This window comes from Achromobacter sp. Marseille-Q4962 (assembly GCF_943737005.1).
Lineage (GTDB): Bacteria > Pseudomonadota > Gammaproteobacteria > Burkholderiales > Burkholderiaceae_B > Achromobacter.
Genome location: NZ_CALSFU010000017.1, coordinates 54598 through 109417, shown reverse-complemented (window position 1 = coordinate 109417; position 54820 = coordinate 54598). Strand labels below are relative to the sequence as shown.

At 69.8% G+C, this 54820-nt stretch carries 53 protein-coding genes (2 of these 53 running past the window's edge); 37 read left to right on the top strand and 16 right to left on the bottom strand.

Features of this window, described 5'->3' with window-relative positions; genetic code table 11:
- Together NGJ44_RS16365 and NGJ44_RS16360 are read left to right on the top strand one after the other, a co-directional pair.
- Positions 1–1104, top strand: partial view of a D-alanyl-D-alanine carboxypeptidase family protein gene (locus tag NGJ44_RS16365; RefSeq protein WP_251864603.1) — the 3' portion only. It extends 57 nt beyond the left edge of the window; the window shows 1104 of its 1161 coding nt (coding positions 58–1161); its start codon lies off the left edge, out of view; the stop codon is at positions 1102–1104.
- A gap of 27 nt (positions 1105–1131) precedes the next feature.
- Complete coding sequence (locus NGJ44_RS16360) at positions 1132–1680, top strand: hemerythrin domain-containing protein (protein WP_251864602.1); 549 nt, start codon at positions 1132–1134, stop codon at positions 1678–1680.
- Between the two features lie 35 nt (positions 1681–1715).
- Here NGJ44_RS16360 and NGJ44_RS16355 read toward each other — a convergent pair whose 3' ends face one another.
- The 6 genes from NGJ44_RS16355 to NGJ44_RS16330 form a co-directional block, all read right to left on the bottom strand.
- On the bottom strand, positions 1716–2468 hold the full coding sequence (locus NGJ44_RS16355; protein WP_251864601.1) for an ABC transporter ATP-binding protein: 753 nt from the start codon (positions 2466–2468) through the stop codon (positions 1716–1718).
- Entirely contained in the window at positions 2465–4339 is a 1875-nt protein-coding gene (locus NGJ44_RS16350) for an ABC transporter permease (RefSeq protein WP_251864600.1), read from the bottom strand. The genes NGJ44_RS16355 and NGJ44_RS16350 overlap by 4 nt, the downstream gene beginning before the upstream one ends.
- On the bottom strand, positions 4336–5562 hold the full coding sequence (locus NGJ44_RS16345; protein WP_251864599.1) for an ABC transporter substrate-binding protein: 1227 nt from the start codon (positions 5560–5562) through the stop codon (positions 4336–4338). Before NGJ44_RS16345 ends, NGJ44_RS16350 begins: the two co-directional genes overlap by 4 nt.
- Positions 5563–5788: 226 nt before the next feature.
- Entirely contained in the window at positions 5789–5956 is a 168-nt protein-coding gene (gene rpmG / locus NGJ44_RS16340; RefSeq protein ID WP_094854780.1) for a 50S ribosomal protein L33, read from the bottom strand.
- 37 nt (positions 5957–5993) lie between these two features.
- Positions 5994–6230, bottom strand: coding sequence for a 50S ribosomal protein L28 (rpmB, locus tag NGJ44_RS16335; RefSeq protein ID WP_006385639.1), 237 nt, complete (start codon positions 6228–6230; stop codon positions 5994–5996).
- A 389-nt stretch (positions 6231–6619) separates the two neighbouring features.
- On the bottom strand, positions 6620–7831 hold the full coding sequence (locus NGJ44_RS16330; protein ID WP_286012376.1) for a Bcr/CflA family multidrug efflux MFS transporter: 1212 nt from the start codon (positions 7829–7831) through the stop codon (positions 6620–6622).
- Between the two features lie 214 nt (positions 7832–8045).
- Between NGJ44_RS16330 and NGJ44_RS16325 the strand changes: the two genes are divergently transcribed.
- From NGJ44_RS16325 to NGJ44_RS16315, 3 genes are read left to right on the top strand one after another with little or no spacing between them, the layout of a single operon-like run.
- The gene (locus NGJ44_RS16325; protein ID WP_251864598.1) at positions 8046–9212 is read left to right on the top strand and encodes a CaiB/BaiF CoA transferase family protein; all 1167 of its coding nucleotides are present in this window, start codon (positions 8046–8048) and stop codon (positions 9210–9212) included.
- 50 nt (positions 9213–9262) lie between these two features.
- Positions 9263–10267 carry a Bug family tripartite tricarboxylate transporter substrate binding protein gene (locus NGJ44_RS16320; protein ID WP_251864597.1) on the top strand — a complete coding sequence of 335 codons (1005 nt, stop codon included), beginning with the start codon at positions 9263–9265 and terminating at the stop codon, positions 10265–10267.
- Positions 10268–10285: 18 nt separating this feature from the next.
- Complete coding sequence (locus tag NGJ44_RS16315) at positions 10286–11074, top strand: enoyl-CoA hydratase (protein WP_053245753.1); 789 nt, start codon at positions 10286–10288, stop codon at positions 11072–11074.
- 3 nt (positions 11075–11077) lie between these two features.
- On the opposite strand, the gene NGJ44_RS16310 is transcribed toward NGJ44_RS16315, so the two are convergent.
- Entirely contained in the window at positions 11078–11989 is a 912-nt protein-coding gene (locus NGJ44_RS16310; RefSeq protein ID WP_053245754.1) for a LysR family transcriptional regulator, read from the bottom strand.
- A gap of 524 nt (positions 11990–12513) precedes the next feature.
- Between NGJ44_RS16310 and NGJ44_RS16305 the strand changes: the two genes are divergently transcribed.
- The 4 genes from NGJ44_RS16305 (at position 12514) to NGJ44_RS16290 (ending at position 16306) form a co-directional block, all read left to right on the top strand.
- Positions 12514–13515, top strand: a complete 1002-nt coding sequence (locus NGJ44_RS16305) for an ABC transporter substrate-binding protein (protein WP_053245755.1) — start codon at positions 12514–12516, stop codon at positions 13513–13515.
- A 204-nt stretch (positions 13516–13719) separates the two neighbouring features.
- Positions 13720–14577: an ABC transporter permease gene (locus tag NGJ44_RS16300; RefSeq protein WP_053245756.1), complete on the top strand. Its 858-nt coding sequence runs from the start codon at positions 13720–13722 to the stop codon at positions 14575–14577.
- On the top strand, positions 14574–15842 hold the full coding sequence (locus tag NGJ44_RS16295) for a quaternary amine ABC transporter ATP-binding protein (protein WP_251864596.1): 1269 nt from the start codon (positions 14574–14576) through the stop codon (positions 15840–15842). The genes NGJ44_RS16300 and NGJ44_RS16295 overlap by 4 nt, the downstream gene beginning before the upstream one ends.
- Positions 15843–15931: 89 nt before the next feature.
- A complete protein-coding gene (locus NGJ44_RS16290; RefSeq protein ID WP_082308436.1) occupies positions 15932–16306 on the top strand; it encodes a tautomerase family protein in 375 nt (124 codons plus the stop codon).
- 16 nt (positions 16307–16322) lie between these two features.
- On the opposite strand, the gene NGJ44_RS16285 is transcribed toward NGJ44_RS16290, so the two are convergent.
- From NGJ44_RS16285 to NGJ44_RS16275, 3 genes are read right to left on the bottom strand one after another with little or no spacing between them, the layout of a single operon-like run.
- Positions 16323–17288, bottom strand: a complete 966-nt coding sequence (locus NGJ44_RS16285) for a Bug family tripartite tricarboxylate transporter substrate binding protein (RefSeq protein WP_251864595.1) — start codon at positions 17286–17288, stop codon at positions 16323–16325.
- 60 nt (positions 17289–17348) lie between these two features.
- Entirely contained in the window at positions 17349–17816 is a 468-nt protein-coding gene (locus NGJ44_RS16280) for a MaoC family dehydratase (RefSeq protein ID WP_053245758.1), read from the bottom strand.
- Positions 17813–19075: a CaiB/BaiF CoA transferase family protein gene (locus NGJ44_RS16275; protein WP_053245759.1), complete on the bottom strand. Its 1263-nt coding sequence runs from the start codon at positions 19073–19075 to the stop codon at positions 17813–17815. Before NGJ44_RS16275 ends, NGJ44_RS16280 begins: the two co-directional genes overlap by 4 nt.
- Before the next feature lie 71 nt (positions 19076–19146).
- Between NGJ44_RS16275 and NGJ44_RS16270 the strand changes: the two genes are divergently transcribed.
- Both NGJ44_RS16270 and NGJ44_RS16265 read left to right on the top strand, forming a co-directional pair.
- Positions 19147–20046 carry a LysR family transcriptional regulator gene (locus NGJ44_RS16270; RefSeq protein ID WP_251864594.1) on the top strand — a complete coding sequence of 300 codons (900 nt, stop codon included), beginning with the start codon at positions 19147–19149 and terminating at the stop codon, positions 20044–20046.
- 116 nt (positions 20047–20162) lie between these two features.
- Complete coding sequence (locus NGJ44_RS16265) at positions 20163–21344, top strand: acetyl-CoA C-acyltransferase family protein (RefSeq protein WP_251864593.1); 1182 nt, start codon at positions 20163–20165, stop codon at positions 21342–21344.
- Between the two features lie 55 nt (positions 21345–21399).
- Here the strand turns inward: NGJ44_RS16265 and NGJ44_RS16260 are convergent, their stop codons facing one another.
- Positions 21400–22134: an IclR family transcriptional regulator gene (locus NGJ44_RS16260; RefSeq protein WP_251864592.1), complete on the bottom strand. Its 735-nt coding sequence runs from the start codon at positions 22132–22134 to the stop codon at positions 21400–21402.
- Positions 22135–22268: 134 nt separating this feature from the next.
- Here NGJ44_RS16260 and NGJ44_RS16255 point away from each other — a divergent pair, with 134 nt between their 5' ends.
- The 11 genes from NGJ44_RS16255 to NGJ44_RS16205 all read left to right on the top strand — a co-directional run bounded on the left by NGJ44_RS16255 (position 22269) and on the right by NGJ44_RS16205 (position 35001).
- Complete coding sequence (locus NGJ44_RS16255) at positions 22269–23072, top strand: enoyl-CoA hydratase (RefSeq protein WP_251864591.1); 804 nt, start codon at positions 22269–22271, stop codon at positions 23070–23072.
- Entirely contained in the window at positions 23072–25162 is a 2091-nt protein-coding gene (locus NGJ44_RS16250) for an acetate--CoA ligase family protein (RefSeq protein ID WP_251864611.1), read from the top strand. The genes NGJ44_RS16255 and NGJ44_RS16250 overlap by 1 nt, the downstream gene beginning before the upstream one ends.
- Positions 25163–25201: 39 nt before the next feature.
- Complete coding sequence (locus NGJ44_RS16245) at positions 25202–26170, top strand: tripartite tricarboxylate transporter substrate binding protein (protein ID WP_251864590.1); 969 nt, start codon at positions 25202–25204, stop codon at positions 26168–26170.
- Positions 26171–26172: 2 nt separating this feature from the next.
- The gene (locus NGJ44_RS16240; protein ID WP_251864589.1) at positions 26173–27393 is read left to right on the top strand and encodes an acyl-CoA dehydrogenase family protein; all 1221 of its coding nucleotides are present in this window, start codon (positions 26173–26175) and stop codon (positions 27391–27393) included.
- A gap of 7 nt (positions 27394–27400) precedes the next feature.
- The gene (locus NGJ44_RS16235; protein WP_251864588.1) at positions 27401–28432 is read left to right on the top strand and encodes an acyl-CoA dehydrogenase family protein; all 1032 of its coding nucleotides are present in this window, start codon (positions 27401–27403) and stop codon (positions 28430–28432) included.
- Positions 28433–28491: 59 nt separating this feature from the next.
- Positions 28492–29262 carry a class I SAM-dependent methyltransferase gene (locus NGJ44_RS16230; RefSeq protein ID WP_251864587.1) on the top strand — a complete coding sequence of 257 codons (771 nt, stop codon included), beginning with the start codon at positions 28492–28494 and terminating at the stop codon, positions 29260–29262.
- Positions 29263–29380: 118 nt separating this feature from the next.
- Positions 29381–30145 (top strand): GntR family transcriptional regulator, encoded by a 765-nt coding sequence (locus tag NGJ44_RS16225; RefSeq protein ID WP_251864586.1) that lies wholly within the window; start codon positions 29381–29383, stop codon positions 30143–30145.
- Entirely contained in the window at positions 30096–31400 is a 1305-nt protein-coding gene (locus NGJ44_RS16220; protein ID WP_251864585.1) for a malonyl-CoA decarboxylase domain-containing protein, read from the top strand. Before NGJ44_RS16225 ends, NGJ44_RS16220 begins: the two co-directional genes overlap by 50 nt.
- A gap of 33 nt (positions 31401–31433) precedes the next feature.
- A complete protein-coding gene (locus NGJ44_RS16215; protein ID WP_286012374.1) occupies positions 31434–32270 on the top strand; it encodes an enoyl-CoA hydratase/isomerase family protein in 837 nt (278 codons plus the stop codon).
- A 5-nt stretch (positions 32271–32275) separates the two neighbouring features.
- Positions 32276–33817: a malonate--CoA ligase gene (locus NGJ44_RS16210; protein WP_251864584.1), complete on the top strand. Its 1542-nt coding sequence runs from the start codon at positions 32276–32278 to the stop codon at positions 33815–33817.
- Positions 33818–34029: 212 nt separating this feature from the next.
- Complete coding sequence (locus tag NGJ44_RS16205) at positions 34030–35001, top strand: Bug family tripartite tricarboxylate transporter substrate binding protein (RefSeq protein ID WP_251864583.1); 972 nt, start codon at positions 34030–34032, stop codon at positions 34999–35001.
- Positions 35002–35040: 39 nt separating this feature from the next.
- Here NGJ44_RS16205 and NGJ44_RS16200 read toward each other — a convergent pair whose 3' ends face one another.
- A complete protein-coding gene (locus NGJ44_RS16200) occupies positions 35041–35997 on the bottom strand; it encodes an aldo/keto reductase (protein WP_251864582.1) in 957 nt (318 codons plus the stop codon).
- A 249-nt stretch (positions 35998–36246) separates the two neighbouring features.
- Between NGJ44_RS16200 and NGJ44_RS16195 the strand changes: the two genes are divergently transcribed.
- The 3 genes from NGJ44_RS16195 to NGJ44_RS16185 all read left to right on the top strand — a co-directional run bounded on the left by NGJ44_RS16195 (position 36247) and on the right by NGJ44_RS16185 (position 39234).
- Positions 36247–37218, top strand: a complete 972-nt coding sequence (locus NGJ44_RS16195; protein ID WP_053246660.1) for an ABC transporter substrate-binding protein — start codon at positions 36247–36249, stop codon at positions 37216–37218.
- Between the two features lie 254 nt (positions 37219–37472).
- Positions 37473–38357 carry an ABC transporter permease gene (locus NGJ44_RS16190; protein WP_053246795.1) on the top strand — a complete coding sequence of 295 codons (885 nt, stop codon included), beginning with the start codon at positions 37473–37475 and terminating at the stop codon, positions 38355–38357.
- Positions 38358–38439: 82 nt separating this feature from the next.
- Positions 38440–39234, top strand: coding sequence for an ABC transporter ATP-binding protein (locus tag NGJ44_RS16185; protein WP_053246794.1), 795 nt, complete (start codon positions 38440–38442; stop codon positions 39232–39234).
- Positions 39235–39246: 12 nt separating this feature from the next.
- Here NGJ44_RS16185 and NGJ44_RS16180 read toward each other — a convergent pair whose 3' ends face one another.
- The 3 genes from NGJ44_RS16180 to NGJ44_RS16170 are packed head-to-tail and all read right to left on the bottom strand — an operon-like array spanning position 39247 to position 43715.
- The gene (locus NGJ44_RS16180) at positions 39247–40509 is read right to left on the bottom strand and encodes an NAD(P)/FAD-dependent oxidoreductase (protein WP_251864581.1); all 1263 of its coding nucleotides are present in this window, start codon (positions 40507–40509) and stop codon (positions 39247–39249) included.
- A 42-nt stretch (positions 40510–40551) separates the two neighbouring features.
- The gene (locus tag NGJ44_RS16175) at positions 40552–42207 is read right to left on the bottom strand and encodes an NAD(P)-binding protein (RefSeq protein ID WP_251864580.1); all 1656 of its coding nucleotides are present in this window, start codon (positions 42205–42207) and stop codon (positions 40552–40554) included.
- The gene (locus NGJ44_RS16170; RefSeq protein ID WP_251864579.1) at positions 42204–43715 is read right to left on the bottom strand and encodes a polyamine aminopropyltransferase; all 1512 of its coding nucleotides are present in this window, start codon (positions 43713–43715) and stop codon (positions 42204–42206) included. The genes NGJ44_RS16175 and NGJ44_RS16170 overlap by 4 nt, the downstream gene beginning before the upstream one ends.
- A gap of 87 nt (positions 43716–43802) precedes the next feature.
- Here NGJ44_RS16170 and NGJ44_RS16165 point away from each other — a divergent pair, with 87 nt between their 5' ends.
- The 8 genes from NGJ44_RS16165 to NGJ44_RS16130 all read left to right on the top strand — a co-directional run bounded on the left by NGJ44_RS16165 (position 43803) and on the right by NGJ44_RS16130 (position 49558).
- On the top strand, positions 43803–44189 hold the full coding sequence (locus NGJ44_RS16165; RefSeq protein ID WP_251864578.1) for a DUF350 domain-containing protein: 387 nt from the start codon (positions 43803–43805) through the stop codon (positions 44187–44189).
- A 34-nt stretch (positions 44190–44223) separates the two neighbouring features.
- Positions 44224–45243 carry an SPFH domain-containing protein gene (locus NGJ44_RS16160; RefSeq protein WP_251864577.1) on the top strand — a complete coding sequence of 340 codons (1020 nt, stop codon included), beginning with the start codon at positions 44224–44226 and terminating at the stop codon, positions 45241–45243.
- 24 nt (positions 45244–45267) lie between these two features.
- The gene (locus tag NGJ44_RS16155; RefSeq protein ID WP_251864576.1) at positions 45268–46734 is read left to right on the top strand and encodes a DUF4178 domain-containing protein; all 1467 of its coding nucleotides are present in this window, start codon (positions 45268–45270) and stop codon (positions 46732–46734) included.
- Between the two features lies 1 nt (position 46735).
- Positions 46736–46879, top strand: coding sequence for a hypothetical protein (locus NGJ44_RS16150; RefSeq protein ID WP_251864575.1), 144 nt, complete (start codon positions 46736–46738; stop codon positions 46877–46879).
- The gene (gene speD, locus NGJ44_RS16145) at positions 46876–47292 is read left to right on the top strand and encodes an adenosylmethionine decarboxylase (protein ID WP_251864574.1); all 417 of its coding nucleotides are present in this window, start codon (positions 46876–46878) and stop codon (positions 47290–47292) included. The genes NGJ44_RS16150 and speD overlap by 4 nt, the downstream gene beginning before the upstream one ends.
- A gap of 136 nt (positions 47293–47428) precedes the next feature.
- On the top strand, positions 47429–48181 hold the full coding sequence (gene modA / locus NGJ44_RS16140; RefSeq protein WP_251864573.1) for a molybdate ABC transporter substrate-binding protein: 753 nt from the start codon (positions 47429–47431) through the stop codon (positions 48179–48181).
- 7 nt (positions 48182–48188) lie between these two features.
- Positions 48189–48875 carry a molybdate ABC transporter permease subunit gene (gene modB / locus NGJ44_RS16135; RefSeq protein ID WP_251864572.1) on the top strand — a complete coding sequence of 229 codons (687 nt, stop codon included), beginning with the start codon at positions 48189–48191 and terminating at the stop codon, positions 48873–48875.
- Positions 48872–49558 (top strand): ABC transporter ATP-binding protein, encoded by a 687-nt coding sequence (locus NGJ44_RS16130; RefSeq protein ID WP_251864571.1) that lies wholly within the window; start codon positions 48872–48874, stop codon positions 49556–49558. Before modB ends, NGJ44_RS16130 begins: the two co-directional genes overlap by 4 nt.
- A gap of 69 nt (positions 49559–49627) precedes the next feature.
- Here the strand turns inward: NGJ44_RS16130 and NGJ44_RS16125 are convergent, their stop codons facing one another.
- Entirely contained in the window at positions 49628–50461 is an 834-nt protein-coding gene (locus NGJ44_RS16125; protein ID WP_251864570.1) for a TOBE domain-containing protein, read from the bottom strand.
- Positions 50462–50591: 130 nt separating this feature from the next.
- Between NGJ44_RS16125 and NGJ44_RS16120 the strand changes: the two genes are divergently transcribed.
- The 4 genes from NGJ44_RS16120 to NGJ44_RS16105 form a co-directional block, all read left to right on the top strand.
- Positions 50592–51188, top strand: a complete 597-nt coding sequence (locus tag NGJ44_RS16120; RefSeq protein WP_082308281.1) for a DUF4136 domain-containing protein — start codon at positions 50592–50594, stop codon at positions 51186–51188.
- 15 nt (positions 51189–51203) lie between these two features.
- The gene (locus NGJ44_RS16115; RefSeq protein WP_251864569.1) at positions 51204–52397 is read left to right on the top strand and encodes a patatin-like phospholipase family protein; all 1194 of its coding nucleotides are present in this window, start codon (positions 51204–51206) and stop codon (positions 52395–52397) included.
- Positions 52398–52672: 275 nt separating this feature from the next.
- Positions 52673–53908 carry an efflux RND transporter periplasmic adaptor subunit gene (locus NGJ44_RS16110; protein WP_251864568.1) on the top strand — a complete coding sequence of 412 codons (1236 nt, stop codon included), beginning with the start codon at positions 52673–52675 and terminating at the stop codon, positions 53906–53908.
- Positions 53909–53973: 65 nt separating this feature from the next.
- Positions 53974–54820: the 5' end (the start) of an efflux RND transporter permease subunit gene (locus NGJ44_RS16105; RefSeq protein ID WP_251864567.1), read on the top strand. It continues 2375 nt past the right edge of the window; only the first 847 of its 3222 coding nucleotides appear in the window; it begins with the start codon at positions 53974–53976; its stop codon lies beyond the right edge, outside the window.

Genomic DNA, 54820 nt, shown 5'->3' with positions numbered 1-54820 from the left:
GCGGCCGCGCAGACCGTTCCGCAGCCCCCCATGACGGCCAAGGCCTGGCTGCTCCTGGACGAAACCAGCGGACAGGTGATCGCCTCGCATGCCGCCGACGCGCGCATCGAGCCAGCTTCGCTCACCAAGATCATGACCGCTTACGTGGTGTTCGGCGCCCTGCGCGACAAGACGCTCGCGCCCCGGCAGATGGTCACGGTGTCCGCGCGGGCCTGGAAGGTGGCGCCCGGCAGCTCGAAGATGTTCCTGGAGCCGGGTTCGCGCGTGTCGGTGGACGACCTGCTGCGCGGGCTGATGATCCAGTCGGGCAACGATGCGGCCGTGGCGCTGGCCGAAGCGGTGTCGGGCAGCGTGGAAGCCTTCGTGGCGCGCATGAACGAGACTGCCGCGCGGCTGGGCCTGCACGGCACGCATTTCGCCAGCCCGCACGGCCTGCCCGACCCGCAGACGTACTCCACCGCCGGCGACCTGGCCACGCTGGCCACGCGCCTGATCCGCGACTATCCCGATCTCTACCGCACTTACGATTCGGCGCGCGAGTTCACGTACAACAACATCACCCAGCGCAACCGCAACCGCCTGCTGTGGCTGGACCCTTCCGTGGACGGGCTGAAAACCGGCCACACCGAGGCGGCCGGGTACTGCATCATCGCCAGCGCGCAGCGGCCGAACGGCGCGGATCCGCGGCGCCTGATCGCGGTGGTGCTGGGCACGGACTCGGACAAGGCGCGCACCCAGGAAAGCCGGCAGTTGCTGGAATGGGGATTTCATGGGTTCAATACCATCAAGCTCTACGCCAAGGGCCAGGAACTGGCCACGCCCCAGGTCTGGAAGGGCGAGGCCGACATCGTCAAGGCGGGCGTCGCGCGCGACGCCTATGTCACCGTGCCGGCGGGCGCCAAGGTCGAGCGCGTATGGACGCCCCGGGAGCCGCTGGTGGCGCCCATCGCCGCGCAGGCGCCGGTGGGCTCGCTGCGGGTCCTGGTGGACGGCAAACCGGCCATGCAGTTTCCGGTGGTGGCGCTGGAGCCGGTGCCCGAGGCGGGCTTCGTGGGCCGGGCCTGGGATACCGTGCGCCTCTGGTGGCATGGCCACGCGGGGTAACGGACGGACGAACGAGGAGGCAAGGGTATGGTCGTGGGCATTTCCTTCGGGCCGGGGCCTGCTCCCGGCCCCGACGAGCCGCTGGCGCTGCTGTCGGCCTGCCACCAGCGCATCGCGCGCCAATGCGCCACGCTGGAGCGGCTGGCCGCCCATCTGGCGCGGCATGGCAGCGATGCGTCCGCGCAGAGCGCGGCCATGAGCGTGCTGCGGTACTTCGAGACGGCGGCCGTGCTGCATCACGAAGATGAAGAAACCGATCTGTTTCCGGCGCTGATCGAATCCATGGCCGGATCCGACGCCACCTGTCTGCACGGGCTGGTGGACGGGCTGGCGGCCGAGCACCGCGAACTGGAACGGCGCTGGACGCCGTTGCGGGCCGCGCTGGGCGAGATCGGCGCCGGCCGCCCGGCGGCGCTGCCGCCCGAGACGGTGCAGGCGTTCGCGCAGGCCTATGCGGCGCACATCCGGCGCGAAGAGGACGAACTGCTGCCCATGGCGGCGCGGCTGCTGTCCGACGACGCGCTGGCGGAAATCGGCCGCGCCATGCGGGCGCGCCGCGGCGGCGGCGCCGCCTGAGCCGCGACCCGCGGAGAGCTTGCCGGCGGCCCGCTTCAGGGCGCTTCGGTTCCGAGGTAGGCGGCCCGCACGCGCTCGTCCGCCGCGATCTCGGCGGGCGCGCCTTCGGCCAGCAGGCTGCCGCGCACCAGCACGGCGATGCGGTCGGCATGCTTGAACACCACGTCCAGGCTGTGCTCAGTGAACAGCACCGCCATGCGCCGCGTGTCGGCCAGCGTGCGCGTGAGCTGCATGAGCGCGTGCCGTTCCCTGGCCGTCATGCCGGCGGTGGGTTCGTCCATGAGCAGCAGCCGCGGCGCGGCGGCCAGGGCCATGGCCAGTTCCACACGCTTCACGTCGCCGTAGGCCAGCGCGCCGCAGGCGTGGGCGGCCTTGTCCGCCATCTGCACCTGGTCCAGCAGGTCCAGGGCGGCGCCGGCGGCGTGCCGGGCGGCCGGGCGCCACGCCCGGAACATCAGGCCGTCGCGCGCGAGCAGGGCGGTCTGCACGTTTTCGAGCGCCGTCATGGAGCGGAACGTGGCGGCCGTCTGGAACGTGCGCCCCACGCCCAGGCGCGCGATGGCGCGCGGCGGCAGCCCCACGAGTTCGCGGCCGTCGAGCCGCACCGAGCCGGCATCGGGGCGCAGTTGCCCGCCCAGCACGTTGAAGCAGGTGGATTTGCCGGCGCCGTTGGGGCCGATGAGGGCGAGCATCCGGCCGGCCTCCAGGCCGAACGACACGCCGGCCAGGGCGTCGATGCCGCCGAAAGCCTTGCGCAGGCCGCTGACTTGCAGCAGGGGGGCGTTCACCGGCGTCCCCTTGTCCGGCGCAGCGCGCCGGCCAGGCCTTCCGGAAAGGCCAGCACCAGCGCCAGGATGGCCAGGCCCAGCACCGCGTGCCAGTATTCGGTGCTGCGCGCGGCCGCGTCCTGCAGCCAGGTATAGGCCGCCGCGCCGGCCAGCGGCCCCGACAGCGCATGCAGGCCGCCCAGCAGCACCATGACCAGGCCGTCCACCGAGCGCGACACCCCCAGCACATCGGGCGCGATGCTGCCCTTGGAGTAAGCATAGAGCGAGCCGGCCATGCCCGCCGCCAGCGCGGCGGCCACGAAGCCCGCCCATTGGATGCGGCGGGTGTCCATGCCCAGCGCCTCGGCGCGCTGGGCGGAGTCGCGCACGCCGCGCAGCGCATAGCCCAGCGGCGAGAACGCGATGCGGCGCAGCCACCAGATGCCGGCGGCGCACAGCGCCAGCGTCAGGTAATAGAACCACGGTCCCCGCGAGAGCCACGCCGATGGCCACAGGCCGATCAGGCCGTTGCTGCCGCCGGTGACGCCGTCCCACTGGTATGCCAGCGCCCAAAGAATCTGCGCCACGGCCAGGGTGAGCATGGCGAGGTAGACCCCCGACAGCCGCACGCAGAACCAGCCGAACACCAGCGCGCCGATGAGCGCCGCGACGGGCCCCAGCAGCAGGGCGGCTTCCATGGGCAGAGCGGCGAGCCTGAAGAGCAGCGCCGCGCCATACGCGCCCAGCCCGAACCAGGCGGCGTGGCCGAAGGAGGTCATGCCGGCCAGGCCGGTGAGGAAATGCAGGCTGGCGGCAAAGAGCGCGGCGATGAGAATCTCGGTGAGCAGGATGCCCAGGTAGGGCGCCCGGTCCGCCGCCAGCGGCGCGAGCGCGAGCAGCGCCAGCAGCGCCGCGTAAGCCAGCCGGCCGCGCCGGCCGGACGGCGCCAGCGGGCGTTCGGGCGGCGGCGGCAGCGCGGATGGCGCGGGAGGCTGGCCCAGCAGGCCCCAGGGGCGCAGCACCAGCACCACCGCCATGACCGCGAATTCGGCCAGCAGCGTGAGTTTGGAGAGATTGAACGTCCAGGGGCCGAGATGCGCCTGGCCCAGGAAGACGAACACGGCCTTGGCCGAGCAGATCAGCAGCGCGGCCAGGAAGGCCCCGGGAATCGAGCCCAGGCCGCCCACCACCACGACCACGAAGGCGCTGGCGATGACTTCCAGATCGAGCCCGAGCGTGGCGGGCGTGCGCGGCGCGGCCAGCGCCCCGCCCAATCCCGCGAGAAAGGCCCCGAGGGTGAAGGCGGAGGTGAAGAGCCAGGCCTGGTTGACGCCGAGCGCGGCCAGCATCTGGCGGTTCTCGGCGGCCGCGCGCAGCAGCCGGCCCCAGCGGGTGCGCTTGAGCAGCAGCCACAGCGCGCCCAGCACCAGCGGGCCGGCGGCGATGAGCAGCAGGTCGTACTGCGGATAGCGGCGGCCCAGGATCTCGACCGCGCCTTCCAGGCCGGGGGCGCGGGCGGCGAACAGGTCTTCCGGGCCCCACAGGGCCAGCGCGGCGTCGCCGATGATGAGCACCAGCGCGAAAGTGGCCAGCAACTGGAAAAGTTCGGGGGCGCGGTACACGCGGCGCAGCGCCAGGCATTCGAGCAGCCCGCCCACGATGCCGGTGGCGGCGGCGGCCAGCAGCAGTCCTGCCCAGTAGCCCGCGCCGCCGCCCATCAGGCCGGTGAGCGTGCAGGTCAGGTAGATCCCCAGCATGTAGAACGAGCCGTGCGCGAAATTGACGATGCGCGTCACGCCGAAGATCAGCGACAGCCCGGCCGACACCAGGAACAGCGCGCTGGCGTCGGCCAGCCCGTTGAGCAGCTGCAGCAGCAGTCCCGACAGGTTCATCGGTCGGCCGGACGCATCTTGCGCACCTGCTCATCGGGCGGCTGCAGGCGCGCTCCGTCGATGTAGGCGAAGTCTTTCATCACGCCCTTGCCGTCTTCCACGGCCGTGACGCCCACGTACACGCCCATGGTGGACTGGTGATCGATCTTGCGGTACTGGATGGGGCCATAGGGCGTATCCACCTTGAGGCCGGCGAAGGCGTCCACCAGTTTCTCGGTATCGACCTGGCCCGCCGCCTTGAGGCCCTCGACGATGGACATGAGCGAGGCGTAGCCCACCACCGAGCCGACCTTGGGCGTCTCGTTGTAGCGCTTGCGGTAGGCCTCGACGAAGGTCTTGTTGGCGGGGGTGTCTATGGCATACCAGGGATAGCCGGTGACGATCCAGCCCTGCGGCGCATCGGCGCCCAGCGGTTCGAGATATTCGGGCTCGCCCGAGAGCACCGACACCACGGGCATGTCCTTGAACAAGCCGCGCGTGTTGCCTTCGCGCACGAAGCGCGTGAGGTCGGCGGCGAACAGCACGTTGAAAATGGCGTCGGGCTTGGCGTCGGACAGGGCCTGCACCACGGCGCCAGCGTCCACCTTGCCCAGCGGCACGGCCTGCTCGGCCACGAATTCCACGTCGGACTGGAAGGACTTCATCATGGCCTTGAACGTGGCCACGGCCGACTGCCCGTATTCGTAATTGGGGTACACGATGGCCCAGCGCTTTTTGCGCAGCGCCAGCGCCTTGGGCGCCAGGGCCGCCACGTGCATCCAGGTGGACGGGCGCAGGCGGTAGGTGTAGCGGTTGCCTTCCTGCCAGGTGATTTTATCGGTGAGCGGTTCGGCGGCCAGGAAGAACACTTTCTGCTGCCGGGCGAAGTCCGTCAGCGCCAGCCCCGTGTTGGACAGGAAGCCGCCGAACAGCAGGTCCACTTTCTCGCGCGCCAGCAGTTCCTGCGCGGCGCGCACGGAGTCGCCCGGGTTGCCGTTGTCGTCGCGCGAGATGACCTGGATCTTGCGGCCCAGCACGCCGCCCTGGGCGTTGACCTCTTCCAGCGCCATCTGCCAGCCCTTCTTGTACGGGCCCAGAAAGGCCGGGATGGCCTTGTAGTTGTTGATCTCGCCGATGCGGATCGGCGGCTCCTTGTCTTTGGCCTGGGCGGGCGGCGTCAGCGCCAGGGCCAGCAGCGCGGGCGCCAGCAGGCGGCGCGTCAGGGTGAGGCAGGGACGTAACATGGCATGTGTCGCAAGAAGAGGTGAGGGGAAGGCCTGACGCGGCCCGGCCTGCGCGGCCCGGCCTGACGCGGCCCGGCCTGACGCGGCCCGGCCCCATTGAAGCACGCGGGTCGGGTTGCGCCAATGGGTGGCGTCCTGGGGGCGGCGTCCGGGCGGGGCGGTGCGCTGCGGCCGGATGCAAAAAAGCCCTGCACGGGCAGGGCTTTTCGCGGGAAGACCGGCTGAATTACTTCAGCTTGGTTTCCTTGTATTCGACGTGCTTGCGAGCGACGGGATCAAATTTCTTGATCAGCATCTTCTCGGGCATGTTGCGCTTGTTCTTGGTGGTCGTGTAGAAATGACCCGTGCCGGCGGTCGACTCGAGCTTGATTTTTTCGCGGATACCTTTGGCCATGTCGTGCTCCTAGGATGTCAAATGGACGGCGGGCCGATCAGGCCAGTTCGCCGCGGGCACGCATTTCGGCCAGCACGGCGTCGATGCCGTTCTTGTCGATCGTGCGGATGGCTTTCGCCGAAACACGCAGGCGAACCCAGCGGTTTTCGCTTTCGACCCAGAACCGGCGCGATTGCAGGTTGGGCAGGAAGCGACGCTTGGTCTTGTTGTTCGCGTGCGAAACGTTGTTGCCCACCATCGGGCCTTTGCCGGTCACTTGGCATACGCGTGCCATGGATGCACCTCTTTAGTCGTTCTTCGTGCATCGCCGGGGGGACAGACATGGGTGTATTCGCCGCCGGCAGAAGGGGCGCGTTGCGCCTGCCTTGCCAGCCACCCAGTCTTAGTGGATGAGGGGGGAAGCCGTATTCCTGGCGCCCGGCTTGGCCGGAGAACCAGGGCGCTGCCGCCGCCCAGTGCTTATACCCGCTGCCTGCCCACCGCAGGCCTGCCGCCGAATCGCCCGGCCGCGCATGCGAAGCGCCGGATGATTCCGCCCAGGTTGCCTGGCTGCCGCCTGGCTTTGCACGGTGGGGGTAGTAGTGCTGGACCACAAAGCATAGTAGTCCGGCACGGGAAACTTCATGTGAAGAAAGCGATTCTACTACGAAAACAGAAGAAGAATCAAGCGCGTGCTCCGGTTATGCGCGCGGGCGCCACGCGGCCGGCCAGCCACGACAGGCAGGCGCAGGCCGCCAGGGTGGCCGTCAGGGGCAGGGCGCTGTCGGTTTGCCAGGCGCTCACGGCAAAGCCCGCCAGCGCGCCGCAGGACAGCTGCAGCGTGCCCAGCAGGGCCGAGGCCGCGCCCAGGCGCTTGCCCTGTTCGGCCAGCGCCAGCGCGGCCGAGTTGGGGTTCACGAAGCCCTGGCTGCCCATGTAGGCGATGAGGCAGGGCATGAGCAGGGGCAGGGTCATCCAGCCGCCCAGCGCCAGGGCCAGCGCGACGAGGCTGGCGCAGGCCAGCGAATGGAGGGCGCGGCGCTGCAGCTGGCGCGGCGTGTGGGTGCGCAGCAGGCGGGCGCTGACCTGGGAGCAGACGATGAGGGCCGCGGCGTTGGTGCCGAAGAGCAGGCCGTAGTACTGCGGCGGCACGCCGTAGAGTTCGATGAACACGCGCGGCGAGCCGATGATGTAGGCGAACATGCCGGCCTGGCCGAAGCCGCCCGCCAGCGCGTGCGACATGAACCCGCGGTGTGCGAGCAGCCCACGGTAATTGGCGAGGATGGTGTGCCAGCGCAGCGGCACGGCGCGCTCCGGCGCCAGCGATTCGGTCATGATGCGCAGCACCGCGACGAACAGCAGGGCGCCACCGGCCACCATGACCCAGAACAGGCCGCGCCAGGAGCCGTGCGCGAGCAGTTGGCCGCCGGCCAGGGGGGCGAGGATGGGCGCCACCCCCATGATGAGCATGAGCAGCGACATGGCGCGCGCCGCCTCGTGGGTTTCGTAGTGGTCGCGGATCACCGCGCGCGGAATGACGATGCCGGCCGCGCCGCCCATGGCCTGCACCACGCGCCAGCCCGTGAGCGCTTCCACCGAGCCCGCCAGCGCGCACCCCAGCGAGGCCACCATGAAGAGCGCCAGGCCCACCAGCAGCGGCGGCTTGCGGCCGTAGCGGTCGGCCATGGGGCCGTAGACCACCTGCACCATGGCCAGGCCGATGAGGTAGGCCGCGAGCGTGCGTTCGACGTCGCCGCGCGGCACGCCGAGATCGGCGGCGATGGTGGGAAAGGCCGGCAGGTACATGTCGATGGCGAACGGACCGATGGCGGTCAGCGCGCCCATGAGAATGAGCCAGCCGGGCAGGCTGCTGGATGAGTGCTTGGTCGGGGGCATCTGGTTGGATTGCGCGCGGGGCGCGAAGACAGGGCGCGGCGGGAAGGCAGCTTTCGGACCGCGCCAGGGCTGGCACTTTATCACGGCCCGCCTGACAGGCAAATGTCGGACGGCGCGCGTTCGATCCGCTTCAACATTGCGTTCGAAACATTCGACTTCTGCCCGGCAGGCCGGCCGGACATAATTTCCCGGCTGTCCAAAGAAGGAGTAAGTCATGCTTCATCACGCATTGCGGGGCGTGAAGGTCGTGGATCTGTCGCGCATCCTGGCCGGGCCCTGGTGCACGCAGAACCTGGCCGACATGGGAGCGCGGGTCGTCAAGATCGAGCATCCGGAACGCGGCGACGACACGCGCGGCTGGGGGCCGCCGGATCTGGCGGCCGCGGACGGCGGCGCCTCGATGTCGGCCTATTTCATGGCCTGCAACCGCGGCAAGCAGTCCCTGGCCATCGACTTCTCGACCGAAGCGGGCGCCGAGCGCGTGCGCGCGCTGGCCGGCCAGGCCGACATCTTCGTGGAGAACTACAAGGCGGGCGGCCTGCGCAGACACGGCCTGGATTACGAGACGCTGCGCGCGCGCAATCCGCGGCTGATCTACCTGTCCATTACCGGATACGGGCAGACCGGCCCCCTGGCGCAGAAGCCGGGCTACGACTATGTGTTCCAGGGCATGGGCGGGCTCATGAGCTACACCGGGCTGCCCGACGGCCAGCCGGGCGCCGGCCCGCTGCGCACCGGCGTGGCCGTGGTGGACCTGATGACCGGCATGTACGCCACCTCGGCGGTGCTGGCGGCCCTGCGCCAGCGCGAACACACCGGCGAGGGCATGGCGCTGGACATCTGCCTGCTGGACGTGGCGGTGGCGCTCAACGCCAACCAGGGTGCGAATTACCTGGTGTCGGGGCAGGCGCCGCGCCGCACCGGCAATGCCCATCCGAACTGCGCCCCTTACGAGGTCTTCGCCTGCGCCGACGGACACCTCATTCTCGCCATCGGCAACGACGCGCAGTTCGCGCGCTTTGCCGCCATCGCCGGGCACGAGGAATGGGCCAGCGACCCGCGCTACGCCTCCAACAGCGCGCGCCTGGGCGCCATGGACACGCTGCGTCCTGCGATCGCCGAGGCGCTGGCGGGCCGCCCGCGCGCGCATTGGACGCAGGCTTTCGACGCCGCGGGGGTGCCCTGGGGGCCGATACACACGCTGGACGAGGTTTTTTCGCACCCGCAGGTGCGGCACCGCGGCCTGGTGCAGACGGCCGCGCACCCGGTGCTGGGCGAGTTGCGGCTGGTGCGCAACCCTTTGCTGGCCGGCTCGCCGCCGCAGTGCCTGGCGGCCGCGCCGCCGCTCCTGGACGAGCACCGGCCGGATCCGTTCGCGTAACCTGCCCGCGCGGCGGCGCGGCAAGACCAGACATACACAAGGAGAGAGACATGCTACGCAAGTACCGACAATATCCGCGCCGTCCGCGCGCCTGGGCCGGTCTGGCGCTGGCGGCCGCGCTGGCGGGCGCCGCCCCCGGCGCGCAGGCGGACGGCTATCCCGACAAGCCGATCCGGCTTGTCGTGCCCTATGCCGTGGGCGGCACCACCGACATCATCGCGCGGGTGGTGGGCAACGCCATGGGGCAGGCGCTGGGCCAGTCCGTCGTGGTGGAGAACCGGCCCGGCGCGGGCGGCGGCATAGGCTCCGCCTACGCCGCCAGGCAGCCCGCCGACGGCTATACGCTGGTCATGGCCGTGGAGAGTTCGCACGCGGTCAATCCCAACGTGTACACCAGTACCCAGTACGACCCCCTCAAGGATTTCGCGCCCATCAGCAACCTGGCCGACGTGCCCAACGTACTGGTGGTGAACCCCGCGCTGCCCGCGGCCGATTTTCCGGCCTTCCTGGCCCTGCTGAAATCCGCGCCCGGCAAATACGCCTACGGCTCGTCGGGCAACGGCGGCCTGAGCAACATGAACGGCGAACTGTTCATGAACGCCACCGGCACGCGTATGCTGCACGTGCCGTACAGGGGCCTGGGGCCGGCGCTCAACGACCTGGTGGCCGGGCAGGTGCAGGCCGTGTTCGACAACATTCCTTCCTCGTATCCGCTGATCCAGGCGGGCCGCATCCGCCCGCTGGCGGTGGCTGCCCGCCAGCGGCTCGCCGTGCTGCCCGACGTACCCACCTATGACGAGCTGGGCCTGCCCGTGATGAACCAGCCGTCGTGGTTCGGGCTGGCCGCGCCCGCGGGCACGCCCGCGCCGGTGCTGGACAGGCTGAACGCGGCGGTGCGCAAGGCGCTGGCCGATCCGCAGACCGCCGCCGCCATCGAGAAGCAGGGCGCGATTCCCAGTCCGATGAGCCGCGAGGAATTCGCCGGCCTGATGTCGCGTTCGTACGCGCATTGGGGCAAAGTGGTGAGCGACATCGGTTTTCAGAAACTGCAATAACCATCCGGGAGAGACCCCATGCAGAACTTCGATTCCCTGCCTCATGCCCGCGCCGCGCTGGACGGCGACGGCATCGCCACGCTGACCATCGCCCAGGCGGGGGCGCTGAACATCCTGGGCACGCCGGTCATACAGGATCTGCGCCGCGCCCTGGCCGCCCTGCGCGAAGCGCCGGCGGTGCGCGCGCTGGTGGTGCGCGGCGAGAGCGACCGCGCGTTCGTGGCCGGCGCCGACATCGCCGAAATGGCGGCGCTGGACGAGGAAAGCGCGCGCGCTTTCATTTCCGGCCTGCGCGGCCTGTGCGACGACGTGCGCCTGTTTCCGGCGCCGGTTATCGCCCGCATTCCGGGGTGGTGCCTGGGCGGGGGGCTGGAATTCGCGCTGGCCTGCGACCTGCGCGTCTGCTCGGAGAACGCGCAGTTCGGTATGCCCGAAGTGAAGGTGGGCATTCCGTCGGTCATCCATGCGGCGCTCATGCCCCGGCTGATCGGCGCGGCCAACAGCGCCTGGATGCTGCTGACGGGCGAGCTCATCGACGCGCGGCGCGCGCGCGAGTGGGGGCTGGTGCATGAGGTGGCGCGCCCCGAGGCGCTGGACGGGGCGGTGCAGGGCCTGGCGTCGCGCCTGGCCGCCTGCGGCCCGGCCGCGATGCGCCAGCAGAAAACCCTGCTGCGGCGCTGGGAGAGCCTGCCCGTGGACGAGGCCATCGACGACAGCGTGGCCGAGTTCGGCAAGGCATTCAATACCGGCGAGCCGCAGAAGTTCATGCAGGAGTTCCTGGCGCGCAAGCGCGCCGCCCGGTCTTGACGCTCAGCCCCCGCGGGTGGCCGCCACCAGCGGGTCGTCGAGCAGGTATTCGGCCACCTGGGTCACGAACGGCGACAGCGGCGAGGCGGCGCGCGTCACCAGGGTGAGCTCGCGGCGCGCCCAGGGCTCGCAGAGCGCGGCGGCGGCGATGCGCCCCTCGCGCAGCGCCGCCGCGGCCACGCTGCGCGGCACCAGCGCGATGCCCACGCCGGCTTCCACCAGCGACAGCACGGCCTCGAAGCTGTGGGCGTGGATGCGCACATTGAGCGTCCTGCCGCCGAGCTTGGCCATATCGCGCAGGAAGACGGTATTGCTGCTGCCCCGGTCCATGCACACGAAGTCCATGTCCAGCACGGCGGGAAAGCGCAGCGGCCCGTTGGCCGCCAGCGGATGGCCCGCCGGCGCGGCGATGACGAGCTCGTCGCAGGCATAGGGCGCGGCATGGACGCCGTCCGATTCCGCGCGTCCGGCGAAAATGCCGATATCGGCCTCCTGGTTGGCGATGGCGGCTTCGATGGCGTTGCTGGACCGCTCTTCCACCAGCAGGTTCACATTGGGATTGGCCGACAGAAAGCGCCCCAGGCTGGGCACGATGAATCCGTTGAGCGAGCTGCTGTTGGCCAGCAGCTTGACCGTGCCCTTCAGGCCGCTGGCGTAGCGGCTGACTTCGCCGTGCATGCGCTCCACGCCTTCGAGCAGGGCCCGCGCGTGCCTGAGCACGAATTCGCCCGCGGGCGTGAGCTGCATGCCGCGGGCCTCGCGCGTGAAGAGCGGCACGCCCATGGCGAATTCCAGGTTCTTCAGGCGGTAGCTGGCCGCCGACGAGGTGAGGTGAACGGCGTTGGCGCCCTGGGTCAGATTCCGCGCTTCCGCGATGGCAAGAAAGAGTCTGAGATCGGTAAGCTCGTAACGCATGTCGGGTCGGTGGCGGTGGACGGGCGGCGGAGGCGCCCGCCTGCCGATTAGACCTGCCCCGCCGCTCGCGCCGCAACCCGTCGCTCCCGGGACGGGGGCAGGGCGGAATCCGTTCCTGTTCCGTATTCGGGAGAAAAAATTATTAACTAAATATTTCTTCCAAAAATCGCAGTAATCCCTTGGGGAAAACCGATGATTCTCCGTGGGCGCTGCGGGTAATCCCGCAGGGATTCTGGCCGAAAATGTATCGGTTTTTGTCGGCGCAGGCTTGGGTTCGCGCCCAATTTCGTTTAAGATGCTTGCTTCTTCGTTCAGTTTGTTCACTATCTGTGGGTTCTCGATTCATGCGCCAGCCGCATCCGAGCCCCCCTGTCTTGCAAGGCGCCGCAACCCGCGGGCCGTCTTGTTGCTAGTGTCGGTTTGTATTGGCGGTTCTGCCCGTCTTCCGCACAACCCCCTTAGCTCCACGGCACCACCTGCCACCTGGCCGGTGCGTGTCCCTGAACCTATGGAGGCAAAAGCCAATGCGTTTCACCCCTGTCAAGACCCTGGCCGCCGCGGCCGTCTTGTTCGCTTTCGCCGGCGCCGCCCAGGCCGCCGATGCGCCGCAGTGCGAACTCAAGCGTCCCGTCCATTTCGGCGGCATGAACTGGGAATCGAATCTGGTTCTCGTTGAAATCGAACGATTCATCATGGAAAAGGGCTACGGCTGCAAGACCGAAACCCTGCCCACCGAAACCCTGCCCGCGCTGGCCGCCCTCGAGCGCGGCGACCTGGACATCAACACCGAGGTCTGGCTGAACAGCGTGGCCGATCCCTGGGCCCGCGCCGAGCAGACGGGCAAGGTCAAGCGCATCGGCGACCTGTACATGGGCGGCGAAGCCTGGTTCATTCCCCGCTACACCGCCGAGCGTCTGCCGGAGCTGAAATCGGCCGCCGACCTGCCCAAGTTCAAAGACAAGTTCAAGGATCCGGAAGAGCCCGGCAAGGGCCGGTTCTACGGCTGCCCCGCGGGCTGGGGCTGCGAGGTCACCAGCACCAACCTGTTCCATGCGCTCAAGCTGGACGACAGCTACACCCTGTATTCGCCCGGCACGGGCGCGGCGCAGAAGGCGGCCCTGATGTCGGCCTACAAGCGCAAGCAGAACGTGGTGTTCTACTATTGGTATCCCACGCCGCTGGTCGGCTCGCTGGACCTGGTCAAGCTGGAACTGCCGCCCTATGACGCGGAAAAGCACAAGTGCCTGACTTCGCCCAAGTGCGCCAAGCCCGAGCCCAGCGCCTATCCCGACAACCCCGTGTTCACGGCCGTGAGCACCAAGTTCACCCAGGAAGCCCCCAAGCTGACCGAGTTCCTGTCCAAGGTCTCGGTGCCGCTGCCCGTCATCAACGAAACCCTGGCCCACATGGAAGAGTCCGGCGACGAATCGCCCGCCGTGGCCAAGTGGTTCCTCAAGAACAAGGCCGACGTCTGGACCAAGTGGGTCCCCGCCGACGTCGCCGGCCGCGTGCAAAGCGCACTGTAATGCGGTGATGCCGCCGCGCCCTGGAAGCCGGGGCGCGCACCGGCCCGCCGCGGGCCGGGCCTTTCCACCGCCAAGGCGCCCGGGATGGGGCCGGCCGCGAGGCGCCGCCTGCGCCGCCCCGCCCCTGCGCGGCAAGACCGTTCACCGCCGCGCCGGACCGTCCGGCGCCGCGCAACGGCGACGCGCCACAATGGAGTCGTTTCTATGTTCCCTGAAATCATTCCCGCCCGCCAGGTGCGGGGGGCCATCGACGGTTTCGTCGATCACCTGGTCACCAACTACGCCGATACGCTCGAACGGATGTCGCAGCCGGTGCTGCACGCGCTGGTCTGGCTGGAGCAACTGCTGCGCGAATCGCCCTGGTGGGCGGTCGTCGCGGCCACCGTGGCGCTGGCCTGGTTCATGAGCCGCCGCATCGGCCTGAGCCTGGCCATGGGGCTGCTGCTCTGCGTCATCGGCGTGCTGGGCCTGTGGGACGCCGGCATGCAGACGCTGGCGCTAATGATCATGGCCGCCGGGCTTTCGGTGGTGATCGGCATTCCGCTGGGCGTGCTGATGGCGCGCGTGAACTGGCTGCGCTCGGCCATGCTGCCCGTGCTGGACGTCATGCAGACCATGCCCAGCTTCGTGTACCTGATTCCCGTGGTGATGCTGTTCGGCCTGGGCAAGATTCCGGCCATCATCGCCACCGTCATCTATGCCGTGCCGCCGCTGATCCGCCTCACGGACCTGGGCATCCGCCTGGTCGACCGCGAAGTGCTGGAGGCCGCGCGCGCCTTCGGCGCCAATCCGCGCCAGCAGCTCTTCGGCGTGCAGCTGCCGCTGGCCCTGCCCAACATCATGGCCGGCATCAACCAGACCACGATGATGGCGCTGTCCATGGTGGTGATCGCCTCCATGATCGGCGCGCGCGGCCTGGGCTACGAGGTGCTGCTCGGCATCAACCGCCTGGAGGTGGGCCGCGGGCTGCTCGCGGGCCTGGGCATCGTGGTGCTGGCCGTGCTGTTCGACCGGATCACGCAATCGTATGGACAGCGCATGCGCAAGGGAGGCCAGCGATGAGCAAGATCGAAGTCAAGAACATCTACAAGATTTTCGGGCCGCATCCGGCCAAGTGGCTGCAGGCCGCGCAGAACGGCATGACCAAGGAAGCGCTGCTGGCCGAGAGCGGCCATACGCTGGGCCTGCGCGACATCAGCCTGTCGATCGAGGAAGGCAGCATCTACGTCATCATGGGCCTGTCGGGCTCGGGCAAGTCCACCCTGATCCGCCATTTCAACCGGCTGATCGAGCCCAGCGCGGGCCATATCCTGGTCGACGGCGTGGACGTGGTGAGCCTGAACAAGCGCGACCTGGAGACTTTCCGCCAGAAAAAGATGAGCATGGTGTTCCAGCGCTTCGGGCTGTTCCCGCATCGCACGGTGCTGGAGAACGCCGCCTACGGCCTGGCCGTGCAGGGCGTGCCCCGTGCCGAGCGCGAAAAGCGCGCGCGCGACTGGCTGGAGCAGGTGGGCCTGTCCGGCTTCGAGAACCAGTACCCGCATCAGCTGTCGGGCGGCATGCAGCAGCGCGTCGGCCTGGCCCGGGCGCTGGCCACCGACGCCGAAATCCTGCTCATGGACGAGGCATTCTCGGCGCTGGACCCGTTGATCCGCCGCGAGATGCAGGACCAGCTTCTGCAGCTGCAGTCCCGCCTCAACAAGACCATCGTCTTCATCACGCACGACCTGGACGAGGCGCTGCGCCTGGGCAACCGCATCGCGATCCTGAAGGACGGCGAGCTGGTGCAGGAGGGCACGCCGGAAGATATTCTGCTGAATCCGGCCAACGAGTACGTGCAGTCGTTCCTGCAGGACGTGAACCGAACCAAGGTGCTCAACGCCACGCACGCGGTAAACCCGCCGCGGCTCACGCTGACCATGCGTTCGCGTCCGTCGCATGCGGTGGAGCGCATGCGCGCGCTCAATTATGAGTACGCGCCGGTGCTGGACGGCAAGCGGCTGGCGGGCATTCTCATGGCCGAGGCGGCCGGGCGCGCCAGTGCCGAGGGCGCGCGCGACATTTCGCGCTATGTGGAAGACCTGGCTTCGGTGCCGGCCACCGCTGGCCTGGGCGAAGTGCTGGCCCAACTGGTGCACAGCGACCAGCCGGTCGCCGTGACGGGCGAAAACGACGAGTTCATCGGCATGCTCTCGCGCAAGAAGGTGGTGGAGCTGGTGACGCCGGCGCTTGCCGACGCGCCCGCCGACGGCGCGGCGCGGCCCGAGTCCGAGGACAAAGCCGAGGACGGCTCCGAGGCCCGGGACGAGGAGGGCAAGGCGGCCTGACCGCCCTGCGCCCCGATCGCGCTGCCGCTATGATGGCAGGCCGGCCGTGTCGCCGGCCTGCCATTTTTCATTGCCTACCGGAACCCGCCATGCCCATCCTGAACGTCCAGATCATGCAAGGCCATACGGCCGAACAGAAGACCCGCCTGCTGCAATCCGTGTCCGACGCCGTGGTCCAGAGCATCGCTGCGCCGCTGGCCAGCGTGCGCGCCGTGCTGCATGAAGTGCCGCCGGCGCACGTCATCGTGGCCGGCGAAATCGGCAAATCCATGGCGCAGGTGGACGTGGCGCTGATCGCCGGGCGCGACGACGACAAGAAAGAAGCCCTGATCGGCGCGCTCAACCGCGCCGTGTGCGACAGCATCGGCATTTCGGGCGCGGACGTGCGGGTGATCGTCCGCGACGTGCCGAAGATCGACATGGGCGTGGCCAACGGCGTGAGCGCCAAGGCGGCGGGGCGCTGAGCCGCCCCGCGCCGGCTCAGTTGAGCTGGACGTTGGCCGCTTTCACCACTTCGCCCCAGCGCTTGATTTCGCTCTTGATGTAATCGCCGTACTCCTGCGGGGTCGAGCCCAGCGGCTGGGCGCCCTGGGCCTTGAGCTGCTTGAGCATTTCGGGCGAGGCCAGGGCCCGGCGGATTTCGGCGTTGAGCTTGGAGATCACCGGCGCCGGCGTGCCCGCCGGCACCACCACGCCCTGCCAGGCGCCCATCTCGAAGCCGGGCGCCACGGTTTCGGCCACGGTGGGCACGTCCGGCAGCTGCGGGCTGCGCTGGCTGCTGGTGATGGCCAGCGCGCGCAGCTTGCCTTCGCGCACGAAGCCGAGCGAATCGTTGAGCGTGTTGGTCATGAACTGGACCTGCCCGCCGACCAGGTCCGTCATGGCGGGCGCGCTGCCGCGATAGGGCACGTGGGTGGCTTCGATGCCCAGCGAATGCAGCAGCAGGAAGGCGCCCAGGTGCGTGACGTTGCCCGCGCCGGCCGATCCGTACGACAGTTTGCCCGGCTTGCCGCGGGCGTAGTCCACGAAGCCGCGGACGTCCTGGGCGGGCACCGAGGGATGCGCCAGCAGCACCAGCGGGATCACCGCGGTGGACGAGACAGGCGCGAAATCCTTGACCGGGTCGAAGGCGAGCTGGCGGTAGAGATTGGGGCTGAGCGCGATGGACGAGGTGTTGTAGAGCACCGTGTAGCCGTCCGGTTTGGCCGAGGCCGCGAACTGCATGCCGATGTTGCCGTTGGCCCCGCCCTTGTTTTCCACCACGACCGTCTGGCCGAGCTGCCCGGTGAGTTGTTTGGCCAGCACGCGCGCCACCAGGTCGGTGGGGCCGCCGGGCGGAAAGGGCACCACCATGGTCACCGGCCGTTCTGGCCACGCGGCCTGCGCGCCGGGCGCCGTGGCCAGCGCCGCGACGGCCAGCAGGGCCGCCCAAGTCTTCTTGCTCATGTCGTCTCCTGTTTTGTTATGGTCCGCGGCGGCACGGGCGGCGCGCCCGGCCGCGCGCGGCTAGGGCCGGCCGGCCAGCATCCGCGTGGCTGTGTAGGCCATGACGGGCTTGCCGTGCTGGTTTCGCACCTCGATCGCCGACGTGACGACCGCGCGGTTGTGCCTGGATGTGGGGCGGATGTCCGTGACCTCGATTTCCGCCCAGATGGTGTCGCCGGCCACCACGGGCGCCAGCATTTTCTTGTGCACTTCCAGCAGCGCCAGGCCCGTGCCCTGCACCATGCCCTGCATGATGAGCCCTTCGATCAGGCCATAGGTGAGCGCGCCCGGCGCGGGGCGGCCCTGGATGGCGCCATGCTCGTAGGTAGCGTCGATGAAGATGGTTTCCAGCATGCCGGTGACGCTGATGAAGTTGACGATATCGGTTTCCGTGACGGTGCGGCGGAAGGTGTGGAAGCGCTGGCCGACGGCCAGGTCTTGCCAGTAGTAGCCCTGGCCGAGCAGGGCGGGCTGTTGCGTCGGAGTCATGCGGAGGTTTCAGTTCTGGTTGGGGAAGAAGGCGCGGCGGCGGGGGCGCTTTCCATGGCCGAGCCGTCGGACAGCAGCGCGTCGATGCGCGCGGCGTCCAGGCCGGCTTCGGACAGGATGTCGCGGGTGTGCTCGCCCAGGCGCGGCGGCATGGCAGGGGCGACCCGCGTGCGCTCCAGGCGGACCGGGTTGCGGGTGAAGCGGTAGCGCGCGCCGGCGGCGCTGGAGAGCGGCTGGAAGAAATCCACGCTCTGCAGGTGCGGATCGCGCTCCAGGTCTTCGAGGCGGTTGATCTTCGCGGCGGGGATCTCCAGCCTCTCGCACAGCGCCAGCCAGTGCGCCGTGTCGCGGCGTTCGACGATGGCGCCCATGTGTTCGTACAGCGCCTCGATGTGGCGGGTGCGCGCGTCGATGTCGGCGAAGCGCGGATCGGCCGCCAGGTCGGGCCGCCCGGATTCCGTGAAGAAGGCGCGCCAGTGCGCGTCGGTGTAGGGCATGAGGCAGACGTGGCCGTCGGCGGTGCGGCAGGGCCGGCGCCACGGCGTGAGCACGCGCGGATAGCCGGGCGCGCCGTCCCCGCGGTCGGCCAGGTGGCGGCCGTAGTAGTGCTCCACCAGGGCGAACGAGGCCATGGTTTCGAACATGGGCACTTCCAGCCGCTGCCCCCGCCCGGTGCGTTCGCGCTGCAGCAGCGCGGCCAGGATGGCGTGCGCGGCCACCAGGCCGCAGGTCTTGTCGGCGGCCACCGTGGGCAGGTAGCGCGGCGCGCCTGCCTGGCGGTCGACCAGGTCGGCCAGGCCCGACAGGCCCTGGATGATGTCGTCGTAGGCCGGGCGGCCGTCGTAAGCGCCGCCTTCGCCGAAACCGTAGAGCCCCGCATACACCAGCCTGGGGTTGCGCGCGCACAGTGTGTCCGGGTCCAGGCCCAGCGCCGCCATCTTGGCGGGCCGCATGCTGTGCATGACGACGTCGGCGCCGTCCGCCAGCGCCAGCAGCGCCTCGCGGGCCGCTGCGCGCTTGAGGTCCAGCACCACGCTGCGCTTGTTGCGGTTCAGGCCGAGGAAGATCGCGGCCAGCCCCGGCTCCTGCGCGGGGCCGGTGCGGCGAGTGGAGTCGCCGGCCGGCGATTCCACCTTGATCACGTCGGCGCCGTAGTCCGCCAGGATCTGCGAGGCATAGGGGCCGAACACCACGGAAGTGAGGTCGAGAACGCGAAAGCCGCCCAGGGCGGCGGCGGAAGGGGAGGCGGGGGCTGTCATGGCGGAAATCCTATCGGCGTCGCGCATAGCCGTCTAATATGGCTTTGGTATTGCGTGATATGGAAATCGTTATGGCTATCGACCTCCGGCAGTTGCGGCAATTCGTCACCATCGCGGAACTGGGCAGCTTCCGGCGCGCCGCCGACGCCCTGCACATCGCCCAGCCGGCGCTGTCGGTTTCCATCCAGAAACTGGAGCACGCCGTGGGCACGCCGCTGCTGGCGCGCGGCGCCAAGGGGGTGTCGCTCACGCCCGCCGGGCAGGCGCTCATGCACGACGCGCGCCGCGCGCTGTTCCATGCCGGCCAGGCGCGCCAGGCCGCGCGGCGGGTGGCGCTGGGAGAATGGGGCACGCTGCGGCTGGGGTTCGTGGGGTCGGCCACCTACATGCTGCTGCCGCGCTGCCTGCCGGCGTTCCGCGAGCGCTATCCCGACGTGGAGCTGGACCTGCGCGAGGACAGCACGGTGGGCCTGGTTTCCATGCTGCGCGCCAACGATATCGACGCGGGGCTGGTGCGCGGCCCGCTGGTCGAAGACCCGGCGCTGGAGTCATGGGTGGTCGAGCGCGACGACCTGATCCTGGCGGTGCCGGCGGGCCACGCCCTGGCCGGGCTGGCCTGCGCGCCGCTGGCGCAGGCGCGGCACGAAAGCTTCGTCATGTATTCGCCGTCCAAGGTGCCGGGGCTGCACGGCGTGGCGTTGTCGCTGTGCCGCAAGGCCGGCTTCACCCCGCGCATCAGCCAGCAGGGCATACAGGTGCAGACGCTGGTCAGTCTGGTGGCCAGCGGGCTGGGCCTCGCGCTGGTGCCCGGCGTGACGCGCGCCTATTCCACGCCGCACGTGTCTTTCGTGCCCCTGTGCGACCCCGATGCCCGCCAGGCGCTGTCGCTCTCGCTGGTGACGCACCGCGACACCTCGTGCGCCCCGGTGCTGCGGCTGCGCGACAGCATGCTGGACGCGCCGGCCCGATAGTCGGAGGCGCGGATGCGATAGCGTCCGTGTATAGGCCGCCGGGCGGACACCCCGGCGAAACGCTATCGGGGCGGCGCAGGTATGATGGGTTCATTCGACAACAAGGAGGCAACACCATGAACGAAGTCATCATCGCGTCCGCCGTGCGCACCGCCATCGGCGATTTCGGCGGCGCCCTCAAAGATGTGCCGCCGTGCGACCTGGGCGCCGCCGTCATCAAGGCCGCGCTGGAGCGGGCCGGGGTCAAGGGAGGGGAGGTCGGCCACGTCGCGGTGGGGCACGTGATCAATACCGAGCCGCGCGACATGTATCTTTCCCGCGTGGCCGCCATGAACGCCGGCATTGCCAAGGAAACGCCGGCTTTCAACGTGAACCGCCTGTGCGGCTCGGGCCTGCAGGCCATCGTGTCGGCGGCCCAGACCATCATGCTGGGCGACGCCGAGATCGCCGTGGGCGCGGGCGCCGAAAGCATGAGCCGCGCGCCCTACATCGCGCCGGCGCAGCGCTGGGGCGCGCGCATGGGCGACAGCGTCATGCTGGACATGATGACGGGCGCGCTGTCCGACCCCTTCGGCCGCATGCACATGGGCGTGACGGCCGAGAACGTGGCCGAGCGCTTCGGCATCAGCCGCGCCGACCAGGACGCGCTGGCCGCCGAATCGCACCGCCGCGCCGCGGCCGCCATCGACGAGGGCCGCTTCCGCGACCAGATCGTTCCGGTCACGCTCAAGACCCGCAAGGGCGAGACGGTGTTCGACACGGACGAGCACGTGCGCCGCGACGTCACCGCCGAAGGCCTGGCGGCGCTGAAGCCGGTGTTCAAGAAGGAAAACGGCACCGTCACGGCGGGCAACGCGTCGGGCCTGAACGACGGCGCGGCCGCGCTGGTGCTGATGAACGCTTCCGTGGCCGCCAGGCGCGGCGTCAAGCCGCTGGCGCGCCTGGTGGCCTATGCGCACGCGGGCGTGGACCCGGACATCATGGGCATCGGCCCCGTGCCCGCCACCCAGGCCGTGCTCAAGCGCGCCGGCCTCAAGGTGGACCAGCTCGACGTGATCGAGGCCAACGAGGCCTTTGCCGCCCAGGCCTGCGCCGTGTCGCGCGAACTGGGCCTGGATCCGGCCAAGGTCAACCCCAACGGCAGCGGCATCGGCCTGGGCCATCCCATCGGCGCCACCGGCGCCATCATTGCCACCAAGGCTTTGCACGAGCTGCAGCGCGTGGGCGGCCGCTATGCGCTGGTCACCATGTGCATCGGCGGCGGGCAGGGCATCGCCGCCATCTTCGAGCGCATCTGAGTTCGCGCGCGCCCGAGCCGCCACGGCCCCCGCCACGCGCCGGGGGCCGGCCCCGTCACCGGCCCAGGTAATCCGCCGCCCACGCCATGCATTCGGCACGCAGCAGCGCGCCCATTTCCTTGCGGCGGGCGGCGTCCAGGCGGCTGCTGATCGCGCCGAAGCTGAAGGCCACCGAGGTCAGTTCCGACACGGGAAAGGCCACGCCCACGCCCGACACGCCCGGGGTGATGGTGTCCACGATTTCCGAATAGCCGGCCGCGCGCGTCTTGCGCGCGGTTTTCAAGAGCGCCGCCAGGCCGAGGCCAGCCTGCGCGTAGGCCGCCGCGTGGCGGCCGTGCAGGGCGGCGATTTCTTCGTCCGGCAGGCCGGCCAGCAGCGCCAGCCCGCCCGCGCCCACGCCCAGCAGGCGGCGCTCGCCCTGGTCGATGGTGAATACCTTGACCGGAAACGATCCCGCCTCGCGCAGCAGGCAAAGGGCGTAATCCCCCTGGCGGATGACGAGGAATACCGTGTCGCCGGATAGCCGCGCAAGCTTCTGCGCGAACGGCCGCAGCGCATCCAGCAGCGGCGTGCGGCGCAGCGCGGCGAACCCCAGCTGCATGGAATCCACGCCCAGCCGGTAGCGGCGCGAGCCCCGGTCGCGTTCGGCGAACTGTTCTTCCAGCAGGCAACTGAGCAGCCGGTGGGCGGTGGACCGCTCCAGCCCCGTGGCGTTCATGACGCCTTGCAGATCGATGCCTTCTTCCTGGTGCTGCGCCAGCACGCGCAGCAGGCCCAGGGCCCTGCGCATGCTTTGCGTTCCGCCCGTGCTGCCTGGAGTGTTCATAATGTGGGAGTAATTGATTAATTATTTTGTAGTTTAGGATTTCCGGTGCGTTAATTCAATGAAACGCCCCTTGAGGGCCATTGGAGAACGAGGAGACCATGGACTACGCCACTCTTGCCGTGGAGCGGTTCGACGCCGTTTGCCGCATCAGCCTGGCGCGCGAAAGCGCGCGCAACGCCCAGAGCCAGCAGATGCTGGACGAACTGGACCATGCCCTGGACGCCGCCGCCGGCGACGCCTCGGTGCGCGTGGTGGTGATCGCCGGGCGCGGCGCGCATTTCTCGGCCGGCCACGATCTGAAGGAAGCCCAGGCCAGGCGCGCCGATTTCACGGTGGAACAGCGCTGGGAATACGAGTCGCGGCGGTACTACGGGTACTGTCTGCGCATCTGGGATTTCCCCAAGCCGACCATTGCCCAGGTGCAGGGCGCCTGCGTGGCCGGCGGCTTCATGATCGCGAACATGTGCGACCTGATCGTGTGCGCAGACGATGCGTATTTTTCCGATCCCGTGGGGCACACGCTGGCTGCCGCCGCCACCGAAGTGCTGATCCATCCCTGGGTGATGGGCCTGCGCAAGGCCAAGGAAATGCTCTACACGGGCGAGAAGGTGGACGCGCAGGAAGCGTTGCGCATCGGCATGGTGAACCGCGTGGTGCCCGTGGCCGGGCTGGAGCCGGCCACGCTGGCCCTGGCGCAGCGCATCGCGCAGGCGCCGCCTTTCGGCCTGCGCCTGATCAAGCGCTCGCTGAACCGCACGGCCGACGCGCAGGGGTTCCGCACCGCGCTGGCCGCGCATTTCGATACGCACCAGCTTTCGCACCTGAGCGAGGAGTTCCAGGCGGTGCGCGAGCGCGGGCTGGCGCAGGCGATTCAGCGCAACAAGAAAGGAGAGACGGCGTGATGCGCGATCTCCGGCCTCTGCTCGATCCGCGCTCCATCGCCATGATAGGCGCGAGCGCCGACCCCGGCCGCATCGGCGGCATGCCGCTGGACCTGCTTTCGCGCTTCGGTTACGAAGGCAGGGTCTACCCGGTCAACCCCAAGTACGACGACGTGTTCGGCTGGCGGTGCTGGCCCGACATCGAGTCCGTGCCCGGACCCGTGGACCTGGCGGTGCTGGCCATCGGGGCGCAGGACGTGACCGCCATGCTGCGCCGCTGCCATGCGCGCGGCGTGCGGGCCGCCATCGTCTACGCCGCCGGATTCGCCGAGGCGGGCGGCGAGGGCGCGCGCCTGCAGGCCGAGCTGGAAGCCTACGCGCGGCAGAGCGGCATGCTGGTGGCGGGCCCCAATTGCATGGGCTTCGCCAATCTGAATTCCCGCGCGCACACGGCCTTCGCGTCGGTCTTCAAGACCGCGCCGGCCCAGGCCGAGCGCGGCAGCGTCAGCCTGCTCACCCAGAGCGGCAACGTGTGCGCCGCCGTCTATGCCATCGCGCGGCGCCTGGGCCTGCCGTTCTCGCATTTCATCAACACCGGCAACGAAGCCTGCCTGGAGTTCTCCGAGTATCTGGAATACCTGGCGCACGACGACGACACGCAGATCGTGCTGGGCTATATCGAGCAGCTGCGCGACGGCGAACGTTTCGCGCGCGCCTGCCGCGAACTGGACCGGCGCGGCAAGCTGCTGATCGCGCTCAAGGCCGGCAGCACCGACAAGGGCGCGCAGGCCGTGCGTTCTCACACCTCGGCGCTGGCCGGCGACCGGCGCGTGTATGGCGCGGCCTTCCGCCAGCTCAACGTGATCGAGGCGCACGACTTTGCCCAGATGGCGCACCTGGCCGGGCTGGCCGCGCTGCGGCACCGCCAGGCCGGCAAGCGCGTGGCCGTGCTGACCATGTCGGGCGCGCTGGGCGCCATCCTGGCCGATAAATTCATCGGCGGCGGGCTGGAGCTGCCCGACCTGCCGGCCGGATTGCAGGAGGTGCTGCGCGCCGGCATTCCCGACTACGGGATGGTGGGCAATCCGGTGGACGTGACCGGCAACGTGGTCAACGACCCGGAGTTCGTGCGCACGGTGCTCCAGGCCCTGGCCACCTCGGACGCCATCGACACGGTGGTGGTCTATGCGCCCGGCTACATGCTGGACCGCATGGCGGACGCGCTGGCCGGCGCGTCGCGCGCGCATCCGCGCCTGTTCGTGGCCATCGACACCGGACAGGCGCAATGCCGCGCCGCGCTGCGCGAGGCCGGCGTGGCGGTCTTCGACGACCTGGGGCAGGCTGTGTCGGCGCTGGCGCCCTATCTGCTGTGGTGCGAGGCGCGCCGCGGCCGCGGCGGGGACGCCGCGCCGAACGCCGCGCCCGCCGCCTTTGCCCCGCCGCCCGCGCTGCCCTGCGACGAGGCCGGGGCGCGCGCCTGGCTGGCGCGCTGCGGCATGCCCGAAGACGGCGCCCGCGCCGCGCGCGACGCCGACGAGGCGGCCGCGCACGCCAACGCCATGGGCTACCCGGTGGCGCTGAAGATCCTGAGCGCGGACATCGCCCACAAGACCGAGGCGGGCGGCGTGGCCCTGGGGCTGGCCGACGAGCAGGCCGTGCGCGCCGCGTTCGACGCGGTGATGGATTCTGCGCGGCGCGCGCATCCCGGGGCGCGCCTGGACGGCGCGCTGGTGCAGAAGATGGAGCGGGGCGTGGCCGAGCTCATCGTGGGCGCCACGCGCGATCCGGTGTTCGGCCCCGTGCTCACCGTGGGCCTGGGCGGGGTGCTGACCGAAATCTACCGCGACACCAGCCACCGGCTGCTGCCGGTGGACGAGGCCATGGCGCGCGACATGCTGCGCTCGCTCAAGGCCTATGCGCTGCTGGACGGCTACCGCGGCAAGCCCCGCGCCGACGTGGACGCGGCCTGCCGGGCCATTGCCGCCATCGGCAACGCCATGCTGGCCGCGCCGCGCGAGGTGGCGGAAATCGAAGTGAATCCCTTGCTCATTAAAGAGGCCGGACAAGGCGTGGCCATGCTGGACGCGCTGATCCTGCCCGCAACCCCGTAGCGTTGCGCGCGCTGCGTCATCCAAGGAGGAGACACCATCATGATGAAGAGACTTCTGGCTGGCCTTGCGCTGGCATGCCTGGGGGCGGGCGCGCCCGCCCACGCCCAGGACGGCTATCCCAGCCGCCCCGTGCGGATCGTGGTGCCGTTCTCGCCCGGCGGCGCCACGGACATCATGAGCCGGCTGCTGGCGGAAAAACTCACCGCCCGGCTCGGCCAGCCCGTCATTGTGGAGAACAAGCCCGGCGGCGGCACCATGATCGCGTCGGACTACGTGGCCCGCGCCGAGCCCGACGGCTACACCCTGCTCATGGCGGCCTCGTCGCTGGGCATCGCGCCCAGCATCTACGCCAAGGTGAACTACGACCCCATCAAGGATTTCGCGCCCGTCAGCCAGGTGGCCTCGGTGGTGCACATCCTGGAGGTGCACCCCTCGGTGCCGGCCAGGACGGTGGGCGAGCTCATCGCCTATCTGAAGGCCAACCCCGGCAAGGTGAGCTACGGCTCGGTGGGCACCGGCAGCTCCACACACCTGGAGGCCGAGCTCTTCAACAGCATGGCGGGCGTGCAAATGGCGCATATTCCGTACAAGGGCAGCGCGCCCGCGCTCAACGATCTGGTGGCGGGCCGCCTGCAGGTCATGTTCGACGCCTGGGCCTCGTCCGGCCCGTTCGTCAAGGAAGGCAAGCTGCGGGCGCTGGCGGTCACCACTTCCCGGCCGTCCGGGTCCGTGCCGGACCTGCCCACGGTTTCGGCCTCCGGCCTGCCGGGCTATTCGGCCATGCCCTGGCTGGGGCTGGTGGCGCCGGCGCGCACGCCCAGGCCGGTGATCGACAAGCTGTACGGCGCCGTCGCCGGGATCCTGGCGCAGCCCGACGTGAAAGAGAAGTTCGTGGGGCTGGGGCTGGACATCATCGGCAGCGATCCCCAGACCTTCGCGGCCTTCATCGACCAGGACGTGTCCACCTGGGCCAAGGTGGCGCGCGAATCGCACATCCGTCTGGAGTAAGCATGAGCGCAGCGCAGATTTCCGGGGACGGCGACGCGGCCCTGGCGGCGGCCGCCATTCCGGACGACGAGGGCTTCCGCCTGGCGTTGCGCCGATGGCTGGGCCAGGCCCATGCGCGCTTCGTCCGCGAATGGCCCGGCGGCGCGGACCCGCGCAGCCTGGACTTCCGGCAGGCATGGGAAGACACGCTGTGCGCGCACGGCTGGTCGGGGCTGGGCTGGCCCCGGGAGCACGGCGGCAAGGCGCTGTCCCTGGCGCGGCAGGCTATTTTCCACCAGGAGCATGCGCGCTGCCGCGCGCCGCTGGGCGTGAACCTGATCGGCCACGGCATCCTCGCGCCCACGCTGCTGCATTTCGGCAGCGAGGCGCAGAAGCGGCGCTTCCTGCCGGGCATCCTGTCCAACCGCGAGATCTGGTGCCAGGGCTATTCGGAGCCCGGGGCGGGATCGGACCTGGCCTCGGTGCGCACGCGCGCCGAGGCGGCGCCCGGCGGCTACCGGCTCAACGGGCACAAGATCTGGACCTCCTTCGCCGACCGCGCGCACTGGTGTTTCGTGCTGGCGCGCACCGACCCTTGTGCGGCCGCGCACAAGGGCCTGAGCTTTCTGCTGGTGGACCTTTCGAGCCCCGGCGTGCGGGTCGAACCCATCCGCCAGCTGACCGGCGAGGCGGAATTCTGCGAGGTGTTTTTCGAAGACGTGCACGTGCCGGCCGACTGCCTGCTGGGGGCGCGGGACCAGGGCTGGAAGATCGCCATGGCCGCGGCCGGTTTCGAGCGCGGCACCTATTTCATTCCGCGCCTGGCCCGCTTTGCCGACGAGCTGGAGCAGGTGCGCGCCCTGGCCGGGCGCGCCGACCCCTGGGGGCGCGCGCCGGCCGATTCGCCGCCGCTGCGCCACCGCTGGGCCAGGCTGGCCGCCGACAGCCATGTGCTGGGGCTGAAGTCCGAGCGGGCGCTGGCCGCCGCTTCGCGCGGCGACCCGCCGGGGCCCGAGGGCTCGTCCACCAAGATCCACTGGAGCGAGGCGCACCAGCGTCTGCTTGAGCTGTCGCTGGAGATCCTGGGCCAGGAGGCCGCCCTGCCCGCCGCGTCTCAGGACGAGGAGACGGCGGGACTGCTGCACGCCTACCTGTGGTCGCGCGCGGAGACCATTCTGGCGGGCACGTCCGAGATCCAGCGCAACATCATCGCCGAGCGCGTGCTCGGCCTGCCCAAGGGATGAGCCCCGCATGAACCTGCATCTGAGTGAAGACGAACGCCTGCTGCGCGACGCCGCCACGCGCTTCCTGGCGCGGCGGCATCCGCCGGCCCGGGCGCGCGAGGCCTGCCGGCGCGGCGACGCCGAGCGCATGGCGCTGTGGCGCGAAACGGCCGAACAAGGCTGGCCGGCGCTGCTCGCGCCGGAAGCGCTGGGCGGGCTGGGGCTGGGCATGCGCGCGGCCTGGGTCGTCATGGAGGCGGCCGGCCGGCACCTGTACAGCCTGCCGCTGGCGGCCAACATGGCCGTGCTGCCCACGCTGTGCGCCGATGGCGCGGGAGAGGCGGCGCACTGGTTGGGCGACGTGGTCGCGGGCCGCGCCTGCTACGCATGGGCCGTGGCGCGGCCCGACGGCGCGCTGTACGTCGAGGGCGCGGGCCTGCCCGCGCTGGCGTTGCGCGAGCTGGGCGGCGGCCGCCTGCGGCTGGAGCGCTATGCCCCGTGCGCGGGCGGCGGGGGACTGGACCCCACGCTGCCGGTCGCGCGCCAGGCGGGCGCCGAGCCGGAAGCCTGCATCGAGATCGGGGCCGGCGGCGCGGCCTGCGAACGCCTGCGCGCCCGTCTGTGGCTGCTGCGCAGCGCCGAGCTGGTGGGCGCGGCCTCGGCCGCGCTGGACATGGCCGCCGCCCATGCGCGCGAGCGCCTGCAGTTCGGGCGCCCCATCGGGGCCAACCAGGCCGTCAAGCACCGGCTGGCCGAAGACTGGATGGCCCTGGACGACGCGCGCCTGGCCGGGCTGGCGGCAGCGGCCTCCCACGACGAAGGATTGCCCCGCGCCGGCCGCGACGCCCTGTTCGCGCCGCTGCTGGCCGTGGAGGCCGCGCGCCGGGCCGCGCAGCGGGCCATCCAGGTCCACGGCGCGCTGGGCATCACCTGGGAATGCGACGCGCACCTGTATCTCAAGCGGGTGCTGCGGGTGGCGGCGGCGCAGGAAGCCGACATGCCCACGGCGGAGCTGCTGGAGCGCATCTGGGAAACCGCCGCGCCGGCGCGGGCGGCATAGCGCGGCAGGGCGCAGCCGGCCGGATCGTCCCGGCCGCGCATCCGGCCTACAATCGCGCCATGCCGAAATCCGCCGCTCCCACCGAACTCGACCAGCCTACGCTGTCCGAAACCGACGGCATCCGCTATCTGCACTTCAATACCGAATGGGTGCAGGGCGCGATGCGCATCAAGAACCCCGCCGAACTGGTGCTGGAATACACGGCCCAGATGATGGCCTGGCTGCTGTTCCTGGAGCCGCCCAAAGACGAGGCTATCGGCCTGCTCGGCCTGGGGGCCGGCTCGCTGGCGCGGTTCTGCGTCAAGCACACGCGCAGCCCGCTGGTGGCGGTGGAATGGAACCCGCGCGTGACCGCGGCCTGCCATATGTTCTTCCGCCTGCCGGGCGCGAACCGGCTCACGGTGGAGCACGCCGATGCCGCCGTGTGGGCGGCCGATCCGCTCAACGCCGGGCGCTGTCCGGTGCTCATGGTGGACCTGTATGACGCCGCGGCCGAAGGGCCGGTGCGCGACAGCGTGAAGTTCTACCGCGACTGCCGGCGCGTGCTGGGCGAGGTGGGCGTGCTGGCCGTCAATCTTTTCGGGCGCCACGAAAGTTTCGGCCGCAATATCGACAACCTTTCCAAGGCTTTCGACGACCGCATCGTGCTGCTGCCGGAAATCGACGCCGGCAACCAGATCGCGTTGGCCTTCTCGGGGCCGCGCATCGACATCTCGCCGGCCGAGCTGCTGGGCCGCGCCGCCGTGGTGGAGGCCAGGTACGGCCTGCCGGCGCGGCGCTGGGCGCGCGCCCTGAGCGGGCACGCGGTGGACGGCCGGCTGCATTTCTAGCGCCGGGCTTCGGGTTTATCCTGCCCCGCGCGGCGGCGGTTGCCGCTTTACAGGCGTCGGGTTCGGGGGCACTATGGGCCTTATTCATAATTATGAATTACGAATTCGGCGCCCCCTCATGACGACTCCCATCATCCGTCAAGCGCTGTACCTCGAGGTCGCGGACCGGCTGCGCGGCATGATCCATGCGCGCGCGCTGCGCAACGGCGACTGGATCGACGAACTGAAGCTGGCGGGCGAGCTGGGTATTTCCCGCACGCCGCTGCGCGAGGCCCTGAAGGTGCTGGCCACCGAAGGCCTGGTGCGGCTGGAGCCGCGGCGCGGGTGCTTCGTCAATGAACTCTCGGCGCAAGACCTCGAGAACATTTTCCCCCTCATGGCCATGCTGGAAGGGCGCTGCGCCTACGAAGCCGCGCGCAAGGCCAGCGACGAGGAGCTGCGGGCCCTGCAACCGCTGCATGATGAGCTCGCGTCCCACGCCGAGGCCGGGCGCATCGACGCCTACTACCGCGCCAACTATCTCATCCACGAGGCTACGCAGGCGCTTGCGGGCAATCCCTGGCTGGCCGACATGGTGGGCAACCTGCGCAAGGTGCTGAGCCTGTCGCGCCACCGCAGCCTGGCCTGGCCGGGCCGCATCCGGGAGTCCTGCGCCGAGCACCTGGCCATTTTCGAGGCGCTCAAGGCGCGCGATCCCGAGCGCGCCGAAATGCTGGCGCGCCGGCACCTGATGCGCCAGCTCGAGGTGCTGCGCGCCCTGGCCAGCGCGGAAGACGCCGATGCGCCGGCCGCCGAATCCATTCCCGATCCTGTCGTGCTTGAGGAGTCCGACCATGTCCGCACCCGGCAATCTCGTGCCCGCGCGCGCCGCGCGCACGCCTGAGCCCGAACGCGATGCCCCCGAGGCCGCGGCCCCGGAGAGCGCCAGCCTCATGACGCGGCTGGGCCGCCTCTGGGAGCGCGGGCGCCTGCCCAGCGAATCGGAGGTGCGCCGCCTGTTCGAGGCGCGCCTGACCGACGTGGCGGCCAACCGCCTGGCCAGGCGCTGGTGCGAGCTGTACCAGTCGGCCGACGGCAAGGAGCGCCGGCTGATGCTGGCCGCCGTGGCGCAGGTGCGCGGCAGCTACGCCGCCGAAGGCAGCGAAGGGGCGCGCTTCTTCAAGCGTTTCAATGCCTTGCCGCAGGGGCTGGGCTTTCTGGTGGCGCTGCGCGCGGACATGCTGCGCTGGCGCAAGCAGGTGTCCGGCCTGCAGGTGCTGGACAAGGATCTCGAAGGGCTGCTGTCGGCGTGGTTCGACGTGGGGCTGCTGGAGCTGCGCCGGCTGACCTGGGACTCGCCCGCCTCGCTGCTGGAAAAGCTCATCCTCTACGAGGCCGTGCATGAGATCAAGTCGTGGGACGACCTGCGCCACCGCGTCGCGCCCGACCGGCGCTGCTACGCCTATTTCCATCCGCAGATGCCGGACGTGCCGCTGATCTTCGTGGAAGTGGCCTTTGCCGGCCAGATGGCCGACAACGTGCAGGCGCTGCTCGACAGCGAGGCGCCGCCGCAGAACCTGGACAAGGCGCGCTGGGCCATCTTCTATTCCATTTCCAATACGCAGGCCGGGCTCAAGGGCATCAGCTTCGGCAATTTCCTGCTCAAGCGCGTGGTGGAGCAGCTGCTGGAAGAGCTGCCCAAGCTCAAGTCCTTCGCCACCCTGTCGCCGATGCCCGGCTTTGCGGAATGGCTGGGCAAGCTGGGCGGCGCGGACGTGGAGGCCATCGTGCGCGACGACAAGGCGCGCGCCCGCTCGGCCGCGCCCGAGGGCGCGCGCTGGGTGGAGCGCCTGGCCCACGCCGCCGGCCGGGGCAAGGCGTCGGAGGTCCTGCAGCGCGCGGCCTTCCGGCTCGCCTCGCACTATCTGCAGTCCATGAAGAACGGCATGCCGGTGGACCCGGTGGCGCGCTTCCACCTGGGCAACGGCGCGCGCATCGAGCGCCTGAACTGGGCCGCCGACACCTCGCCCAAGGGGCTGCGCCAGTCTTGCGGCCTGATGGTGAACTATCTGTACGACCTGGACGAACTCGACGACAACCTGGCCCGGCTGGGCGAGGGCAAGCCGGCCGTGAGCCGGGGCGTGGCGCGCGTGGGCTGAGGCCCGGCGCGCCCGGAACGAGGAAGAGGAGACATGGACGAGAAGGCAGGCGCCGCGCAAGCGGGCGCCGCGCAGGCGGACGGTGCGCAGGCGGGCGGCCGCGTGCGGCTGGAGCGCGACGGGCCGCTGGCCTGGGTGACGCTGTCGCATCCCGGACGGCTCAACGCCATTACCGTGGACATGTGGCGCGCGCTGCGCGAGACGTTCGGCCGCCTGTCGGCCGACCTGGACCTGCGCTGCGTGATCGTGCGCGGCGAGGGCGGCAATTTTGCCGCGGGCGCCGACATCCGCGAGTTTCCGGCCGAACGCGGCGACATGGCCGGCGTGCTGCGCTATCACCGCGAGGTGCTGGCGCCCGCGCTCCAGGCCGTGGCGCAATGCCCGCACCCGGTGGTGGCCCAGATCGAAGGCGTGTGCGTGGGCGGAGGGCTGGAGATCGCCGCCCAGTGCGACCTGCGCATCGCCGCGGCGTCGGCCCGCTTCGGCGCGCCCATCAACCGCCTGGGTTTTCCCATGGCGCCCGATGAAATGCGGGGCCTGATCGCGCTGGCGGGGCGGGCCGCCGCGCTGGCCATCCTGCTCGAAGGCCGGGTCTTCGGGGCGGCCGAGGCGCAGGGCATGGGCCTGCTCACGCGCGTGGTGCCCGACGCGGACCTGGCGGCCGAGACGCTGCGCTGCGCCCGGCGCATTGCCGGCGGCGCGCCGCTGGCCGCGCGCATCAACAAGCGGCTTTCGCGCCGCCTGGCCGAAGGCGGCCCCTTGACCGAAGACGAATACCGCGATTATTTCTCCTACGCCGAAAGCCGCGACCACAAGGAGGGCGTGCGCGCCTTCCTGGCCGGCGTAGACCCCATCTTCACTGGAGACTAGACAAGGTGAGCAACGCCAATCTCTACGCCGTCCTGCATGACGGTTTTCCCGCGGACGGCCGCAAAGTGGCGCTGGAGACGCCCGACCTGCTGTACACCTGGGACGACATCGACCGCGCCTCGGCGTGCCTGGCCAACCTGCTGGCTTCGCTGAAGCTGCCCGAGGGCGCCCGCGTGGCGGTGCAGGTGGAGAAGTCGCCCGAGGCGCTGCTGCTCTACCTGGCCACGCTGCGCGCGGGCCTGGTCTACCTGCCGCTCAATACCGCCTACCGCGAAGCCGAGATCGAGTATTTCCTGGGCAACGCCGAGCCGTCGGTCGTGGTGTGCGCGAGCAAGAACCGCGACTGGGTGCAGCGCGTGGCCGACAAGACCGGCTGCCCCCACGTGTACACGCTGGACGAGGACCGCACCGGCACGCTGCTGGAGGCGGCCTGCGGCATGCCGCAGGCGTTCGAGACCGTGGCGCGCAAGCCGGAAGACCTGGCCGCCATTCTGTATACCTCGGGCACCACGGGCCGCAGCAAGGGGGCGATGCTCTCGCACGGCAACCTGGCCTCCAACGCGCGCGTGCTCCACGACTACTGGGGCTGGCGTGCGGACGACGTGCTGCTGCACATGCTGCCCATCTTCCACGTGCACGGCCTGTTCGTGGCCTCGCACGGCGCGCTGCTGGCCGGCGCCCGCATGATCTGGCTGCCCAGGCTCGACGTGGACCAGGCCCTGCGCTACCTGCCTCGCAGCACGGTCATGATGGGCGTGCCCACGTACTATGTGCGCCTGCTGGCCGATCCGCGCTTCGACCGCAACGTGTGCCGCAACATGCGCCTCTTCATTTCGGGCTCGGCGCCGCTGTTGTCGGAAACCTTCTCCGAGTTCCAGGCCCGCAGCGGCCACGCCATCCTGGAACGCTACGGCATGAGCGAAACCGTGATGCTCACCTCCAACCCCTACGATCCGGCCCGGGGCGAGCGCCTGGCGGGCACCGTGGGCCGCGCGCTGCCGGGCGTACAGGTGCGCGTGGTGGACGACGCCGGCATCGCGCTGCCGCCCGGCGAGATCGGCAACGTGCAGGTGCGCGGGCCCAACGTGTTCTCGGGCTATTGGCGCATGCCCGAGAAGACGCGCGAGGAGTTCACCGAGGACGGCTGGTTCAAGACGGGCGACGTAGGCCGCTGGGGCGGCGTGTCCGCGGGCCGCGACGTGCCCGCCGACTATCTATCCATCGTGGGCCGCAGCAAGGATCTCATCATTTCGGGCGGCTACAACGTCTATCCCAAGGAGATCGAAACCCTCATCGACGACATGCCCGGCGTGGCCGAGTCGGCCGTGATCGGCGTGCCGCACCCGGACTTCGGCGAAGCCGTGGTGGCAGTGGTCGTGCCCAGGAACGGCGCGGTGATCGACGGCGCCGCCATGGTGGCCGAACTCAAGGCCCGCATCGCCAATTTCAAGGTGCCCAAGCGGGTGCACGTGGTCGGCGAACTGCCGCGCAACACCATGGGCAAGGTCCAGAAGAACGTGCTGCGCGAAACCTACAAGGCGCTCTGACGCCAGCCCGGACCGGCCCCTCGCGGGGCCGGTCTTGCCTTGGACGCCCCGGGGCGTCAAGCCCGCGCGGCGCGGGGCTTTTTTCAAACACACACCGACCGACAGCAGGAGGTTACGCCCACAAACCCGTCCGACCCCAGCAGCCCTGCACAACACCATCATAAGGACGCGACGCACCGCGCCGTCCACGCTGCACCAAAAGAGGAGACATCATGCACATCCGCAACATCGCCGCCGCCGCGCTGGCGGCGGCTTCGCTCGCCCTGGCGGGCCCCGCGGCCGCCGAATGGCCAGAGCGCCCCATCACCCTGATCGTGCCCTTTCCCGCCGGGGGCGGCACCGACACCTTCGCCCGGCCCCTGGCCCAGCAGCTCGGCATCCAGCTCGGGCAGTCGGTCGTGGTCGACAACAAGGGCGGCGCCGGCGGCACGGTCGGCGCGGGCGTGGCGGCCAAGGCCCGGCCCGACGGCTACACCTTTTTCATGGGCGGCGCGCATCATGCGCTCGCGCCTTCCCTGTACAAGAACCTGAGCTACGACATCCAGAAGGATTTCGTGCCGGTGGCGCTGGTGGCGCAGCCGCCGCAGGTGGTGGTCATCAATACCTCGCGCTTGCCGGTGAAGACCCTGCAGGAGTTCATCGACTACGCCAAGAAGCACCCGGGCGAGATCAACTTCGGCACGGCGGGCAAGGGCAGCACGCACCACCTGGCCGGCGAGCTGTTCGCCATGCAGACCGGCATCAAGCTGGTGGACGTGCCCTACCAGGGCGCGGGGCCTATGCTCTCGGCGCTGATCGGCGGGCAGGTGGACCTGGCGTTCGACGGGCTGGGCTCTTCGTCGGGCCACATCCGCGCCGGCGCCATCAAGCCGCTGGCCGTGGCCGCCGAGAAGCGCGCGCCTTCGCTGCCCGAAGTGCCCACGGCCACCGAGGCGGGCGTGCCCAACTATGTGGTGTCGACCTGGTATGCAATCTGGGCGCCCGCCGGAACGCCGCAGCCGGCCGTGGACCGCATGGCCGCCGAGATCACCAAGGCGCTCAACACGCCCAAGCTGCGCGAAACCTGGATCAGCAACGGCTCGGACATCCCCAACCTCACCGGCCCGGCATTCGGCAAGTTCGTCGACAGCGAAGTGACCCGCTGGGGCAAGGTGGTCAAGGATTCGGGCGTGACGCTGGATTGACGCGACCCACGCCGGTGCGCGGCGCGCGCCGGCGCCGCCTCAGCGCCATTCGCTGGCCTGGCTGAGCCGGGCCAGCTGGTCGCGGCTGAGCTCCAGCGTGGCCGCCTTGACCAGTTCGTCCAACTGCTCCAGCGTGGTGGCGCTGACGATGGGGGCGGTGATGCCCGGCTGCGCGATCTCCCAGGCCAGCGCCGCCTGGGCCGGCGTGCAGCCGGCGTCCTCGGCCACCTCGTCCAGCGCCTTGAGAATGCGCAGCCCGCGCTCGTTCAGGTAGGTTTCCACGATCTTCCTGCCGCGGCGGCTCTTGCCGGCGTCGGCGGCGCTGCGGTATTTGCCCGTGAGAAAGCCGCTGGCCAGCGCGTAGTAGCTGATGGCGCCCAGGTCTTGCGCCTTCACGAGGGCCTGCAGGCCGGATTCGAAGGGCTCGCGCGCGTAGAGGTTGTATTCGGGCTGGATGCTCTCATAGCGGGGCAGGTTGTGGCGCTCGCTCGTGATCAGCGCCTCGGACAGGCGCACCGCGCTGTAGTTCGATGCGCCGATGGCGCGCACCCGGCCGGCCTCGATCTGGCGGGCGTATTCGCCCAGGGTGTCGGTAAGCGGCGTGTCGGGATCGTCGGCGTGGGACTGGTACAGGTCCACGTAGTCGGTCTGGAGCCGCCGCAACGAATCGTCCAGGGCGCGGCGGATGTAGGCGGGCGACAGGCCCTTGGCGTCGGGCCCCATTTCCATGCCGACCTTGGTGGCCAGCAGCACGCGGTCGCGCTTGCCGGTGCGCTTGAGCCACTTGCCGATCAGGGTTTCGGATTCGCCACCCTGGTTGCCGGAGGCCCAGCGCGAATACACGTCGGCGGTGTCGATGAAGTTGAGCCCGGCGTCCACCAGCGCGTCCAGCAGCGAGAAGGAGCCGGCTTCGTCGACGGTCCAGCCGAAGACGTTGCCGCCGAAAACCAGGGGAGGAATGTGCAGGCCGGAACGGCCCAGTGCGCGTTGCTTCATGGCGGATGCTCCGTAGGAGGGCGGGACGGCGGGCGGCCCGCCCGCGTCCGGTCCGGGAAGTGACGGCCGGGTGCGGCCGCGCCGTTGCGGGGCGACATGCACCATTTCAGGGATTTCCCCCGACGCGGTCGCGCCGGCGACAAGTTAGACTATACGGCTTTATGGCGGGCCGCAGCGCCGGGAAGCCGGCTCCGCCGCCATAACATCAAACAACGAGCAATGAACATACCAGGTTCAAGGAGCTTACCTATGCTGATCGGAAAAAAACATTTTCTGACGGCCGGCGCCATGGCGCTGGCGCTGGCGATCGGCGCGCCGGCCGTGGCGCAGCAGAAATCCGTGGCGGTCACCGCCATCGTGGAGCACCCGGCGCTTGACGCGGTGCGCGACGGCGTCAAGGACGCCCTCAAGCAGGCCGGCTACGAGGCGGGCAAGAACCTGAAGTGGCAGTACCAGAGCGCGCAGGGCAACAACGGCACCGCTGCCCAGATCGCCCGCAAGTTCGTGGGCGACCGCCCCGACGTCATCGTCGCCATCGCCACGCCGTCGGCGCAGGCCGTGGTCGCGGCGACCAAGGACGTGCCCGTGGTGTACTCGGCCGTCACCGATCCGGTGGCTGCCCAGCTCGTCAAGAGCATGGAGCCCTCGGGCACCAACGTCACCGGCGTGTCCGACCTGCTGGCCCTGGACAAGCAGATCGACCTCATCAAGAAAGTCGTGCCCAACGCCAAACGGGTGGGCATGGTCTACAACCCCGGCGAGGCCAACTCCGTGGTGGTGGTCAAGCAGCTCCAGGACCTGCTGCCCAAGTCGGGCATGAGCCTGGTCGAGGCGGCCGCGCCGCGCTCGGTGGACGTGGCCTCGGCCGCGCGCAGCCTGATTGGCAAGGTCGACGTCATCTACACCAACACCGACAACAATGTGGTCTCGGCCTACGAGTCGCTGGTGAAAGTGGGCAACGACGCCAAGATCCCGCTCATCGCCTCGGACACCGACAGCGTCAAGCGCGGCGCCATCGCTGCCCTGGGCATCAACTACCACGACCTGGGCATGCAGACCGGCAAGGTGGTGGCGCGCATCCTGAAGGGCGAGAAGCCCGGCGCCATTCCCTCGGAAACCATCTCCAAGCTGGAGCTCTACGTGAACCCGGGCGCGGCCGCCAAGCAGGGCGTCACGCTGTCCGACGCGCTCCTGAAGTCCGCCGCGCAGGTCGTCAAGTAAGCCTGCCGGCCCGCGACCCCGCCCCGCCCATCCGGGCGGGGTTTTCGTTATTGGAGCGGCCGGGGCCGAGCCCCGCCGGCCCGCCGTTGCTGGCGAGGCGAGGCCGGCCCGCGCGCCTTGGCAGAAAACCGGCGAAAATCGGGGTCCAGGAAACGTCTATTCCAAAAACGCGGGTAAAACTGACCCCGAAACGCAAGAAGCTGGACGTTTCCTGTCTTTAATATGCTCGTTTTCCATTTCTCTGGATTTGACCCATGTCATTGTTTTCGTTGTTGGGCGCGCTGGAGATCGGCCTGATCTTCAGCCTGGTGGCCTTGGGAGTGTTCATCTCGTTCAGGCTGCTGCGCTTTCCCGACCTGACCGTCGATGGCAGCTTTCCGCTGGGCGGCGCGGTCTGCGCCACGCTCATCGCCTCGGGAACCGACCCCTTTCTCGCCACCATCGCGGCCACCTTCGCGGGCGCGGCCGCCGGGCTGGTCACCGGCTGGCTGAACGTGAAGCTGCGCATCATGGACCTGCTGGCCAGCATTCTCATGATGATCGCGCTGTATTCCGTGAACCTGCGCGTCATGGGCAAGCCCAACGTGCCGCTCATCACCGAGCCCACCGTATTCACCATTCTGCAGCCCGGCTGGCTCAGCGACTACGTGGCGCGGCCGCTCATCCTGGTGGTGATCGTGATCGTCGCCAAGCTGCTGCTTGACTGGTTCTTCGCCACGCAGACGGGCCTGGCCATGCGCGCGACCGGCTCCAACGGCCGCATGGCCCGCGCGCAGGGCGTGCACACCGGCCGCATGATCATGGGCGGCATGGCGCTGTCGAACGCGCTGGTCGGCCTGGCGGGCGCGCTCTTCGCGCAGACCCAGGGCGGCTCCGACATCTCGATGGGCATCGGCACCATCGTCATCGGCCTGGCGGCGGTCATCGTGGGCGAGAGCATCCTGCCTTCGCGCAAGCTGGTGCTGGCCACGCTGGCCGTCATCATCGGCGCCATCGTCTACCGCTTCTTCATCGCGCTGGCGCTCAACAGCGATTTCATCGGCCTGAAGGCGCAGGACTTGAACCTCGTCACCGCGGTGCTGGTCACCATCGCCCTGGTCATTCCCATGCTCAAGCGCCGCGTATTCGGCAAGAAGTAGATCGGCCCGCAGACCCGTCCCGGAAGCGTCCCCGCAGAGGGGCGCCGCGGCGGGGCCGCGAATGGCACACAGGAGTATTGATATGTTGTCGGCAAGAGACCTCAAGATCACTTTCAACCCGGGTACGCCGATCGAGACGCGCGCGCTGCGCGGCCTGTCGCTGGACATTCCGGCGGGGCAGTTCGTCACGGTCATCGGTTCCAATGGCGCGGGCAAGTCCACCTTTCTCAATGCTGTCTCGGGCGACCTGCCGGTGGATTCCGGCCGTATCGAGATCGACGGCGCGGATATGACGCGCCAGCCGGTCTGGGCGCGCGCGGCCAAGGTGGCCCGCGTATTCCAGGATCCCATGGCGGGCACCTGCGAAGACCTCACCATCGAGGAAAACATGGCGCTGGCGCAGATGCGCGGCGCCCGCCGCGGCTACGGCCGCGCGGTCAAAGCCTCGATGCGAGACGGCTTCCGCGAGCGCCTGGCCACCCTGGGCCTGGGGCTGGAGAACCGGCTGTCCGACCGCATCGGGCTGCTGTCGGGCGGCCAGCGCCAGGCCGTGAGCCTGCTCATGGCCGCCCTGCAGCCTTCGCGCATCCTGCTGCTGGACGAGCACACCGCCGCCCTGGACCCGCGCACCGCCGACTTCGTGCTGCAGCTCACGGCGCGCATCGTGGCCGAAAACCGCCTCACCACGATGATGGTCACCCACAGCATGCGCCAGGCGCTGGACGTGGGCGACCGCACCGTCATGCTGCACCAGGGGCAGGTGGTGCTGGATGTGTCGGGCGACGAGCGCAAGGGCATGGACGTGCCCGACCTGCTCGCCATGTTCGAGCGCGTGCGCGGCGAAAAGCTGTCCGACGACGCGCTGCTGCTGGGCTGAGGACGTCGAGGCTCAGCCGTTCAGCAGGCGCTGCGGCCGGAAGGCATGGGCAAGCGCCGCGTGCGCGCCCGCCTGTCCGCTCATCAGCCCGGCCAGCAGCCGGGCCGTGCCCGGGCCCGTGCTGAACCCGATATGCTGATGGCCCAGCGCGAGCCACAGGCCCGGCCGGCGCGGCGCTTCGCCGATCATGGGCCGGCTGTCGGGCAGGGTGGGGCGGCGCCCCATCCAGGGCGTATCGTCCAGTCTGTCGCCCAGCGGAAATGCCCGGCGCGCCTGCGTTTCGGCCAGCCCGAGCTGTTCGGGCCGCGGCGGGGCGTCGCAATCGTCTAGCTGCACGCCCGTGGTCAGCCGCAGTCCGCGCGCCATGGGCGAGAGCACGTAGCCGCCGCCCGTGTCGTACACGGGCCGCCCCAGCGACGCGCCGGGCTGCGCCGCGTAGTGCATGTGGTAGCCGCGCTCGCAGACGAGCGGCACGTCCAGGCCCGCGGTGCGCAGCAGGGCGCGCGACCACGGCCCCAGCGCCACCACCAGCCGGTCCGCCGACAGCGATCCGCTTGCTTCGGCGCCGACCACCGTCCAGCCGCCGGCGCCGTTCGGCCGGATGCCGCGCACCGGCATGCGGCGGAATGCGCCGCCGGCCTGCCGGAACAGCGCGGCATAGGCCCGCACCACCGCTTGCGGGTCGTCCACCGAATACGAGCCCTGGACCCAGAGCGCGCGCTCAAAGCGCGGCGCGAGCGAGGGCTCCAGGGCGGCCAGCTCCGGCGGCGCCAGCGCTTGCGTGGGCACGCCGTATTCGGCATAAACGCGGCGCGCCGCGGCGCCGCCTTCCCAGGCCTGCGCGCTGCGGTAGAGAAAGATCCAGCCCGTGTCGCGCAGCCGGCGGCCGATGCCCGCCTCGCGCATCAGTTCCTGGTGCGCGTCGGCCGACAGGCGGATCAGCCCGTCCAGCGCGGCCACGGTTTCTCGGTAGACGGCGGGCCGGGCATTGAGCAGGAAGCGCGCGCCCCAGCCCAGGTTGCGCAGCAGGAAACCCGGCCGGTAGCGGAACTGCGCCGTGTCGTTGCGCAGCAGGCGCGGGAGCTGGCGCCAGAGGCCGGGATGATTGAACGGGATGAGCGAGCTGCGCGCCAGCACGCCTGCGTTGCCGTAGGAGGTTTCGCTGCCGGGTTCGCGGCGGTCCACCAGGATGACCGACGCGCCGCGGCGCTGCAGTTCGAGCGCGCAGCACACGCCCACCATTCCCGCGCCCAGCACGATGATGTTGTTTCCCATGGGTTCTGGCTCCATTCCGGTTTCGTCTTCCGCGCCGCGGCCTCATGCCGCGCCCGCGGCAGATCCGCCCATTACGCGCGCCGCCGCCGTTACGCCCCACCACGCGGCCTCTTCGAATACCGAGTATCCGGAAAGGTCGGCATGGGCGAAGAGAATGGGGCCGTCGGCCTCGCGCAGCGCCAGCAGTCCCGGGTTGGACAGGTAGCCCGGCGCCGGCGTGGCCATGGCGTGGCCGCGCACGGTGATTTCCAGCTCGCGCGCGTAGCGCCAGAACGCGTCGCCATAGGCGGCCGTCAGGTCGGCCGAGGCCGCCGCGCGCAAGGTCTCGGGGCTGGCGTTTTCCAGCCAGCGCCGGGCCTGCGCGGGCGCCATGCCGGACAGCGCATGATAGGCGGTGAACACGGTGCGCGGCGACGGCGCCACGCGCAGCAATTGATGGGTGGACACCACATAGCCCAGCCCCTGTCCCTGGTAGACCACGTTGTCCCACGACAGTGGCTCGCCCGGCATTTCCGGAGGATAGCCGTCCATGACGAAGTTCGACACCAGCCAGGCGGCGCGCGGCGGCGCGTGCGCGGCGGGGTGGTAGCCGTAGTCCCGGATGTCCGGCAGCAGGCGCTGCGCCACGAATACCGGCATGGCGCAGACGGCGCGGCCGGCCTGCAGGGCATAGGCGCGCGGCGCGCCCGCCGCGCCCGGGGCCGCGCAGACCACGCGCGCGCCCGCCGCCGACGGCTCGATGCGCACGGCGCTGCCGGGCAGCAGCCAGTCGTCGCGGCCCAGGCGCGCGCTGATGTCGGCGCGCATGGCCGCCACCAGCGCCGACAGCCCGCCGGGCCAGGTGAGCACGGCGCCGTCGCCGGCATTGGCGGCGTGGCCGTCGCGGCTGGCGAAATAGTGCAGCCCGGCCCAGGCCGACACGGCGCCGCTGTCCGCGCCGTAGTCGTCGCGGCAGCAGTAGTCCAGATACCAGAGCAGGGCGGGCGCGTCGTAGCCTTCGCGGCGCAGCCACTGGCGCAGGCTGAGTCCGTCCAGCGCGCGCCATGCGGGATCGCGCGAGGACAGCGATACCGGGATCGCGAACACCTTGCGGCCGTCGGCGCCGCGCGCCGCGTGCAGGCCGGCCACGGTCTGCAGGAAGCGGCGGTGCTGCGCCAGCTCGGCCTCGGGCAGGCCGGTCATGGGCAGCAGGCTGTCTTCCCAGCGCCCGCCGCGCAGCAGGCGCTCCTGGGGCGCATGCACGATGACGGCTTCGTCGTACCAGGGCCGCGAGTCGTCCGCGCCGCGCTCCAGGATGCCGAGCGCGGCCAGCATCTCGCGCACGTGGACGGATTCCATCGAGGGCAGCGGCAGATAGTGCGCGCCCAGCGGATAGTCCAGCCCGCGCCGCCGCCCGCCGGCCGCGTTGCCGCCGGTTTCGGGCCCGCTCACGACCACGAAGTCGCGCCAGCCTTCGCGCGCCAGTTTCCACGCGCAGCTCAGACCCGCCACGCCCGATCCCAGGATGGCGACGGCGGCCCGGCGGACGCCCGAGGGCGCGGGCCAGGCCGCGCCCTCGCGCAGCGCGTGGCCCAGTTCGCGTCCGGGGTAGCGCAGCTCGGGCCGGACCTCGACGATGCGCGAGCGGGCCAGGCCCAGCGCGCCGCCGGCCGCCGCGGCTGCCGCGCCCAGCAGGAAATGGCGGCGGCCGGGCTTCATCGGATGACCTTGCGCCAGTCTTCGTCGAAATACCGCACCAGCGATTGTTCGTTGAGGCGGTTGGGCGGCATGGCGAGCCGCGGCATGTCGGCCGGGAAATGGAACAGCTCCCGCAGCGTGTCGGGGTCCAGGTAGCGGGCGGGCACGTCGAGCGCGCGCGGCGGCGCATAGTCGTCGCGCTTGCCCGCCAGGATGAAGCCCCAGTCGCCGAAGGAAGGCACGTAGGCATGGTACGGCCAGGTGTGCAGGCCGGCTTCCTGGAGCGTGGCGTCCACGCTCCAGAAGGAGCGCGGGGCGAAATAGGGCGAGGTGGACTGCACCACCATGTAGCCCTTCTCGGCCAGATGGCGGGCCATGAGATGGTAGACCGGCACCGAGTACAGCCGCCCCAGCCCGAAGTTGGAAGGGTCGGGGAAGTCCACCACGATGAAGTCGTACACCTCGGCATGCGTTTCCAGCCAGCGGCCCGCGTCTTCGTTGACGACGGTGACGCGCGGGTCTTTCAGCGAGCCCTGGTTCAGCGCGACGAGCGGCGCCGAGCGCGAGAACAGCCCCGTCATGGCCGGGTCCAGGTCCACCAGCGTGACGCGCTCCACGTTGCGATGCTTGAGGATCTCGCGCACTGCCAGGCCGTCGCCGCCGCCCAGCACCAGCACGTTGCGCGCCCAGGGCAGGGCCTGCAGGCCCGGATGCACCAGCGACTCGTGATAGCGGTGCTCGTCGCGCGAGGAGAACTGCAGGTTGCCGTTGATGTAGAGCCGCAGGTCGTCGTGCCAGCGGGTGACGACGAGCCGCTGGTAGGGCGTGGTCTCGGCATGCACCACCTCGTCGCCGTACAGGCCCTTCTCGGCCCAGGCCGTCATGCGCGGCGAGGCGATGAAGCCCATGGCCAGCAGGCCCAGCACCACCGCGCCCCGCACGGCGCGTTCGGCCGGCCGGCGCACCTCGGCGCGAAAGAGCCAGGTGGTCCAGAGCGCCACCCCGGCGTTCAGGATGCCGAACAGGAAGGCCGTGCGCAGCAGGCCCAGCCGGGGCGCCAGCAGCAGCGGAAAAATGAGCGAGACGGCCAGCGCGCCCAGGTAGTCGAAGGTGAGCACGCGGCTCACGATGTCGCGGAATTCGGCCTTGCGCTGGTTGAATATGCGCATGACGAGCGGGATCTCCATGCCCACCATCAGGCCGATCAGGAACACGCCCGCGTACAGCGCGGTGCGGAACGGGGCCGACAGCCATGCGAACACCAGGAAGAGGGCGGCGGCCGAAATGCCGCCCAGCAGCGCGACCATCAGCTCCACGTCGATGAAGCGGTTGAGCACGTCGTCGTCGCGGACGTAGCGCGACGCCCACGACCCCACGCCCATGGCGAACAGGTAGCAGCCGATGACGGAGGAAAACTGCAGGACCGAGTCCCCCAGCAGGTAGCTGGCGAGCGCGCTGGTGATGAGCTCGTAGCCCAGCCCGCAGGAGGCGACGATGAGAACCGAGAGGATGAGGACGCGGTCGCGCATGAAGAGTCCGGCAGGAGAAACGCGTTCGCAGTATATAGAACTGGAACGCGCCGTTTATACTGCGGCCAACTGGAGGATCGCCAATCCATGCATCCGGCTCTGACCTATCTGATCTACATCGCCTCGGCGCTCGTCATGCTGGGCGCGTTCACCCTGGTCTATACCGCGATCACGCGCTACCGCGAGTTCGAGCTTATCCACGAGGGCAATATCGCGGCCATGCTGTCCTACGGGGGCGCCCTGGTGGGGTTCAGCTTCACCCTGTGCTCCAGCATCGCGGTGCACGCCACGTTCGTCATGTTCGTGCTGTGGGGCCTGGCCGCGATGGCGGTGCAGGCGCTGGTGTACGCCGTGATGGGGCGCGTCATCCGCGGCATGGACGACGCCATCCAGGAAAACAACATCGCCATGGGCGGCCTGATGGGCTCGATTTCGCTGGCCGCGGGCATCGTCAACGCCGCCTGCCTCACCTGAGGCCGCCGGCGCGGCCATACCGGAGGACCTATCCATGAGCCTGGGCTCTTTCATCCGCAAGCAGTTCATCGACATCCTGCAATGGAACGAGGATCGCGAAGGCGTACTGGCCTGGCGCTACCCCATGCAGGACTTCGAAATCCAGTACGGCGCCAGCCTCACCGTGCGCGAGTCGCAGATGGCGGTCTTCGTGAACGAGGGCAAGGTGGCCGACGTGTTCGGCCCCGGCATGTACAAGCTCACCACGCAGACCCTGCCGGTGCTGACCTACCTGAAGAACTGGGACAAGCTGTTCGAGTCGCCGTTCAAGTCGGACGTGGTTTTCTTCAGCACGCGGCTGCAGCTCGGCCGCCGCTGGGGCACGGCGCAGCCGGTCACGGTGCGCGACGCCGAGTTCGGCATGGTGCGGCTGCGCGCCTATGGCGTGTATTCCTACCAGATCGCCGATCCGGGCAAGTTCTACCGCGAGATCAGCGGCACGCGCGAGGTGTACACGGTCGACGACCTGGAGGCCCAGCTGCGCAACATGGTGGTGGCGGCCATGAGCGCGGCCCTGGGCGGCGCCAATGTGCCGTTCCTCGACATGGCGGCCAACCAGGGCCTGATGTCGCAGCGCATCGGCGCCGAGCTGGCGCCCGTGTTCGAGCGCTATGGCGTGAAGCTGGACAACTTCACGGTAGAGAACGTGTCGCTGCCGCAAGAGCTGCAGAAGGCGCTGGACACGCGGATTTCCATGGGCATGGCGGGCGACCTGGGCAAGTTCACGCAGTACCAGACCGCCACGTCCATTCCGCTGGCCGCGCAGAACGAGGGCGGCGTGGCGGGCATCGGCGCGGGCCTGGCCGCCGGCGCCGCGCTGGGCCAGACCATGGCCCAGGGCCTGGCAGCCGGGCAGGGGCGGCCCGCGCCTGCGGCCCCGGCTCCGGCCGGCCAGGGCGAGGCCGATCCGGTGCAGCGCCTGCAGCAGCTCAAGGCCCTGCTCGACCAGGAACTCATCACCCAGGCCGACTACGACGCCGCCAAGGCCGAAGTCCTGAAGAAACTCACCCGCTGATTCTTTCCCTACCGGTCCGGCTACATGCAGCAGGTATTGTGTCCGCAATGCGGAGCGCCCGTCAGTTTCGCCTCGACCGCCTCGGTCATGGCGGTATGCGGCGCGTGCCGCAGTACGCTGCTCAAGGACGCCGATTCCGTCCGCCGCATCGGCGAGGCCGCGGAAATCCTCGAAGACTGCTCGCCGATCCAGCTCGGCGCCACGGGCGTCTACGGCAAGAAGCGTTTCGACGTGATCGGCCGCATCCAGATGCGCTTCGAGGACGGCTTCTGGAACGAATGGTATCTGTGGTTCGAGGACGGCTCCGACGGCTGGCTGTCGGACGCCTCGGGCCAGTATGCCGTCACGCGCCGGCGCAGCGCCAAGACGCGCAAGGCGCTGCCGGCTTTTGCCGACATCCGGCCTGGCCTGGAAATCAACCTGGACGGCCAGCGCTTCGTGGCCTCGGACGTGCGCGTCTGCCGGGGCGGCGGAGCGCAGGGCGAGCTGCCTTTCGCGCCCGGCGAGGGCTGGCAGGCCCGCGTGGCGGACTTCCGCAGCGTGGATGCCTTCCTGACGCTGGACTATTCCGACGGCGACACGCCCGAGGTCTATATGGGCCATGGGTACGACCTGTCCGGCATGCAGGCGGGGTCGCTGCGCTCGGACGAACAGGTCATGGAAACGGCCGGGCGGTTCCGCGGCCAGGTGCAGGCGCTCGCCTGCCCGCAATGCGGCGGCCCCATCAGTTTCGTGGCCGCCATGGCCACCCAGGTGGTGTGCCCCTCCTGCGGCAGCCAGCTCGACTGCTCGGGCGACACGGCCGTGGTGATCGCGCAGGCCAGGAAGGCCGCGCGCCTCAAGACCACGCTGGCGCTGGGCGAGAAGGCCCGCATCGACGAGGCGGAATACCTGCTCATCGGCCTGATGAAATGCGTCGACCCGGACCCGGAAGACCCTTCCGACTGGATCGAATACCTGCTATTCAATCCCCGGCGCGGTTTTCTGTGGCTGGTCGAGAGCAACGAGGGCTGGGAGCGCGTGCGCGTCTGCGACACCTGGCCCGGCCGGGCCAACGCCGCCAGCGTGCGCTGGCAGGGCCGCGTCTACCGGAAGCTCTACGACTACACCTCGCGCGTGGACGCGGCGCTGGGCGCCTTCAACTGGCGCGTCAAGGCGGGCGACAGCACGCAGATCACCGATTACCAGGCGGGCGACGACAAGCTCACGCGCGAGCTGGCCGAGGCCGAGCTGGGCTGGTCGGCCTCCGCGCCGGTGCAGCCCGCCCAGCTCGCGGCATGGTTCGGCCGGCCCGAACTCGCCAGGCTGACGCCGCGCCGCGAAGCCGGCCGGCCCGGCTCCTACCGCAACTGGGCCAAGGTGGCCATCATCTTCATGACATTCATGAACTTCGAGCGTCTGCTCAGCGGCGGATTCCTGCCCTTCCTGATCGGGCTGGCGCTGCTCTGGTTCCCGGCGGCGATCGCGGACAAGCTCGGGGGCGGGCAATAGCATGGGCAAGTTCCTGTACACCGTGTATGCCATCGTGGTGATCATCTTCGTCACGGGTTCGGGCACGTCCTCCTCGGGCGGCGGCTCGACCTGGGGCGGCTCCTCGGGGCATTCGGGCTGGTCTTCGGGCGGATTCCACAAATGAGCGGCCAGCAAGGCCAGGCGTCCGGTCCGGTGTCCGGTCCGGTGTCCGGTCCGGTGTCCGGTCCGGCGCCGCACGCGGCCCGGGGCCGGCACCTGCTGGCTGACTTCCACGGCGTGGCGGCCGCGCTGCTGGGCGACGCCGCCGCGCTGGAACGCGAACTCGTCGAGGCCGCGCGCGCCGCCGGCGCCCGGGTGCTGGGCGCGCACTTCCACCATTTCGGCGCGGGCGCGGGCGTGACCGGCGTGGTCATGCTGAGCGAATCCCACATCAGCATCCATTCGTGGCCCGAGCATCTGTACGCCGCGCTGGACATCTTCATGTGCGGCGCGGCGCGGCCCGAACTGGCGCTGCGGCGGCTGCGCGCGGCGCTGGCCCCCGCCTCGGTGCGCGTGCACGACGTGGCGCGCGGCTGAGGCCGGGCGGCAAGCGCCCGCGCTTGCGTGACTATGCATACCGGCCTAAGCATCCGGCCAAATTGACTGTCGTTATATAGGTAGATATATTTCGAACCCGGTTACCGTTTTTTTCAATCCCCGAGGAGAAGCCCCCATGGCCCTGAAACCGCTAGTCGCCGCCGCGTTCGCGCTGGCCACCCTGAGCGCCAATGCCGGCGCGGCCGAATTGGTGGTGTCGGCCGCGGCCAGCCTCACCAACGCCTTCAAGGACGTGGCCCAGTCCTATGAGAAGGCGCACCCCGGCGCCAAGGTGGTGCTCAACTTCGGCGCTTCCGACGTATTGCTGCAGCAGATCGTCAAGGGCGCGCCGGCCGACGTCTACGCCTCGGCCGACCAGAAGGCCATGGACCGCGCCGTGCAGGAAAAGGCCGTGCGCCCGGATTCGCGCGTGGACTTCGCCGCCAACCAGATCGTGCTCATCGTGCCGGCCGACAGCACGCTGCCGATCGCGTCGCTGCAGGACCTGACCCGCGGCGAGGTCAAGCGCGTGGCCTACGGCAATCCGGCTTCGGTGCCGGTCGGGCGCTACACCCAGGGCGCGCTGCGGGCGGCCGGCCTGTGGGACGCCGTGCAGGCCAAGGGCGTGCCGGCGCAGAACGTGCGGCAGAGCCTGGACTACGTGGCGCGCGGCGAGGTCGAGGCGGGCTTCGTGTTCGCCACCGACGCGGCCATCATGCCGGACAAGGTCAAGGTGGCCGTGCGCGTGCCGTCCCAGACGCCCGTGACCTATCCCATCGCCGTCACCGCGCGCGACGCCAATGCCGCGCAGGCCCAGGAGTTCGTGAACTACGTGCTCTCGCCGGCCGGGCAGGCAATCCTCGCGCGATACGGCTTCCAGAAGCCCTGAGATTTCCATGGACAACCCCGTCTGGGTGCCGCTGGCCCTGTCGCTGAAAGTGGCGGGCTGGGCCACGCTGCTCGCGGCCGTGGCGGGGACGGCGGCGGCGTATGCGCTGTCGCGCTGGCGTTGGCCCGGGCGCGACCTGCTGGACGCGCTGCTCACGCTGCCGCTGGTGCTGCCGCCCACCGTGCTGGGCTATTACCTGCTGGTGCTGCTCGGCCGGCGCGGCGTGCTGGGCGAGACGCTGGCGCGCTGGGGCATCGAACTGGTCTTCACCTGGCAGGGAGCGGTGATCGCCGCCGCCGTGGTGGCGTTTCCGCTGGTGTTCAAGTCGGCCCGCGCGGCGTTCGAGAATGTGGACGCCCAGCTCGAAAACGCGGCCCGGGTGCTCGGCATCGGCGAGGCGGGGGTGTTTTTCCGGGTCACGCTGCCGCTGGCCTCCCGCGGCATTGCGGCCGGGGTGCTGCTGGGATTCGCGCGCGCCCTGGGCGAATTCGGCGCCACCCTCATGATCGCGGGCAACCTGCCCGGACGCACGCAGACCCTCTCGGTCGCCATCTACGAGGCCGTCCAGGCCGGCGACGATGCCACCGCCAACCTCCTCGTGCTCATTACTTCCATCACCTGCGTGGCCGTGCTGCTGGGCGCCGGACGCCTCCTGCCCCTGGCCGCGGGGGTCCGCAGCGGAGCGCAGAGATGAGCATCGAAATCCGCGTGCGCAAGCTGATGCTGTCCGGCGAGCGCCGTTTCGAGCTGGACGTGGCGTTCGAGGCCAGGGCGTCGCGCGTGGCGCTGTTCGGACCGTCTGGCGCGGGAAAGAGCCTGACGCTGCGCGCGGTGGCCGGGCTGCTGCGCCCCGACGCGGGCCGCATCGCTGTCGGGAACCGCGTGCTGTACGACTCGGCCGCGGGCATCTGCCTGCCGAGCCAGGCCCGCCGCGTGGCCTACCTGTTCCAGGACTATGCGCTGTTTCCCCACCTGACGGTGGCGCAGAACATCGCCTTCGGCCTGCGCCGGGGCTGGCGCAACCCGTCGCGCCGCGGCCTGCCGCCCGAAGCGGCGCGCTGGGCAAGGGCGTTCGAGCTGGAGGCCATCCTGGGCAGCTATCCGGCCGAGATATCGGGCGGGCAGAAGCAGCGGGTCGCGCTGGCGCGCGCGCTGGCGCTCGAACCCGACATCCTGCTGCTGGACGAGCCGTTTTCGGCCCTGGACGCGCAATTGCGGGCGCGCATGCGCAAGGAGCTGGACGCTTTGCAGCGCCAGCTCGACGTACCGATGCTGCTCATCACCCACGACCCCGCGGACGTGAGCGCGCTGGCCGACGAGGTGTTCGAGCTGCACGAGGGCAGGGCGCGGGGCGTGGCCAACGCGCGGATCGCGTAGCGGCCGCGCGGTTTCCGGGCGCGGCTCCGGCGGCAGAGCGGGCCGGGGCCGGCCCGCGCCGCGCCTGTTTCAGTCGAGCACGCCGAGTATCACGCTGGAGGCTTTGAAAATGGCCACGGCGGCCTCGCCGGTTTTCAGCCCGAGGTCGGCGGCGCTCTCGTTGGTGACGATGGCCGCCAGCGTGACGCCTCCGTCGAGCGCGATGAGGATTTCGCTGTTGACCGCGCCCGTGCGCACGTCGGCGATCGTGCCCGGCAGTTGATTGCGCGCCGACAGCCGCAGCCCGGGGCCCGGCGCGCCCACGATCACGGAAGAGGCCTTCACCAGCGCGATGGCCTCCTTGCCGGGCGCGAGCCCCAGCTCGCGGGTGCTTTCGCGGGTGATGGTGGCGGCGATGGTCTGGCCGCCCGCGATGCGCAGCCGGATTTCGTCGTTGACCGCGCCGGGCCGGATGTCGATCACGGTGCCCAGCAGCTTGTTGCGTGCACTGGTCTTGAGCATGAAACGCCTCATAAGGTCGATGTCGCCGCTGGCGTCCACGCCGGCGCGCGCCAGGTTGTCCATGAATTTGCGGTGCTCGGCCTCCAGGACGCGGAAGGTGGCGATGAGCGCGCGCGCGCGGTCGGTGAGCTGCGTGCCGCCGCCGCCTTTGCCGCCGGCCGCGCGCAGCACCAGCGGTTCTCCGGCCAGGTTGTTCATGGCGTCGATGGCGTCCCAGGCGCCTTTATAGCTCATGCCCACGGCGCGCGCGGCGGCGGTGATGGAGCCCGTGGCGTCGATCTGCGCCAGCAGGTCGATGCGGCTCTTGCCGCCCCAGTTCTGGGATCCGGAGCGCAGCCAGATGGAGCCGTCGAGTTCCAGCGCCCGCACGGGCGGAATGGGGGTGGGTTTCACTTCAGGCATTGGCGGGGAAGCGGCGGGAAGACAGCGTGAGTGTAATGGAGGGCGAGGCCGTCGATGAGAATGAGAAATCATTGAAACTTTGCCCGCTTCGCGGCAATATGTCCTGGCCTCGCGACCCCGGAGTCACATGATGAATGCACTGAAGATGCTGGCGGCTGGTTCCCTTTCCTTCGTGCTGGGGGCCTGCGCCTCCGGGCCCACGGTGCGCAGCGACTACGACCACGCGGCCGATTTCGCGCGCTACCGCACGTTCGGGTTCATGTCGCCCCTGGGCACCGACAAGGCCGGCTACAGCACGCTGCTCACCGAGCGGTTGAAAAACGCCGCCCGCTCGCAGATGGAGATGCGCGGCTACGTGTACAGCGCGGCGAGCCCCGACCTGCTCGTCAATTTCAACGCCAAGCTGCGCCAGAAAACGGAAGTCTCGCCCGCGCCGCCGCCCATGGGCCCGTACTACGGCTACCGCGCCGGCTTTTATGGCGGCTGGCCCGGCTACGGCTGGGGCGACCAGGTCTACCAGTACACCGAGGGCACCCTGAACGTGGACATCGTCGACGCGCGCCGCCGCCAGCTCGTCTGGGAAGGCGTGGCGGAGGGCGAGGTGCGCGATCCTGCCGCGGCGGCCTCGGAGCAGAGCGTGGAGAAGGTCATGGCGCAGATCTACGCGCAATTCCCGTTCAGGGCCGGCGTGGCCGCGCCGCAGGTGCCCGATAAGACGCAACGCTGAAGCGGAGGGCCCCACATGACTGCGCGCGCCGCATCGCGTTCCGGCAAGAAGGGCGGCATGCCCGACTACGATACGGTGGCTCTCGTCCTGCAGGGCGGTGGCGCGCTCGGCGCCTACCAGGCCGGGGTCTACGAGGGCCTGCACGAGGCGGGCATCCGCCCCAACTGGATCTCCGGCATTTCCATCGGGTCGATCAACGCCGCCATCATCGCCGGTTCGCCCGAAGACGAGCGCGTGGCGCGGCTGCGCGGCTTCTGGGAAAGCATTTGCCGTCCCACCGGGTTCGCGTCCATCCCCTGGGGCGAGACGCTGGCCGGCATGTTCGAGGGCATTCCGTTCGGCTTCGGCTCGCCTGCCATGAACGGGCAGCTCTCGGCCTTCCAGGCGCTCCTTTCGGGCCAGCCCGGTTTCTTCAAGCCGCGCTTTCCGCCGCCGTACTGGCTGCGCGGGCGCGGCGCCGCCTCCACCAGTTTCTACGACACGTCGCCGCTGCGCGACACGCTGCGGCAGTACGTGGATTTCAAGCTGCTCAACAGCGGGGCGGTCCGGGTGAGCCTGGGCGCGGTGAATGTGCGCTCGGGCAACTTCGCGTATTTCGACACTTCGCGCCATGCGCTGGGGCCGGAGCACATCATGGCTTCCGGCGCGCTGCCGCCCGGATTTCCGTCGGTGGAGATCGACGGCGAGCACTACTGGGACGGCGGCCTGGTTTCCAATACGCCGCTGGCGCATCTGTTCTCCAGCGAAAGCCTGCGCGACACGCTGGCCTTCCAGGTCGATCTCTGGCCCGCGCGCGGGGGGCTGCCCACCACGCTGGAAGAGGTGGCCGAGCGCCAGAAGGACATCCAGTATTCCAGCCGCACGCGCCTGATCACCGACCAGCTGCGCAACGTGCTCAAGCTGCGCCACAGCCTGCAGCGCGTGCTGGAGAAGCTGCCGGCGGCCGAACGCAATGCGCGCGGCCTGGCCGACATCCGGGCGCTGGCGCACACGCCGGCCACCAACATCGTCAACCTCATCTACGAGTCCAAGCACCGCGAGCGCTATTCCAAGGACTACGAATTCGGCACCGAAGCCATGCGGGAGCACTGGGAATCCGGCCTGAGCGACATCCGCCTCACGCTGGCCAAGCCGGGCGTCCTGGACAAGCCCACCGAAGAAAGCTGCTTCATCGCCCACGACATCCACCGCAACGGCAAGCGGAGTTGAGCCCGTGGTTGCCTTCTCAACAAGTTCGCGCGGCCGCTGCAAGAACGCGGTTGTCTCAGTGATTTCCCCAATAACTGAGTTACATTAATGGGCTATTCAGGCGCGGGTCGTCGCGCCTGTCGCCGTGTCCCGGCCCCGGCCGGCACGAAGAAGAACAACGCAGTCTGACGTTGCGATCAAACGTTGCGACAGCGCCCCTGCGATCCGCGGCAGCGACGAACCGTCGCGGCGCGCGCCGCATGGGCATGGCGCGTCTCACTACGCGGGAGTTTTCGATGCGGGTAATGCCTAAACGTGTTTCGGGTCTGGCGGTATGCGGCGGCTTGCTGGCGCTCATGCTGGCAGGGTGCGGCGAGAAGCCGAAAATGAATCCCGGCATGCCGCAGGTAAGCGTCATCACGGTCGCGCCCAAGCGCGCGCCCATCGTCTCCGACCTGCCCGGCCGGGTCGACGCGGTGCGCGACGCGCAGATCCGCGCCCGCGTCACCGGCATCGTCCAGAAAATCGCCTTCGAGCAGGGCGGCGACGTCAAGGAGAACCAGCTCCTCTTCAAGATCGACCCCGCGCCGTACAAGGCCGCGTACGATCAGGCCACGGCCCAGCTCAAGCAGGCGCAGGCCAACCTGTACAGCGCCAAGGTGCTGGCCGACCGCTACGGGCCGCTGGTCAAGGCCAACGCCGTCAGCAAGCAGGAATACGACAACGCCGTGGCTTCGTACCGCCAGGCCGAGGCCGCCGTCGCCGCCGCCAAGGCCAACCAGGAAAACGCGTCCATCAACCTCGGCTATACCGACGTGGTTTCGCCCATCACGGGCCGCATCGGCAAGCCGCTGGTCACCGAGGGCGCGCTGGTCGAAGCCGCTTCGGCCACCCAGATGGCCACCGTGCAGCAGCTCGATCCCATCTACGTGGACTTCACCCAGTCCACCACCGACCTGGCCGAGCTGCGCCGCGCCTTCGCCAGCGGCAGGCTGCAGCAGGTGGGCAAGGACGCCGCGCGCGCCACGGTGGTGCTCGAAGACGGCTCCGAATACCCGCATCCGGGCAAGCTGCTCTTCACCGGCATTACCGTCGATCCCACCACCGGCCAGGTGAACCTGCGCGCCGAGGTGCCCAACCCCGACCAGATCCTGCTGCCGGGCATGTACGTGCGCGTGCGCCTGGAGCAGGGCGTGAACGACCAGGCCCTGCTGGTGCCCCAGCAGGCGCTGCAGCGCACGGCCGACGGCCGCCAGAGCCTCATGCTCGTGAAAGACAACAAGATCGAGCAGGTGCCCGTCACCACCGGCGGCGCCCTCGGGACCGAATGGATCGTCACCAGCGGGCTGAAGGCCGGCGACGTGGTCGTGGTCGAAGGGTTCCAGAAGATCCGCCCCGGCGCGCCGGTGCAGGCGAGCGAATGGAAGAAGGGCGGCCAGGCCGCGCCGCAGCCGGGCGCGCAGCCCGCGGCGGGCCAGGGGCCCGGCGGCCAGCCCGCGCCCGAGAAACCGGCCGAAGGCCAGAAATCGTAAGCGGCGCGCGGCGCGCGAGGCGCCGCGTTCCTCTTTGGTGAGCATCGCTTTCAGAGTCAGCCCACATGCCGCAATTTTTCATCGACAGACCGATCTTCGCCTGGGTAGTCGCCCTGTTCATCCTGTTGGCCGGCATCCTGGCCATTCCGAACATGCCGGTGTCCCAGTATCCGGACGTGGCGCCGCCGGCCATTACCATCACCGCCACCTATCCCGGCGCCTCCGCCAAGGAAGTGGCGGACTCCGTGACCAGCATCATCGAGGACAAGCTCAACGGCGCCAAGGGCCTGCTGTACTACGAATCCGTCAGTGATTCCTACGGCCAGTCCACCATCACGGCCACGTTCGAGCCGGGGCGCGATCCCGACCTCGCCCAGGTCGACGTGCAGAACCGCGTCTCCAACGTGATCGCCCAGCTGCCGACGGCGGTGCAGCAGCAGGGCCTGAAGTATGAGCAGACCAGCACGGGCTTCCTGATGGTGGTGGCGGTGTCGTCCACCGACGGCTCGCTGGACCAGACCGCGCTGGCCGACTACATCACGCGCAACATCCAGAATCCGGTGTCGCGCGTGCCGGGCGTGGGCCAGTTCCAACTGTTCGCGGCGCCGCGCGCCATGCGCGTGTGGGTCGACCCGGCCAAGCTGGTGGGCTTCAACCTCAGCATGGCCGAGGTCAACCAGGCCATCGGCAACCAGAACGTGCTGATCTCGGGCGGCAGCATCGGCGCGCCGCCCAACCCGGATTCGCAGCGCATCACCGCCACCGTGGTGGCCAACGGCCAGCTCAGCACCGTGGAGGGCTTCGGCAGTATCGTGCTGCGGGCCAACACCGACGGCTCGCGGGTGCTGCTGCGCGACGTGGCGCGCATCGAGGTCGGCGCCGACAACTACCAGTTCGGCGCCCGCCTGAACG

Excerpts from the sequence above, each read along its gene's own strand:
- NGJ44_RS16195 (WP_053246660.1), top strand. The coding sequence starts at position 36,247 with ATGCTGATCGGAAAAAAACATTTTCTGACGGCCGGCGCCATGGCGCTG.
- NGJ44_RS16240 (WP_251864589.1), top strand. The coding sequence starts at position 26,173 with ATGAGCGCAGCGCAGATTTCCGGGGACGGCGACGCGGCCCTGGCGGCG.
- NGJ44_RS16325 (WP_251864598.1), top strand. The coding sequence starts at position 8,046 with ATGCTTCATCACGCATTGCGGGGCGTGAAGGTCGTGGATCTGTCGCGC.
- NGJ44_RS16285 (WP_251864595.1), bottom strand. The coding sequence starts at position 17,288 with ATGAGCAAGAAGACTTGGGCGGCCCTGCTGGCCGTCGCGGCGCTGGCC.
- NGJ44_RS16270 (WP_251864594.1), top strand. The coding sequence starts at position 19,147 with ATGGCTATCGACCTCCGGCAGTTGCGGCAATTCGTCACCATCGCGGAA.
- NGJ44_RS16220 (WP_251864585.1), top strand. The coding sequence starts at position 30,096 with ATGTCCGCACCCGGCAATCTCGTGCCCGCGCGCGCCGCGCGCACGCCT.
- NGJ44_RS16190 (WP_053246795.1), top strand. The coding sequence starts at position 37,473 with ATGTCATTGTTTTCGTTGTTGGGCGCGCTGGAGATCGGCCTGATCTTC.
- NGJ44_RS16330 (WP_286012376.1), bottom strand. The coding sequence starts at position 7,831 with ATGCCCCCGACCAAGCACTCATCCAGCAGCCTGCCCGGCTGGCTCATT.
- NGJ44_RS16260 (WP_251864592.1), bottom strand. The coding sequence starts at position 22,134 with ATGCGCAGGGCCCTGGGCCTGCTGCGCGTGCTGGCGCAGCACCAGGAA.
- NGJ44_RS16200 (WP_251864582.1), bottom strand. The coding sequence starts at position 35,997 with ATGAAGCAACGCGCACTGGGCCGTTCCGGCCTGCACATTCCTCCCCTG.
- NGJ44_RS16205 (WP_251864583.1), top strand. The coding sequence starts at position 34,030 with ATGCACATCCGCAACATCGCCGCCGCCGCGCTGGCGGCGGCTTCGCTC.
- NGJ44_RS16180 (WP_251864581.1), bottom strand. The coding sequence starts at position 40,509 with ATGGGAAACAACATCATCGTGCTGGGCGCGGGAATGGTGGGCGTGTGC.
- NGJ44_RS16310 (WP_053245754.1), bottom strand. The coding sequence starts at position 11,989 with ATGCGTTACGAGCTTACCGATCTCAGACTCTTTCTTGCCATCGCGGAA.
- NGJ44_RS16110 (WP_251864568.1), top strand. The coding sequence starts at position 52,673 with ATGCGGGTAATGCCTAAACGTGTTTCGGGTCTGGCGGTATGCGGCGGC.
- NGJ44_RS16290 (WP_082308436.1), top strand. The coding sequence starts at position 15,932 with ATGCCCATCCTGAACGTCCAGATCATGCAAGGCCATACGGCCGAACAG.
- NGJ44_RS16160 (WP_251864577.1), top strand. The coding sequence starts at position 44,224 with ATGAGCCTGGGCTCTTTCATCCGCAAGCAGTTCATCGACATCCTGCAA.
- NGJ44_RS16155 (WP_251864576.1), top strand. The coding sequence starts at position 45,268 with ATGCAGCAGGTATTGTGTCCGCAATGCGGAGCGCCCGTCAGTTTCGCC.
- speD (WP_251864574.1), top strand. The coding sequence starts at position 46,876 with ATGAGCGGCCAGCAAGGCCAGGCGTCCGGTCCGGTGTCCGGTCCGGTG.
- NGJ44_RS16250 (WP_251864611.1), top strand. The coding sequence starts at position 23,072 with ATGCGCGATCTCCGGCCTCTGCTCGATCCGCGCTCCATCGCCATGATA.
- modA (WP_251864573.1), top strand. The coding sequence starts at position 47,429 with ATGGCCCTGAAACCGCTAGTCGCCGCCGCGTTCGCGCTGGCCACCCTG.
- NGJ44_RS16175 (WP_251864580.1), bottom strand. The coding sequence starts at position 42,207 with ATGAAGCCCGGCCGCCGCCATTTCCTGCTGGGCGCGGCAGCCGCGGCG.
- NGJ44_RS16235 (WP_251864588.1), top strand. The coding sequence starts at position 27,401 with ATGAACCTGCATCTGAGTGAAGACGAACGCCTGCTGCGCGACGCCGCC.
- rpmG (WP_094854780.1), bottom strand. The coding sequence starts at position 5,956 with ATGGCCAAAGGTATCCGCGAAAAAATCAAGCTCGAGTCGACCGCCGGC.
- NGJ44_RS16215 (WP_286012374.1), top strand. The coding sequence starts at position 31,434 with ATGGACGAGAAGGCAGGCGCCGCGCAAGCGGGCGCCGCGCAGGCGGAC.
- rpmB (WP_006385639.1), bottom strand. The coding sequence starts at position 6,230 with ATGGCACGCGTATGCCAAGTGACCGGCAAAGGCCCGATGGTGGGCAAC.
- NGJ44_RS16265 (WP_251864593.1), top strand. The coding sequence starts at position 20,163 with ATGAACGAAGTCATCATCGCGTCCGCCGTGCGCACCGCCATCGGCGAT.
- NGJ44_RS16315 (WP_053245753.1), top strand. The coding sequence starts at position 10,286 with ATGCAGAACTTCGATTCCCTGCCTCATGCCCGCGCCGCGCTGGACGGC.
- NGJ44_RS16120 (WP_082308281.1), top strand. The coding sequence starts at position 50,592 with ATGAATGCACTGAAGATGCTGGCGGCTGGTTCCCTTTCCTTCGTGCTG.
- NGJ44_RS16345 (WP_251864599.1), bottom strand. The coding sequence starts at position 5,562 with ATGTTACGTCCCTGCCTCACCCTGACGCGCCGCCTGCTGGCGCCCGCG.
- NGJ44_RS16185 (WP_053246794.1), top strand. The coding sequence starts at position 38,440 with ATGTTGTCGGCAAGAGACCTCAAGATCACTTTCAACCCGGGTACGCCG.
- NGJ44_RS16360 (WP_251864602.1), top strand. The coding sequence starts at position 1,132 with ATGGTCGTGGGCATTTCCTTCGGGCCGGGGCCTGCTCCCGGCCCCGAC.
- NGJ44_RS16130 (WP_251864571.1), top strand. The coding sequence starts at position 48,872 with ATGAGCATCGAAATCCGCGTGCGCAAGCTGATGCTGTCCGGCGAGCGC.
- NGJ44_RS16225 (WP_251864586.1), top strand. The coding sequence starts at position 29,381 with ATGACGACTCCCATCATCCGTCAAGCGCTGTACCTCGAGGTCGCGGAC.
- NGJ44_RS16305 (WP_053245755.1), top strand. The coding sequence starts at position 12,514 with ATGCGTTTCACCCCTGTCAAGACCCTGGCCGCCGCGGCCGTCTTGTTC.
- NGJ44_RS16295 (WP_251864596.1), top strand. The coding sequence starts at position 14,574 with ATGAGCAAGATCGAAGTCAAGAACATCTACAAGATTTTCGGGCCGCAT.
- NGJ44_RS16350 (WP_251864600.1), bottom strand. The coding sequence starts at position 4,339 with ATGAACCTGTCGGGACTGCTGCTGCAGCTGCTCAACGGGCTGGCCGAC.
- NGJ44_RS16115 (WP_251864569.1), top strand. The coding sequence starts at position 51,204 with ATGACTGCGCGCGCCGCATCGCGTTCCGGCAAGAAGGGCGGCATGCCC.
- NGJ44_RS16280 (WP_053245758.1), bottom strand. The coding sequence starts at position 17,816 with ATGACTCCGACGCAACAGCCCGCCCTGCTCGGCCAGGGCTACTACTGG.
- NGJ44_RS16125 (WP_251864570.1), bottom strand. The coding sequence starts at position 50,461 with ATGCCTGAAGTGAAACCCACCCCCATTCCGCCCGTGCGGGCGCTGGAA.
- NGJ44_RS16150 (WP_251864575.1), top strand. The coding sequence starts at position 46,736 with ATGGGCAAGTTCCTGTACACCGTGTATGCCATCGTGGTGATCATCTTC.
- NGJ44_RS16300 (WP_053245756.1), top strand. The coding sequence starts at position 13,720 with ATGTTCCCTGAAATCATTCCCGCCCGCCAGGTGCGGGGGGCCATCGAC.
- modB (WP_251864572.1), top strand. The coding sequence starts at position 48,189 with ATGGACAACCCCGTCTGGGTGCCGCTGGCCCTGTCGCTGAAAGTGGCG.
- NGJ44_RS16320 (WP_251864597.1), top strand. The coding sequence starts at position 9,263 with ATGCTACGCAAGTACCGACAATATCCGCGCCGTCCGCGCGCCTGGGCC.
- NGJ44_RS16170 (WP_251864579.1), bottom strand. The coding sequence starts at position 43,715 with ATGCGCGACCGCGTCCTCATCCTCTCGGTTCTCATCGTCGCCTCCTGC.
- NGJ44_RS16165 (WP_251864578.1), top strand. The coding sequence starts at position 43,803 with ATGCATCCGGCTCTGACCTATCTGATCTACATCGCCTCGGCGCTCGTC.
- NGJ44_RS16255 (WP_251864591.1), top strand. The coding sequence starts at position 22,269 with ATGGACTACGCCACTCTTGCCGTGGAGCGGTTCGACGCCGTTTGCCGC.
- NGJ44_RS16230 (WP_251864587.1), top strand. The coding sequence starts at position 28,492 with ATGCCGAAATCCGCCGCTCCCACCGAACTCGACCAGCCTACGCTGTCC.
- NGJ44_RS16245 (WP_251864590.1), top strand. The coding sequence starts at position 25,202 with ATGATGAAGAGACTTCTGGCTGGCCTTGCGCTGGCATGCCTGGGGGCG.
- NGJ44_RS16275 (WP_053245759.1), bottom strand. The coding sequence starts at position 19,075 with ATGACAGCCCCCGCCTCCCCTTCCGCCGCCGCCCTGGGCGGCTTTCGC.